This window comes from Cohnella lupini (genome assembly GCF_003386205.1).
Lineage (GTDB): Bacteria > Bacillota > Bacilli > Paenibacillales > Paenibacillaceae > Cohnella > Cohnella lupini.
Map to the genome: position 1 here is coordinate 1 of NZ_QRDY01000005.1, position 57,671 is coordinate 57,671.

Genomic DNA, 57,671 nt, shown 5'->3' on the forward strand with positions numbered 1-57,671 from the left:
ATTGCCTAAATCCCTTCCTAATTTACTGATTTCCTTCCCAAAACAAAGAGAAACCCCGACGTCTTGAAAAGACGGGGGTTTCTCGACGATCTGAGCCCATCATGATGGGCTTTTTAATTTTGTGCCTATAAGCCGGATTTGGGCTATTATTGAACGAACAGATGCGGATTATCCTTACTATCGCTCGCTTTACTGCTGTCTCTATAACGAAAAAACCGGGGTCAAGGGCAAGAGCCCGGCCTCCGGTTTTGAGCATAGTGTGACGCAATGCAATATTCGGCTAGTCTTCGTTCGTGTCCGTTGAGGCCGCGCCAGTCGATATGGCGACTCCCGCAACCGAATCCACGAGCTTGCTAACTTCTTCCGCGCTTAGCCTGCGATTTTTGCCACGCTGCAAATTGCCCAGCTGTAAGCCTCCGAACGAGATCCTCTTCAAGCGAGTGACGGGGTGATTAATCGCCTCGAACATCCGGCGTACCTGACGGTTACGGCCTTCATGTATCGTAATGGATATGGTGGCGAACTTCTTCTCCGGGTCGATGTCGTGATATTCGACCTCGGCCGGCGCCGTCATTCCGTCCTCAAGCTTAATGCCCTTCTGCAGCTTCTCCAGCGCGTTGCCGTGAGGAACCCTTTCGACGGTGGCATGATAAGTCTTGGGAACATGATGGCTTGGATGGGTAAGCTTATGAGCCAGATCTCCGTCGTTCGTCATGAGCAGCAGCCCTTCGGAATCGTAATCCAACCGCCCTACCGGATATAGGCGTTCCTTGATTTCTTTTAAGTAATCGGTCACGACGCTCCGGCCCTGCGGATCGGATACGCTCGTAATGACTCCCTTAGGCTTGTTGAAAATAATATAAACCTTCGCTTCTTTCTTGATCGGCTTGCCCGATACCGTAATGGCATCCTTGGTGGGATCCGCCTTCACGCCTAGCTCGGTCACGACTTCGCCGTTCACCGTAACCTTGCCCGCCGTAATCAGTTCTTCGCATTTACGTCTCGATGCGACTCCGGCGTTGGCAAGCACTTTCTGCAATCTCTCTTCCACGGTCTTTCACCTCATCAACCATCATACCAATCCGAATAGCAACCAGCAAGCGGCAACGGCGGCGAAAAATCCGACTAAGTCGGACAACAAGCCTACTTTCAAAGCATATCGCGAATTTCGAATGCCCACGGCGCCGAAATATACCGTCAATACGTACAAGGTAGTGTCCGTGCTTCCTTGAATCGTGGAGGCGATTCGCGCGACGAACGAGTCCGGTCCCTGTTCCTTGATCAGATCGGTCACGAACGCAAGAGATCCGGCGCCGGTAATCGGACGAAGGAGCGCAAGCGGAAGCACGTCGCCGGGAATGCCGAAGCTTTCCATCAGCGGTCTGACCAAACCTATGAGAGCATCCATGGCACCCGATGCCCTGAACATGCTGATGGCCGTCATCATGCCGACCAAGTGGGGGATAATGCCGATCGCCGTTTGAAATCCGTCTTTGGCTCCGTCGATGAACGATTCGTATACGGGAATTTTACGGAATGAAGCGTATAAGGGTATGAATGCGATAAGCACGGGAATCGTCCAAGTCGATATGATTTGAATGAGCGAGATCAACGGGTTCAGCCTCCTCCCGGGGGAGCGGAGGGTTTCATCTGGGTTGTCGGGCTTACGGCTCCTGATGGATGCGGGATCATTTTCGTCGAGGTCGGCGGATATTTGTTACGCTTGCGATACCATCTATCGATAAGTATCGCCGCTCCGGTCGATATTAACGTAGCCAGCAAAGTCGGAGCGACGATATCCGCGGGATGGACGCTGCCGAAGTTCATCCGGATCGCGATCATCGTCGTCGGGACGAGCGTAATGCTCGCGGTGTTAAGCGCCAAGAGCGTACACATCGCCGGCGTGGCCACGGTTGGGGTGGCATTCAGCTTCTGAAGCTCTTGCATCGCCTTGATTCCCATTGGCGTTGCGGCGTTCCCGAGTCCCAATAAATTGGCGCTCATGTTGGAGAGGATATACCCCATCGCCGGATGATCCGAAGGAACGTCAGGGAACAACCTTCTGACGATCGGAGCCAAGAGCCTGGACAGCTTCTGCACCAAGCCGGCATCCTCGGCAATTCGCATTAGCCCCATCCAGAACACGAGAATGCTGATCAACCCCAGGCAAACGGTGACACCCGTCTGGGCTCCGCCGAACGCGGCTTCGGCAACCTTCTCCATTTTACCGTTGGCGGCCCCGAAGATCACGCTGAATACGATCATTCCCATCCAGATCCAGTTCACCATGACTACGACCCCCCCTGCAATAAAAGCGCCTTAAGGGCGTGCTTGACGGAAGTCGCGAATGAAGTATGCGGAGCCGACGTTCGGGCGTCGGAAGGCCGCGAGTCCGCACCTTTGTTCGAGTTGCCATCCGTACTCGGTTTCGATTGACTTATCCCTTCGATAAACGGAACGGTTCCGATGAGACGGTCGTTCAGCACGAACTTGAGCTGTCCGCGATAACCCAGATGGTAATGAACGGTTCCTTCCTTCAAGGGAGCAAGCCTGATTTCCAGTTGCTCTCTCTCCCCTTTGGCAAACGGATAAACGAAGCTTCGGGTTACTTGGTAGGGGTAACCGGCAATCGGCTCCCCTTCTTTCGTTACCCGGGTAAGCGGAAAATTGGCGAAGCCGTAATCCAGCAGCTTGCGATGGTCGAGCCAGTCGTCCCCATCGTTGAGGGTGACCGCCACGAGCTGTTGCCCGTCGCGCGTCGCCGAGCTGACGAGAGTTCTCAAGGCTTGTTTGGTGTATCCGGTCTTTACGCCATCCGCTCCGTCGTACATGCCCAGCATCTTGTTCTTGTTGATCCAAGGATAATCGCGATTCGGCACCGTTTTAGAACGGGTTCCGACAATCTCCTTGAAGTCGGGATTGCGCAGGGCGTAAACGGTAAGCATGGCCAAGTCGTTCGCGGAGGAGTAATGCCCCTGCTCGTCCAAGCCGTGTGGATTCATGAAATGACTGTGCGTCAAACCGATTTCTTCGGCTTTCTTGTTCATAAGGTACGCGAAGCCTTCAACCGAACCTCCAACGTGCTCGGCGATCGCGGTGGCGGCATCGTTGCCCGAGCGCAGCATCAGACCATACAATGCGTTGCGAAGAGTGATTTTCTCTCCAGCTTTCAAGTAAAGCGAAGAACCTTCCTTGCCTGCCGCCTTGGCGCTTACTTTAATAGTGCTATCCAACCGACCGTGTTCGATCGCTACGATCGCGGTCATGATTTTCGTTAAACTGGCGATCTTCATGGGCTCGTCCCCGCGTTGGCTAAACAGAAGGCGTCCTGAAGTCACGTCGGCAAGCGCCGCTCCCTTTGCGTGATTCGAAGGAGGCGAAGGCCATTTAACCGCCGAGTTGAATACTTGACTTTCCTGATTCTGCGTAGCCGCGATTACGGTCGCTTGGATGGTAACCATAAACAATGGCACGACGAATAAGCCAATTTTGAACAACGCGGCTTTGCGATTTCTAGTCCAAGTAAACATGCGGTTCCTCCTCGAGCCTTCAAGCCTTCTTAAGTTCTTGGCGTTTTTCGTATGTACGTATACCCATTTTATGTGAGCATGTCCGAAAGTATGTGGACGAGTACGCAACCGCGCCTGATAAACGATAAAGCGGCTGGCAGGTTACGATCCCTGCACAGCCGCTGTCCTTATTCCGTTTCCGTTTTGATGCTACATGATGTTGTCCGTTGATTTAGAGGTCACGATCGGAAGTTGCGCATCGTCCGTGGTCGTCGCGTTCTTCTGAAATACGGACTTCAGCTTGTCGACCCATTGCGGAGCGGCATCGATGAGGCGCTCAAGGATATGAGTCTGATTGTCGAGCGGAACGACCTTCACGCCTTGGGTACCGACGACAAGAAAAGCGATCGGCGTAATCGAGACGCCTCCGCCGCTGCCTCCGCCGAACGGCAATGAGACGGATGCGTTGTGCGCGTCTTGCTGTTGTCCGCCTTGCTTATTGCCGCTGGCCGACGATTCCTCCATGCCGCTGAACTCGCTTCCTCCGGCCGCGAAGCCGAAGCCTACTTTGGAGATCGGAAGGATAACGCTTCCGTCCGGGGTCTGAACCGGTTCCCCTACGATCGTGTTGACGTCCACCATATCCTTGATATTTTCCATGGCGGTTTGCATTAGTCCGTTAATGGGATGTTGAGACAATTCATATCTCCTCCTTTCGTGTACCTAATTTGCCCGATAACCCGAGACGATTATGCGCCATCGAAGACGCGTACCATTACCAATACACCCTAATTCAAGCTTTCCTCGGGTCCGGACAACCAAGCGCGCCAAGCTCGTATCGATTTGCGCAATCGTATTGTTTTCGTGCCCAACTGAAGAATAGCCCTTAACGCCGTACTCAGTCGAATTCTGAAATCGGCTTCCCATACGACCGTGAATTCTGTCGAAGAATAATTAGGCGCGACTTGACTATGGGGGGAAGTCTTTAAAGTGATGAATTGACTCGCCGCTCCGGTCGCGCAACCGGAAATCGCCCAGAGAAGCCCGGTAACGACCGCGGTAGACGCCGCATCTCCCGTCCCAACGCGAAAATCCAAACGCCAGCGGGTGCACTCGATCTTCTTCATCGAAACCCTTGCCCATTTCCTGAATTTCTTCGTGGAAAGCAGGATCGTCCGGTAAGCTCCGGCATACCGTTTGAGCGTTCCTCTGCCAATTCTGCGCTTCTTCTGTTTTTTATTGCCCTTTCCGGTGAGACCGCCTTCCCTTTTTTCGCGAAAAACGACGCTCCAGTCGCGAATGAAAATCGACGGCAGTATGATCTGATAATGCACGAGACCATATACGGCTTTAACTACGACGACGAGCTGATCCAAGCGACCGCTGCGCGAATATCGAATTCGCACCCTTATGCGGGAGATCAAGGCAGCAATGAGACATACGATGACGATAGCCAATACGATCCAAAGCCAGAAGGCCATACTTCCCCCGCCTTTCCTAGGGGTAGTATGACCTTCTGGCAAATGTTCATTCCATTACCTGCATTTCAATTCGATTCCAGTTCCAATTCCAGTTCCGAATCTGCGTCGGATTCCGCGTCTAATTCCCTATCCATATCTTGCATAGTAAGCTGGCGGCCTTCGATCCTATCGAACAGCATCTTCGTTCTTTCTTCCATCTCGTCGTCGCCTTCCGAAACCGATGGTTCCGGTAAGCTGGCAATGCTCGCCAACCCGAAATAATCGAGAAAGGACTTCGTCGTCCCGTACAAAATGGGTCTGCCTAGAGCATCAGCCCGTCCCTTTTCCTCGATCAGGTCTTTGTTGACTAAATTATGCAGAGGCCGATCTGCCTTCACCCCGCGAATTTCTTCGATTTCCACCCTGGTAATCGGTTGTCGGTAAGCGATGATCGACAAAGTTTCCAGCGCGGCTTGGGATAAAGCGGAACGGGTAGGGGAATAAGCCAATTTCTCGAAATAAGGAGCATGGGTGACAACCGTCGTCAATCGATAGCTTCCCGCTACTTCTACGATTCGGATGCCGCGATTTTTCTTGACTAGTTCCTTCTGAAGATCTTTCAATACGTCCTTCACGACCTCCAGGTCCGTTTCGACGACCTCCGCGGCCGTCTTGGCGCTTATTCCTTCGTCTCCCGAGACGAACACCAATCCTTCAAGTACTGATTTCAGCGTCGAGTAATCCATGGTTATCCTCTCTCCCCGTCCACGACAACACGATTTCATCGAACAATGCGCTTTGGTGGCAAGAAACCCACTTTCGCTTCATCAATTCCAAGATAGCAAGAAACGTCACCACGATCTCTTCCCTGTCATTCACGTCACCTAATAGCTGAGAAAACAGAAGCTTGCCGTCGTTCGTACGGCTTTTCAAGGTGATAATAATGTCGCGAATCCGGTCTTTGACCGAAATTTCATCCTTGCGGATGGAGGAAACGCGGTGGCGTCCGGCCAATCGTCTCATCGCTTTCTGGAATGCGTTAACCAAATCTTCTACGTGCAAGCCCTCAACGGGATTCGTCTTAATCACTTTCTCGAACGGAGTTAAATCCGCGGGCTCGCGGGTGTACACTTGGCTGCGATCCCATTCTTTCTCCCTTAGCTGCCCGGCAACCGACTTGAATCTACGGTATTCGAGCAACTTGCGGATCAATTCTTCCCGCGGATCCAAATAGTCGTCATCTTCGACCGTAAGCCAAGGCTCTTCGGTTACGGGAGGCTTCGGAAGCAGCTGCCTGCTCTTCATCGAGAGCAACGTCGCGGCCATGACGAGAAACTCGCTGGTGATGTCAAGCTCGAGCTCTTGCATGGCTCCTAAATACTCCATGTATTGGTCCGTGATATCGTTGATCGAGATATCTTGAATATCGATTTCGGCCTTGTCGATAAGATGCAGCAGCAAATCGAGCGGCCCTTCGAACGTTTCCAGCTTGTACAGCATTGCCATGCGGGTTTCTCCTCCTCCCTGAAGCCTATCCCTTGTTAATTATCAGCCCGTGATCGCACGGGTCAAGTTAGCCATTTCGATCGCCGTCGCAGCCGCTTCCCAGCCTTTGTTGCCGGCTTTCGTTCCAGCGCGTTCCACTGCTTGCTCGATGCTATCCGTAGTCAAAACTCCGAAAATCGTAGGAACGCCGGTTTTCTGCGAGATGGAAGCCACGCCTTTAGCCACTTCGCTGCAAACGTAGTCGAAATGCGGAGTCGATCCGCGAATAACCGCCCCTAGCGTGATTACCGCATCGTATTTGCCGCTTTCCGCCAACTTCTGGGCGATGAACGGAATCTCGAACGCGCCGGGAACCCAGGCGATCTCGACTTCGTTCTCTTCCGCTCCATGGCGCTTAAGGGCGTCAAGCGCGCCGCCTAGCAGCTTGGACGTGATGAATTCGTTAAACCTCGCGACTACGATTCCGTATTTTAACCCTTTGGTAATTAAGTGACCTTCATATACAACTGACATTTCATTCATCCTCTCGATTGTGGTTCAAAAACCAACTTACCTTCTCGGTGCTTTAAAGCTGGTTTTTGAACTTGATTATTATTTGAAATCCTAAATTATATCGTGTAATCCGGGTCGCCCGCGAAAGACAGCAGATGGCCGAGTTTGGCTTTCTTGGTATGCAAGTAACCGGTATTATCCTCGTTCTCGAGCATTTGGATCGGCACTCGCTCCACGACGTTTAACCCATACCCCTCGAGCCCTTTGATCTTGCGGGGATTATTCGTTAGCAACCGGATATCGCGGATGCCGATGTCCTTCAAAATCTGAGCTCCGATTCCATATTCCCTTAAATCCGGAGCGAAGCCAAGTTTGATATTCGCGTCGACGGTATCCAAACCCTGCTCCTGCAGGTTATAAGCGCGTAATTTATTGATCAGGCCGATTCCGCGGCCCTCTTGACGCATATAGAGCAGAACTCCGCTGCCTGCCTCGTCGATCTGCTTCAAAGCGGCTTCCAATTGGGGACCGCAATCGCAGCGGTTAGAATGGAATACGTCTCCCGTCAAGCATTCCGAATGCACGCGGACGAGCACAGGCTGCGTGCCGTCGATCTTGCCCTTGACGAAAGCGACGTGTTCTTTGTCGTCGACTTCGTTCGTATAGGCGATCGCTTGGAAAGTTCCGAAATCAGTCGGTAATCTGACCTCTACTTCTCTTTTGACGAGCTGTTCCTTTTCGTTGCGGTAATGGATCAAATCCTTGATCGTAATCAGCTTCAAGGAATGCTGCTTGGCGAATACTTGCAGATCGGGCAGCCGAGCCATCGTTCCGTCTTCCTTAATGATTTCGCAGATGACGGCAGCCGGCGGAGAGCCGCACATTCTTGCTAAATCCACCGCGGCCTCCGTATGGCCGGCGCGTCTGAGGACGCCGCCCTTCTTGGCGATCAACGGGAAAATATGACCCGGCCTGCGGAAATCGCTCGATTTGGCAGCGGGATCGATCAGCGCTTTAATGGTCATCGATCTTTCCGGGGCCGAGATGCCCGTCGTTGTCGTAATATGGTCGACAGATACGGTAAACGCAGTACCGTGATAATCCGTATTGTGACTGACCATCGGCGGCAGGTCAAGAGTTTCGGCTCTTTCTTGCGTAATCGGAACGCAGAGAAGGCCTCTCGCTTCCCTGATCATGAAGTTAATGACGTCGGGCGTCGCTTTGTCCGCTAACGCGATCAAGTCTCCCTCGTTCTCGCGATCCTCGTCATCCACGACGATGATGACTTTCCCTCTCATCAGATCGTAAATCGCATCCTCGATCGGGTCAAAATGATATTGTTCCATTGCCCAAGCCTCCTTCACATAAATCCATTATCCCGAAGAATCGATTCCGTTAGTCCGCCCGTCTTGCTTGGCGATTGACCGTCTCTTAAGCCGAGCAGATGATCGACGTATTTGCCCAAAATATCGCATTCAATATTCAAGGTTTCGCCGGCGTGCTTATGCTGTAGCACCGTCTCCCGCAGCGTGTGCGGAATGATGGATACGGTAAACGTGCCTAGCTGCCGATCGACGGAAACGACCGTCAAGCTGATCCCGTCCAGCGTAACCGAGCCTTGTTGTACGACATGCCTCAACAATCGGGCATCGTTCGGCTCTATCGCGAAAGCGACCGCGTTAGCTTCCGTCGTTCTGCTTCTGATCGTGCCCGTGCCGTCCACGTGTCCTTGAACGAGATGTCCGCCGAATCTTCCGCCGGCCATCATGGCGCGCTCCAAGTTCAGAACGCTGCCCGTCTGTATGGAATGCAGGTTCGTTAACCGATAGGTTTCGGGCATCACGTCGACCGAGAACGATTGACGGTCGTAATCGACGACGGTCAAACATACTCCGTTAACGGAAATACTATCTCCCATCTTGACGTCTTCCAACACTTTGGAAGCGGATATGCTTAGGATCATGGCCTCTCCCCTTCGTTGTACCGATCGGAGCGAGCCCATTTCCTCGATGAGTCCCGTAAACATCTTTATCCTCTCCTTCCCGGCTGTTTCTTTAAGCATCTTCGGAGCTACCATTGCCCATAGGATAACCCGTAACGCACCAATCTTCCCCGAAGTGCTGCATCGATACGCGGGTTAATCTTAACGCGGAAGACATGGCCTCCGGCCCCTTGAAGGCGAACGCGGAAGGCGAACCTTCCCCTCCGACGATCAGCGGAGCGTAGAAAAGCATCAGCTTATCGACCAGTCCCGCTTCGAGCATCGCGCCGTTGAGCACGCCGCCGCCTTCCAGCAGAACGGAGCTTATTCCGTTTTCTCCAAGCCATTTCATGGAACGGGCAAGATCGACGCGGGAAACGTCTCCGCTACGATACACTTCCGCTCCAAGCTCGATCAGCCGCTGGGCTTTGGCTTGTTCCGCTCTATCCGTCGTCAGTACGATCGTTCTGGCGGCTTCGTTCAACACTCGCGAGCTCTCCGGTATTCTCAACTTGGAGTCGACGACGATTCTAGTCGGGTGCAAGCCCGGAACGCTAAGGCGCGTAGTCAGCTCCGGATCGTCCGCGATCACCGTGTCCACGCCAACCATAATGCCGGCGTTCCGATGACGAAGCGTGTGAACCGCTTCCCTCGCCTCGGCCCCGGTAATCCATCGGCTATGCCCGGCGTGCGTCGCGATTCGGCCGTCGAGCGATAATGCCGTCTTTAGAGTAATGAAGGGCATTCCGGTCACGATATACTTTCGAAATGCTTCGTTCTGGTCGACCGCCTCGGCTTGAAGGATGCCGACTTCCACTTCGACGCCGGCATCCCGGAGTCGCTTGACGCCTTGCCCCGCCACTAGCGGGTTGGGATCCAACGCGGCGACGACGACGCGCGAAACGCCTTCGGCGATAAGCCGATCGCAGCATGGGGGAGTTTTGCCGAAATGACTGCATGGCTCCAAAGTCACGTACGCTGTCGCGCCATTCGCTTGATCTCCAGCCATGTCGAGAGCAAGCACTTCCGCATGTCCTTCGCCTCGCTTAAGATGCGCTCCCATGCCCACGATGCGTCCGTTATTCGCGACGACGCAACCCACTACCGGATTCACGCCGGTCTGTCCGGATGCGCCTTCCGCCAAATTCAAGGCTAGACGCATGTAAAATTCATCGTTCAATACCTCCATGCGAACCCTCCCTCCGCCGGCGAATAATAACAGAAAACCCCCGAGGAATGATCCTCGGGGGTGGTAGATGCACAGCGATAAACAGACCTTCAGGTCATGTCGGGCAAAGCAAACGAGAACAGAACCGTTGAACAAACACGATGCGACGCTCCGATCGGAGCAACCCATCTTGTTGATACATGTTGAAACAGCCTGTCGAAACCGCAGGTTGTGAAAAAAAGAACAAACATTATCGATGTTTATCCCGTTATCGAACCTACGGCTAGCTTTGCTTGAATAGACACGATATGGTCGCTGCGCTTCCTTCTCCCATCCAGACTATAACTGTCGGTCCCGGATTTGCACCAGGTCCACCGCATCGCTCTCGCCGGTAATTCCGGAAGAAACGATGACGGGTCACGGACTGACGGCTGCAAGCTTCCAGCAGATCTCCCTGCGGTCGCCATGCTGCCGATCACCGTCGGTGGGGAATTACGCCCCGCCCCGAAGGTAGCAACTTAATGAAAAAAAGTGTACCATCTCGATTAATAAATTGCAAGCTAATTGCAAGCTGTCAGCTTGGAATTAAATCAAGCGGAATAGAAAAAACCGCAATCGCGGCAGAAAAGTTGCGATTGCGGAGTTTTAAGACAAGCTATCGATAACGCTTATTAGCTTACGCGAATAGATTCCATCTTTTCTTGTCCTTTCAGCGAATCCACGTGCTCCATGCCGGACGATACTTTGCCGAAGACGGTGTGAACGCCGTCGAGATGCGGTTGCGGGTTATAAGCGATATAGAACTGGCTGCCGCCAGTGTTCGGCCCGCGATGCGCCATTGCCAGGCTTCCGCGCTCGTGCTTATTTTTGTTGTGCTCGCAATTGATGGAATAACCCGGACCGCCGGTTCCGTTGCCGTTAGGGCAACCTCCTTGCGCTACGAATCCCGGAATTACGCGATGGAACGGAATTCCGTCGTAGAAGCCCTCGTTCGCTAACTTCTCGAAGTTGGCGACCGTGTTAGGCGCATCCTCGTTGAATAATTCGATCTCGATTTCGTTGCCATCGGCAAGTTTAATTACGGCTTGTTTAGACATTATATTATCCTCCTTAAATCATATCGCCTTATTGTACAACAATTCATAACAAACCAAAACAAGTCTATCACGTAAAAAAGCGGGCGCCGAATATCCGGCGCCCCGCACATAAAGGCACCATGCCCATAACTTGCGACATGATGCCCTTAATTTCAGCTTCGGTTTACTTGGAAACCGCCTGCTTCTGCAAGCGTTGAGGAATGATGTCGTTGCCGACGATGTTGTGATAGGTTTCGCGGGCGACGACGAGATCCGCTTTGCCGTCTTTCACGAACACGACCGCCGGACGGCGAATCCGGTTGTAATTGCTCGCCATCGCGTAGTTGTAAGCGCCCGTGCAGAATACCGCAAGCAGATCGCCCGATTGAACGGTCGGCAGCTTCAGATCCCAGATCAGCATATCTCCGCTTTCGCAGCATTTACCGGCTACGGATACAAGTTCGTCAAGCGTATCGTTCGCGCGATTCGCAAGAACCGCTTCGTATTTGGACTCATACAACGCCGGGCGCGGGTTATCGGTCATTCCGCCGTCGACCGCGATATACTTGCGGACGCCGGGGATGTCTTTGCTTGTCCCAACCGTATATAGGGTCGTTCCGGCGTCGCCGATAATGCTTCGGCCCGGCTCGATCCATACTTCCGGCAACGCGAAGTTCGCTTGCTCGCATGTCGTGCGAACGGCATCGGCGATCGCTTGCACGTATACGCTAACCGGAAGCGGCTGGTCGCCCTCCACGTAACGGATGCCGAAGCCTCCGCCCAAGTTCAGAACGGTGAAAGTGTGGTTTAGACGGTCGCGAATTTCCACGGCGAACGCGGCAACCTTCTCGACCGCCATCCGGAAGCCTTCGACTTCGAATATTTGCGAGCCGATGTGGGAGTGAACGCCCAATACTTTAAGATTCGGCAATCCGAGCGCGGTTTCGATCGCTTTGAAAGCCGTACCGTTGCCTAGGTCGAAGCCGAACTTAGAATCCTGCTGACCGGTCGAGATGTAATCGTGCGTATGCGCTTCGACGCCCGGAGTAATACGAAGCAATACGTTGACGCGTTTGCCTTTGTCCGCGGCCAAAGCGTTCAGAAGCTGCAATTCGTTGAAGTTATCGACTACGAAACATCCGATTCCCGCATCCAACGCCATGACGATTTCTTCCGGCGTTTTGTTGTTTCCGTGGAAGTGGATGCGCTCGGCCGGAAATCCGGCTTGCAGAGCCGTGTATAATTCTCCGTCGGACACGACGTCAAGGCTCATTCCCTCTTCTTCCGCAACGCGGCACATGGCCATGACGCAAAAAGCTTTGGAAGCGTAGGCGACCTGATGGCGAAGTCCCGTAGCACGGAAAGCGTCCATGAATTCCCTTGCGCGTTGGCGAACGAGCGCCTCGTCCACGATGTATAAAGGCGTTCCGAACTCTTGCGCCAAGTCCGTGACGTCGCAGCCGCCGATCTCTAGATGACCTTTGCTGTTGATTTTGCTAGTTCCATGCAAGAACATGTCTAATTCCCCTTTGGCGATAATTCCGGAAGCGGCCATCCTGTCGACCCTTGACCGGTAGTTGCACTATTTAACCTGAGTATAGCGGAAAATAGCTTCCGGGGATATGGAGGAATTGCCACATCATTTGCATTTTTAACTTTACGCCGGCTGCTTCCGGTTTTTCTTCGTCCGGTATATGGACAAGCGCTTCTTGTTGTAGGAAAGAGGTTGTCTGAACAGGATATCCCTGAACGCCGCGGCGTTAAAGGGAAGGAACGGCCACAAATACGGCGTGTTGAATGATCTCTCGAGTGAAAGGAACAGGAACATGAACGTCGTGCCGATCACGAACCCGATCTCGTGGAAGAAGAACACGGCCAGTAACAGGCCGAGCCTGACGATTCGGTTCGCCAAGCCCAATTCGTAGCTCGGCGTCGCGAACATCCCTATCGCGGATACGGCCATGTAGAGGATAACCTCATTGATGAACAGACCCGTCTTCACCGCAATATCGCCAATCAATATAGCCGACAATAAAGTCATAGCCGTAACCAACGGCGCCGGCGTATGAACGGCAGCGAGCCTAAGCAAATCCACGCCGATTTCCGCGATAAGAAATTGGAGGATGAGCGGGATTTGGCCCACTTCGTGGGCACCTACGAACCAAAGCCACTCCGGACGAAGCGTTTGCCTTTCATTGAACAAGTACCAGAGCGGCATAAGAAACAACGAAGCCGTCATCCCTAAATATCTGACCCAACGCATATAAGTCCCCATGAAAGGATTCTGGCGATTTTCCTCGGCATGCTGAACAAGATCGAAGTAAGTGGTCGGCAGCAATATAGCGCTTGGAGAGGTGTCCACGATGACAGTAACGCTGCCGTCCAACAGCTGAGCGGCCACCACGTCCGGTCTTTCCGTGTATCTCACGAGCGGAAACGGACTCCAGCCGCTCTTCACGGTCATCTCCTCCAGTTGTTTGTCCGCTAGCGGGATCCCGTCGATGTCAATAGCCTTGATCTTGTCGCGAATAGATTCGACGAGTTCCTTGTTCGCGATATCGTCTATGTATCCGATACACACGTCAGTCTGCGTGCGTCTGCCTACTCTCATGATCTCGAAGCGGAGATTCGGGTCGCGCAGCCTTCGGCGGATAAGCGCCACATTAACGAGCAGCGTCTCCGTGAAGCCGTCCTGGCTGCCGCGAACGACCTTCTCCAGCGATGGCTGTTCCGGATTCCGGGAGGGATAAGCCTTTGCGTCGATCAATAACGCGGCAGGCTCTCCGTCCACGTAAAAGGCCGTGTTGCCCATGAGAACTTCGTCGATCATCTGAGGGAACGAAGTCGTTTTCTTGATCTGTACGGCGGGCATGTAACATTCGAGGAAAGTGTGCATCGCATCGTGATCCATGCTGCTTTCGGGCTCAAGATAGGTAAGTCGCTTGATAATCTCCGTGAGCGACGCGTCTTTCGCGAAGACGCTAAGGAATAAGAACGCGGCGCGCTTGCCGCCGAAAGTCATCTCCCGCACTTGCACCTCGAAGCTCTTCTCAAACCCGATCGTTTCCTTCAGCAGCTCTTTCCAATCCTTCATGCTGTCCGGAATGCGTCGCTGAGACTTGCGCGCTTGCTCCGAGGAAGAGGGACTGATCTCATTGGGCCCGGCTTGGCGACCGTCTTTTCCCTGCTCGCTTTGCCGCCCTTGACGAGCTCCCGGATCACCGCCATCATGCTTATCGGAGCCTCTATCCTGCTCCTCCATATCCTCTTTTTCCCGCATATGCCCGTAACCGTTATTAGCGTCGGCATGATCCAAATCCATACTGCCGTGTTCGGTCGTTTCCATCATCGTCACGCTCCTTAAGGATGCAGCCATAACCAATCGACTACGGAACCCGTTACTTTACCGAGTACCATCGCCATTAGCAACGACAATATAAAAGGCTTAAGCTTAAATCTTCTGGTAATGATCGGAATGACGTTTAGCACCTCGGTTAGCGCGGCCGCGAACATCCCCACGAACAAGCCTTGGAATATGGCCGGAATCAGTAATAGACCTGCGGGGAATGCATACGTCCAATCGAACAGATCCGCGCAGCTCCAATATAACGCGCCTAACAAAATGCCCGATTCGAACACGGCGGATCGTCGGTATGCTCTTGTAATTTGTACCAGCCGAGGAATAAGATCCAACACGATCAACAAGGCGACGAAGGCGCTCCCGACCGCGAAGCCCCCGGCTAATCCGATGACGCCGAGCATAATGCCCTGCCCGAGTTCAGCCACCGTCGTTACCCGCCTGGTCCTCGTGTTTTTTCCGGTATTCTTCCGTAATGACGTAATGGTTCACGTTTTCCTGGTACATGAACATTTCCACCTCGAGGGGATTTGGCTCGTCGTTAAGCCGCTTGCGCAGCAAACGGTTAAAAAAAAGCAGCATTCCCATGCCGACGCCTATCGAGTAAGGGATTTGAAAGAGCCACGGATGCGAGCCCGTACGACCGGTTACCAGTTGCGTGATCCGATGCTGCACGGCCGGCATGTTGACGTCGGCGTGGAAATTCATCATCGCCATCCCCGAGCCGAAGAAAAGCAGCAACCAGGCGAGTACAAGGATGACGATCCGCGGCTTCACTTCGCCCGCGGGCGAAATTTCCAGAAGGACGTGAGGTTCCCCGAACGTCTCGATAATCATCCCGGGTTCCGCTTCCCGAATGGCCTTGACGACCTGGAGCATGTCTATCAACAACAGATTTCCGTCCTTCTCGTTGATCAGATGGAGCGGCAGCCGCTTCAGTCGTTGCTGAAGATGATTTTCCGTCACCAACCTCGCTACGTCGCCAAGCGTGACGACGGACTTGGGGCGAACGACGGCTCTGCGGCGCATCCGCACGTACACGACTTTAGACTCCGCGTTCGAGAGCTCCACCAGTTCCTCCCTCCTTTGGCTGCATTCGGCTTAGTATGAGATTTAATCGTCCGATATAGTCGGATAATAAGTAAAAAGGCATGCTTCTCGTCGATCGAGAAGCATGCCTTATCGCGATTCCGTTTATTGGGCGATCTGGTCTTTAATGTTCTGCAGGATCTTTTTCTCCAAACGGCTGACTTGCACCTGTGAAATGCCGAGCCTTCCCGCGACTTCAGATTGCGTCTGGTCGCGGAAGTAGCGAAGGTACACAATAAGGCGCTCCCGGTCGTTCAAGGCCTGAATCGCTTCAGTCAAAGCAAGCTTGTCGAACCAGCGCTCTTGCGATTCGTCGGCGATCTGATCCATTAGCGTTATCGGATCCCCGTCATTCTCGAATACCGTTTCGTGTATGGACGCCGGCGGTTTATTCGCCTCTTGGGCGAAGACGATCTCCTCCGGGGTGACGCCGATTTCTTCAGCGACCTCGCTGATCGTAGGCGCGCGCCCGTTTCTCTTCGATAGCTCGTCTTTGACCTTGCGAACCCGGTTGGCCATTTCCTTGAGCGAACGGCTGACTTTGAGCGTACCGTCGTCTCTCAGGAATCTTTGAATTTCTCCGATGATCATCGGAACCGCATAGGTGGAAAACTTAACGTCATAAGAAAGGTCGAATTTATCGACCGACTTGAGCAATCCGATACAGCCGATTTGAAACAGGTCGTCGCTATCGTAACCTCTATTAGAAAACCGCTGAACGACCGACCAAACTAGACGGATATTGCTATTCACGAGCGTATCCCGCGCGGTCGTATCTCCGGATTGACTAAGCGCGATAAGGCGCTTCACTTCACTGTCATCCAAGTATGCCGGCGGAGACGAACGTTTCCATTCTGAGTCCATGCCTCCAACCCCTGCCGCACGGTTATTAATTAAACAGCGCTTTTTTCGATTCGATCCGTTTTTTCATCCTAAGGGACGTTCCGCTTTTCTCCGAGCTTACGACGTCGAATTCGTCCATGAAATTTTCCATGATCGTGAAACCCATGCCCGAGCGTTCCAACTCCGGCCGCGAAGTAAACAAGGGCTGGCGCGCAAGCTCCAGATCCTCGATGCCTTTCCCCTGGTCGCCAATGGATATGAGCACCGTATCGCCGTCAATCTCCGCTTCTACGGTGACAATGCCCTCGACGCTCCCGTTATAGCCGTGAATAATCGCGTTCGTAACCGCTTCGGATACGACCGTCTTGATCTCGTCCAATTGCTCCATCGTCGGATCCAGTTGACTGACGAATGCGGCGACGGCAATTCTAGCAAAAGCTTCATTCTCGGAACGGCTGGCGAAAGACAGCTTCATATGATTGTGCCCGCTCATGATACGACCTCCAGACTGGCAACTGCCGAACGTTCGGTGTCGTAGAAAGATAGAATCTTGAACAACCCGGACAATTCGAACAATCGTTTCACACTAGCCTGCGTGTCGCAGACGACCATTTTGCCTCCTCGGCTTTTGACGAGCTTGTAACGCCCAAGAATGACGCCAAGACCCGAGCTGTCCATGAAGATCAGGTCCTTTAAACTCAGCACGACATGGTCGCACCTGCCTCTTAAAATCGCATCCTCCATCTTAAACCGGACGATGTCCGCCGTGTGGTGATCCAATTCTCCTCTCAGACGGACAATCAATACATTGCGGTGCTGCTCCAGCTCGACCTGTAAGCTCATGCCCATTTCCCCTTCCCCTAAGTACGCGGCGCAGCCACTCGCCATCGCCAGTAAGCTGCATCGTCACCAATTCTACGGATGGCTCTCCCATTCCTGCCCCCCGACAAAACTAGAAGTAACGTCGCTTTTTTCGACATAACACGGCAAAGAGGCGGTGACGCAAAGCCCGTCAAACCGCCCTTTATCGCCATTAATCCGCTAGAAACAATTGTCCCGTCGTTCTCTTGAGCAACGTCCACCAGCCTGCCCTGCCGACCGCCATAGGCGATTCGACCGGAAATTCCGTAACGACGTCGTTTCCGCGATAAACGATCAGCTTCCCGATTGGTTGTCCGATTTCAATCGGAGCCTTCACGTTTCCGTCAAGCACCAGCTCGTGCCGGATGCCTTTACCCGCATCGCCTTTCTTCAACAGAATGCTGTAAGAACGCTTGGCGGTCAACGGAACCTGTCCGACTTTACCCTTCTCTACCGAAAGCGTTCCGATCGGATCGCCTTTCTTGTAGATCGGTACGTTCGTGTACTGCGCGAACGCGTAATCGAACAGATGGGACACTTCGGCATTGCGAGTCTTCGTATTAGGTTCCCCCATGACGACGGCGATCAATCGAAGGTTATCCCTGCGGGCGGTAGCGGACAAACAAAATTTCGCTTCGCTGGTAAATCCGGTTTTCAAACCGTCGGCGCCGCTATAAAATCGCACGAGCTTATTCGTATTGACGAGCCAGAAGGGTTTCGGACTGTCTTTGCGTAAATAATCCTGGTAGAGCCCCGTGTATTTCGTGATTCCTTCGTATTTAAGCAGTTCTCGCGACATGATCGCGATGTCGTGCGCCGAAGATACGTGACCTTCCGCGGGAAGTCCGTTACAGTTCATGAACTTCGTATTTTTCATCCCTAATTGCTCGGCTTTCTCGTTCATCATGGCGACGAATTGCTGCTCGCTTCCGCCAAGCTTCTCCGCCATAGCCACGGAAGCGTCGTTGCCGGATGCCAGAGCGATGCCTTTAAGCATCTCCTCGACCGACATTTCCTCCCCGGGCTCCAGGAAAATCTGCGATCCGCCCATCGACGCGGCGTATTCGCTCGCCTGCACCTTGTCCGTCAACTTAAGTCGGCCCTCGTCGAGCGCTTCCATGACCAGCAGCATCGTCATGATCTTCGTGATGCTCGCCGGCGGCATGGCGACGTTGCTGTTCTTCTGGTAAATAACCGTGCCGCTGTCCGCATCCATCAGTATCGCGGATTTAGCGCTGGCGGCCATATCGGTCATTTTGTTGCCCGGCGTCGGTTCTTTGGCAGAAACGACGGTTGGAACCATTAACGTAACTGCCACGAAACATGCCAGCATCCAAGCGAATGAGCGAAACCTCGTTACCTGCCTGTCTTTACAGTCCAAAAGTGGCTCCCCCTCCTGCGGCCGAATGACGGCCTAGGTTTATTCTTCCCTTTAGTTTGTCCCTCCGGGATGAAAAATATTCCAAAGCGGCTCGACTTGGAGAATGTCGACCTGCTTTGGAATATAGGATTGCCTTATTGAAGGCATGTTATCGTATCGCTTCATAATACGGCCAGCGTATCCCGGCTTAATTCGCCTAATCTCCATATCGCGATTCGGGTATATCCGGCTTGGCTTGCCGTTTCGATCCATTGACTTAACGTTTCATCGTCTGCATACCAAACGGTATGCTCTATCCCATTATCGTCGATATAATCGAAAAAGACGCTTCCGCTCCCTGAATCCCGCTTAGGGGATACGGAACTTAGCCGCGATAGCTCGACGGCTCGTTGCTCCGTAATTCCGGTTGCTTCCCCGGTTTCCGAGACCCAATCGAATCCTCCCGTCGACAGAGCGACGTAGGGATCGCCGGGCAGACTATTCATTCTTGCGGTTAATTTCTTAATGAAGTTATGGTCCGCCTTAGGGCCGGGCCCGCTGTGGTTACCGAATAAGTTGTACGCCATCATCACGTATGCCGGTCCTTCCGGCAGACGCAAGCTTTCGATCGGAGCACGAGGCTCGAGCACGACCCTCATCGTTCTTCCCGATGGATTCAGCCTCTCGCACAAAGACGAGATAAAGTCGACGACATTCTCCCAATCGACGTCTGCTATCTTTTCATAGTCGATCTCAACGCCATGGAAACCGTATGCATCCATTGTCGTCACGATATCTTCGATGTGTTTCGTACGGCTCTCTTCCGTAGCCATAAGTCTGCTTATAATGTCCGAATCCTTCTGAATCTCGGAGCCGTCCGAATATAAGATGTCATTCACGAGTGTGAGATAGATTTCGGCGTCGCCGTTCATTCTCATCGCCTTGACTATTTCCGGCAGCCCTTCCCGCGCTTCTTCCGTAAAGAAGAGCCTGTCCCGATCATCGAAGTAAGCCGAGAACACCTGGAGGCTGTCCAGCTTCCGCGCGACAGCTTTAAGATCGGTCAGCCCGGACTCCCAATGCCAATCCGCTATCCACGCGGAGATCCGTCGTTCCTTCTCGGGCACCTTCGCCACGGTTGCTTGAGCCTCGTTTGAAGTCTCTCTCCTGATCAGATAGAGCAAGACAACCGCGACAACAAAGGCAATCGTAATCGCGAACAAGGCAACGAAACGCTTTCTATCCGTGTCCAACCGAATTCCAACTCCTTTCTTGAAGATTCAGAACGTATCGATCATCCAATCGATCGTAGAATCGAAGGCATTTTTGACTCGGCTAACGATCTTGTCGAGTCCCTCGAAGCTATTTTGATACAGAACGGTATTGCGTTCCCCATCCGTCCTTATAGATTCGATGCGAATATCATCGAAAACTCCATCATAAATATCGTCTTTATGGTTCATTTCGCTGAATCCGGACTCAAGGGCTACCCCGCCTGCGTTAATGCTACTGTCGATCTGACGTTCTTCTAGCTGAAGCTCTCCGTCGACTTTGATCGTTAATGCGTTTCCTGTGACGGTTACGCCAAGTTCTCTAGTATTCTTAACGTTGGTCGGGTAGTCGACTTCCGATTGATTCTCGGAATTTCCTGATGCCGTTTGTTCAATCGAATATACCGTTGCTTTATTCAAGGCCAGATCGCTTTCCTTCCAATCGACCTCCCCTAACTTGCGAGTGAATAATCTCGTCGCGACCCGACCGGGACGTTTCTCGTCGACGATGAGCTCGTTATCTATAAGGCTAACCCGCAAATAGGAATCTTTGTTACGATCGAATCGAACGTATACGGACTGCTTGCCGATTACGTTTCCGGATAAATTTGCGGTTAGGGTCATATCTGTATAAGCATCGCTTGGATCGAGATACATCATTCCGTTGCCGGACGGCAACGAAGTGAGAGCGATCCGATTATCGATGAATTGCGCGGCTCCGCTGATGACTCTCCAATCCTTGGCTCTTTCCTTGTCCCCGATTACGAACTTCATCGCTTGTCCGGTATCTTTCCGCAACTTCATCAACAAGTGGTTAGTATACCAGTAAGGCGCAGGCTGAACTCGAGTCAGATCGAACGGATCGGCTCCCGCCTCGTTAAATGCCGTTCCCTCGCGATTGTAATGTAGCTTGAAGATTTGCTTTATATTCGCGTTGTTCGCATCCGATACCAGCCGGTTCATCCCTTCGTTCAATGCATTGGCATGCATGATCATATAGACGTTCGGGACGAAGCCTAGTTTATCGTCGTATATCGTTCTCATTGCCTTGTAATCGGTACCGATACGGGTTTCCATCTCGGCTCTGTCTTCTACGGGAATCATATTCTCATCCCTAATAAAATCCATTAAATAGTGGTTGTAGTATTCGACTTTATCCTTGTTATGTAAATCGTTCTCGTCCTTCATTCCGAGGAAAGTCCCGTCGCGATTGAAGATGTTGATATAGGACAGGCGATAACCGTTGCTGCCCATCTCCCAATAGCCGGTTTTCATCATTTTACGCATATCGCCAGGCTGCAGAAACTTCCTGTCTCCGCTCCCTACCTTATCGGCGTAGGAGAGAAACGTAGCTTTGTAGTTATACTTCTCGAGCAACGGCTGGGCATATAGGCTGGAATCGTTGCGCCCATCCTCGAAGGACAGGAAAAGCGCCTTATCGGGCAAAGCGGTCCCGTTATGATAGAAGTTCAAGATGTCTTGCTGGGAAACCGTTTCGTAGCCTTGATCCTTTAGCGCTTGTAATTGCTGGTCAAGCTGGCTCTTGTCGATCAATTTCGGAGTGCCCGTTCGGCTGACTCCGAAATAGGATAACGCGATGAAGCCTTGGCGGTTCGACCATTCCTTTTCGTCCGGCATCCTGTAGCTCTCGGTATCGACCAACACATGGAACAACGAGTAACCTACGACCATAAGCAGGGCAAGCTGCAACAGCGTTTTGTAGATTTTTCTGCGATTTTTCTTGCGATAGTCAAGGGCAGAATTCCTTCTGTGCATTCCCATTTCTGCCACACCTCATCCTATAAGACTTTATCGATATAAATTAGAACGGCAGTCCTATTCTATTTTTGTTTTTTCGTTTCCTGGCTTCCTTCTTGTTCCTCGCTTCGATATCTTGCGGAGTTTCCCTAGTTCCCCACGTCGACTTCCAGAAGGTCACCCATGCCACGGGCATCTGCCAGAGCAGAACAAGTTCGTAGAATATGCAAAAAACAAGTCCGAATATCCATAGCTTGCTCTTGCGGAACAACAAATGGGCTAGGCTCATGAGCAGCGCCATCATCAATAAACCCATTAAGAACGTCCCCGGAAAAACTTGATGAACGATGGGAACGTAGAACAGATTGTATAAGACGATTACCGGCGCAGCGATGGGTACTACAAGACCGATATAGAAAAACAGCGCCATGAACGGCTCTTTCCGCCATATAAACAGTCCCGCGCGCAGAGACTCCCTTAACCAAGACCGCTTCCATCTCATTTGCTGCTTCAGGAATACATTCATGTCCGAAGGTACGATCGTCGAACAAATCGCCGCGTCCTGATAGGCCGTCCTGTGGGTTCTTAAAATAAAATTCGTCATGCTGCGGTCATCCCCGAAGGTTGCGGGTTGTCCCAGGAACTTCTGAGTAAGCCATGCTTCCTTATGCTTAAGAATCAGTTCTTTGCGATAACAGGATAATGGTCCGGACAAGCAGGTCACGCTATCGAACCAAGATTCGGCTGCCTTCATGATCCGGAAGGCGATATAATAGCGTACCGTCTGCAGCTTGGTTACGGAATTCGTGTATTTATTTTCCACGTCCGTTCGGCCGGCGACCCCGCCCATTCGAGGATCTTGAAATGGCTGAACGAGATGCTTGATCGCAGTGGGATCGAGAAAGCTATCGGAATCCACGAATACGACTAAATCGTGCTTCGCCATCTCCACTCCTTTCACTAATGCGACTCGCTTACCACCGTTCTCCGCAAGCACGTGCATTTTCAGCCTTTCTTTGGTTGCAAAACGCTCCGCTTCGTTGTGGACCATCGCGATCACTTGTTGGATTCGCGCTACGGAATTATCCGTTGAACGATCATCGACGACAATAACCTCTAGTTTATCGACTGGATAATCTTGATTCACGCAGCTTAGGATCGTTCTATGAATCCACTGCTCTTCGTTGAAACAAGGAATAATAATCGTTACTCCCGGCGAATAGTCGGGATTGATCCGTACGTCCCTGTATAATGCGCCGAACAGATATCTCGTCAGCAGAAAGGCGGCTGCGGTCAAGCTGTATAAATACAAGATAAAGTCGTACTTAAAGTAAATAATGCTCTCGGCGCGCATGAGCATGATGAAGCAAACGGCAAAGAACAACAATCCGCTGGCCGTATAAACCGAATACCCCCATCGTTTACGTTGAAAATACTCCGTTAGCGGCTTAACGAATTCGAATGCCAGCATCAGCTTCTCCGTTCCGTCGTGCTCGCGGGTAAACTGCCTTACGGCGATGGCATGGGTATTCACGGCGAGCTCGAATCCTTCGGGCATCGTGCCCGGAGGAATGTTGAACCTGATGTTAAGCTTATCTCCCGCCTTGAAGCGATCAATGGCAGGATCCAAAGCGACCAGCAAGCCCGTCGAAGAGATATCAACGGCCTTCCCCTTGATGCCGGACTTCTTCTTATGCCCCTCGGATACGAGAAGCACATCGAAATCCGCTACGTATCGAAGGCTGAGCAATCGCAGCCTGTTCAGATAATCGGCATCTTTCTCCCCGCCGTCGCCCTCATCCGTCTTGATTCCTCTACGATCGGCAGTAGTCCTTATGTTTTCGGGATCGGGCACGTTGGACAGCGTTCGCCTATCCTCCCGCGGTAGGGTCAACACCTCTACGATTTTTTTCTCTTTCTTGAGGAACATCGGCATTGCCTCCAATCCTTGTTGCCGTTAATCATAGACGCCAGTAGTGGTATCCGTTGCTTAAGTATTCCGATTTGTTATAAATCCCTTTAATGTCAACCAAGATCTTGGATTGGCCGGTTTCGTATAATGCATCGAAATCATGGATGTTCATTTCCTTGAATCCGGAGTGCGGCACGGCCATGACAACGACGTTGAGATTGTTCATATCGGACATGGAAGTAAGCTCGATCCCATACTCTTCGTAAACTTGATGCCTGTCCACTAGCGGGTCTGCCACAAGAGGAACAATGCCATATTCCGTTAACTCATTTATGATATCCGTTACTTTCGTGTTACGTATGTCGGAGCTATCCTCTTTATACGAGAACCCTAGAAAACCTATTCTAGCCCGATTGATATCTTGCTTTTGTTTAACCAGAAGTTTAATGATGCTTTGCGCGATATATTTGCCCATCCCGTCGTTGACATGTCTTCCCGCCAAAATAATGCGAGAATGATACCCCGTATCCTCCGCTTTGTAAGTTAAGTAATACGGATCGATGCCGATACAATGTCCTCCGACTAGGCCGGGAGTGAAGTTCATGAAATTCCATTTGGTTCCCGCCGCTTCAAGAACGGCTTTCGTATCGATATCCATAGCGTTGAACAGCATGGATAATTCGTTCATGAACGCGATGTTGATATCTCGCTGAGCGTTCTCGATGACCTTGGCCGCTTCAGCCACTTTAATATTCTCTGCTTTGAACACGCCCGCCTCGATAATCAGTTCATACACTTTAGCTACGGTATCCAACGTCTCGTCATCCATGCCCGATACGATCTTGACGATATTCTCGAGCCGATGAATTTTATCCCCCGGATTAATCCTCTCCGGCGAGTACGCGACTTTGAAATCTTCGCCGCATTTCAAACCCGATTCTTCTTCTAGAATAGGAACGCATATATCTTCCGTTACTCCCGGATATACGGTAGATTCGTAGACGACGATCGAGCCCTTGCTCAGCTTCTTCGCGACCAGCCTGCTCGCTTTCTCGACGAATTGAAGGTCGGGCACGTTCCCGCTCTGAATCGGAGTAGGCACGGCGACGACGAAGAAACGGGATTGCTCGAGCAATCGCTCATCGTTGGTAAAAGTAACGGTGCTATTGCGAATTGCCGCATTCCCGACATCTCCCGTGGAGTCGATTCCATTCAGATAACCCGCTATCCTCGACCCGCTAACGTCAAAGCCGATTACATCTGCTTTTCTTGCAAAAGCAATAGCCAAAGGCAAACCTACGTAACCTAGACCGATTACGGCTATGCTATCTTGTCTGTCCACGATGCTACTATAAAGTCCCATGCCTATTTCTCCCGTCTCCATGCGCTAACTATGAACCTATCAAATCCGCCATTTTCACGAAGGTATAACCTTGCTTCTTTAAACGTTCTATTGCGATAGGCAATGCTTCTATCGTATGAATGTCATCCAACATATGCAGCAGAATGACGCTTCCGTTCTGGGTTTGCTCTAGTACGCTGTTAACGATATCTTCGGCGCTATTATTCGAATCCCAATCGAAGGTAGTCACGTCGTACAGGGCAATATCGGGATATCCGATAGCGGAGATTGCTTTAGCCGTTCGATCGTCGATCTCGCCCGTCGGCGGTCTAAACAACATCGTCGGTTGCTGCTGAATCGCTTCCGTAATAACCTGATGAGCCTTCACTACGTCTTCCTGCAGTTGGGTCGGCGTTAAAGTCGTAACGACTGGATGGCTGTAAGAGTGGTTAGCCACGTCGTGACCTTCTTCGATCATCGCTCTTGCTAGATTGGGATTCGCTTCCACCCCTTTGGCGCGGAGGAAGAAAGTTGCTTTTACATCGTATAAGGCCAAGATATCCAGAATTTTGGTAACGGTGTAATCCGTTCCCCAATCGTCGAACGTTAGCGCGATTTCCTTCTTATTCGTCTCTTTATCGTAGATCAGCTTATACTCGGAGTTCTCGAAATCCGGATTTACTTTGGCTGCGTCGTAGCCTTTTATTTGGTCTAAAGGCTTCTTCGTGCTCCCATGTTCGATTAGTTCGTCTAGCGAAATAAACTTATAGCCGATATCGTTCGCCGCTTGGGCGAAAATGGAAATGGACTCGACTACATTAAAGTTTTCTTCCGCATCGATATTTATAATGCCGCCACGATTTATATATTTTCTTACGTATTCGCTTTTTTCTTCATCGCTTTCGCCTTGCCAGTTATGAAGGAACAACGAGTAGACGACTACCGCTTCCAATCCGTTATGGGCGGCCGCTAGTCGGACGTCATCGTTGTAATCTCCCGACTTTGTCCTCAAGTAACGAGGAGTAACTCCCGTTTCCTTGCGAATAACTTCGTTGCTTAATCGAATTTCATTGTACGCTTGTTCATAGCTTAACTTCGTCATATCCAATCGGTTCAACGTATTGTTCTCGATTTCATGTCCCCTTGAGAGGATTGCCTTAGCAATACCGGGTTCTTCCGCCACTCTCATACCCGGAACGAAGAAAGTTGCCTTTATTCGGTATGTATCGAGCTGATCCAAAATTCGATTCATCGTATCTTTATCGCCTAATCCGCTGAAAGTAAGCGAAAGCTCCTTCCTTGCGGTATATGTAGTCGAGATTACAGGACTTTTCGCTCCCGTATACCGTACGATTGTTTGATCGGAGCCTCCGATTTCATTGGTTTCCCCAGAAGCTTCTCTTCCGCCGGACCATTCGCAACCGCAAATCAAACCTAATACGATGAAGATATAGATAAATTTAAGAGGGTATAATCGGCTCCATGCGACTTCCTTGTTTTGCATCCTTCTTCCCCTTCTATTTGCCGAATTTTGTCTAGTTCAATAGTTGTATAATAATCAGGGTCTTATTTACTATGAAAGACATTGTTTTATAATACTAATGAACTATTTTTCTTACAAGTGCCACTAATTGTAACAATCAAAACTGAACATTTTCTAAACTTAGCAGTCTTTTCTAGCACATAAACCAGGGTTTCTTCAAAATGAAGCCTTGGTTTATTATGTAAATTCACTTAACTATTGATTGATAGGTATTTAGATCTATCATTTCAGAACTTGTACAGTTCTAAAACTTATTATAGAAGGGATGATTGCTTAGCTTTCGACAAAAGGAGGATGATGATGCGGATTGGATCAAAAACGGATAAAAAAGTCTACTAGCCGCGCAGTTGTAACCACTTTATTATGGCTGACTCTTCTGATCGGAATCGGATTGATCGCGTATCCCAGAATCGATGCCAGGATTCAACAAAATAAGCAAGAGGATTTACTTACCCAATGGAGCGACAAAATTCGCTTTCGATCGAACGATCCTCCTTCGGCAAACGCCGAATCATTGCTTCAAACCCCGAATGCCGCATCCGTAAATCTCCCGATATGGAAGGAAGTTGATGGATTTCAATTGCTAGGTTCGGTTCGCATCGACTCTATTGAATTGAACGAGCCGATCGTTCGCGGAGCAGATGCGAAGTCCCTTAAGCAAGGTGCAGGCTCGGTCGTCGAGGATCGATTGCCCGGACAAGCCGGCAATTTCGTTCTTGCGGGCCATCGAAGCTGGACGTTCGGCCGTCACTTTAACCGGCTAGGCGAGCTTAAACCCGGCGACGAGATCGATATCGATACGTCCGCAGGACTTTATCGGTATTCGATAACGGAGACGACGCTCGTTCTTCCGGAGGATTTGTCCGTCTTGGACAACAACGCGGGGGATGACTCGGTATTGACGCTTATTACGTGCCATCCCAAACGAAACCCGACTCACCGCATGATTATCAAGGCAACGCTTATCAAAAACGAACATTAGGAGAAATGAAAAGAATGAAAATCTTTAAATCCACCTTGGCCGTCTTATTGGTCATCGCTTTACTATGGAACATGAATTGGCTTCCGAAGCCTGAAGTAAGGGCAGATAGTGATCCGGTATCCAACGGCCTTACTCTTACTATGTCTTCGGACGTCTCGTCCGTTCCGTCGGGTAAAGCCTTTACTTACGATATTAAATTCAGCTTTTCGAGCCTGGTTGGCGTGGATTTCGGCAAGCTTAAACTCGTCCTCCCGCTACCTGCCGGCGTCGAGTACAGAGGTTATGTCTCTCTACCAATCATTTCAGGTGAAACGCAAGTTGGGAACCAATTGATTTATACGCTTGACGCTGCTCAACTACAGGCTGACGGCCCCGGCAGTTCCTATACGTTTCAAGTGAATGCGCGGTATATGCCTTACGTGACCTTGGATGGAACATCGACTACGACTGCCGCTAAATTCGTAAACGATAACTCAGGCGTTTTGACGGACGTAGAGTCATCCAACGATGTGACGGTAACCGCTACCGCCGCCTCCCATTGGCAATTAACTAAGGAAAAAATTTCGCCTCACCCTACCCCCATTGCGGGTGGAGACGTCGAGTACGAAATCTTCTTCAACAATTTGGATTCAGATAGCGAGATCGGCAATCTAAACATAGAGAACGTAAAAATAACGGATTTTCTGCCAGATGATTCTGTATTCGTCTCTGCCAGTGCAGGCGGCAACTATGATTCGGTTTCCCACACCGTGTACTGGACGGATGCCGGCCCTACTCGCAGTGATTCCAGATATTACGTCAAGTTGAATTTCCCGACGACTCCCTTCAATACGTATACTTGTGTCTCGTCGGACCCTTGCGTAACCAATACCGCGACGGCGGATTTCAATCCGATCGGGAAAGCGCCAGTGCTTCTTAACGATTCGGTTGTTCATGGATTCCAGTCGTTACCCGTCGACGATGGACTTGGCGGTGTATTCTATAAGAATAGAGATCCTCGCAAATACGAAATCTCTCCGGGACAGGACGTCACTTTTTACGTAGGCGGTTTTCATAACTATTCGAATGGCGATTTAACAAATGCCAGCTTTACGGATATGACGCCGAGATTAGATACGAATGGAATCGCTGTTGACTTTAATTTAAAAACCCTCAAAACCGCCAGATTCAGAGATGTTCCCGGTGGGAGTTATAAAGTCCTATATACGACTGATTCTACTGGGACGGTATGGGATGAATGGACGGATGTCGACAGCACAACTACATCGACACTTGCAGTAAGCGATTTGCTTATTGCCAAAGGCTTAGCACCTACGTCGGTTATTTATGGAGTCAAGTTTGAGTTCCCTGGCTCGCTTCCGATATCTTTCAAGCAGGATTCGGAAATCGAATTGACTTATAAACTCAGCGGCTCCGTTATCAACGGGCACCATGTTATTAATACGGCGAGAGTCGATTACACATTTGACGCCGTTAGTAAATTCTTTACGGATGACGCAGATGTTTACTTATGGGGTAACCGTCCGCTCGTTAGACTAGAAAAGACGCGCGCGGGTGGGGCTAACTACTCGCCAGAGCAAGTGATCGACTTTGAAATCAAGGTATCCAACACGGATTTGTCCAGCGACGATTTCTACAGTCCGATCGTGATGGACGTGCTCCCTCCTTCATTAACTTTCGATCCTGCTTCCGTACTGTATAGCAACGCTAACTTTTCGGATATAAGTACAATATTGACTCCGACGACTAGCACGCTAGTTAGCGGAGCTACATTGATTAAATGGGCTTTTCCTAACACTACGAAAATGGGCATAAATTCCTCGTTTACTATCAAATACAAAGCAACGGTTAATAAATTTGCAGTTCCCTCCAGTTATATTAACTATGCTGAACTAACGACGAACTCGGCTTCGACGCCTTACTTCAATGATTATTGGTTCGACTTGAAGGACGATAACGGGGATCTGGACGGAAACGGCACTACGGATACCGGAGTTGGCCCCGATCACGACGGCGACGGTAGCAACGTAGACAAAGTGATTCGAAGCTCGGCGCAATTTACGGTGAACGAAGTCGCGGCTCTCGGTTCTTTCAAACGGGTTCGCGGAGAATTAGATACGAATTGGAAAGTCGGACAGTACCCAGTAGGTTGGAATTCGAGTCTTCCTGATCCACTGGGAAATACGGTGGCTGGTGGACGCGTCGATTATAAATTGACCGTCTACAATAAAGGAAACGTTCCTTTGGATAAAATCGAGCTCGTAGACGTGTTGCCGCGTATCGGAGATGAAGGCGCCCTTCTCGATGGTCGCGGAACGACTTGGAATACGGTGCTTACCGATCCGGTCGCATCGACTGCAGAGTATACGGTCCACTACAGCACGGATGAACACCCGAAAATGAACAATCCGTCAACAACGTGGTCGACGACGCCGCCTGCGGACCTAACTACCGTTACCGGTTTAAAGTTCGTATTCGATCCGGCGCTAATCCTCGCTCCAGATCAAAAACGCGAAATAACATGGTCCATGAAAGCGCCGGTCGGGACGCCTCAACAGCAAATCGCTTGGAACTCTTTCGGTCAACAAGCCTCCAAAGTGGGAGGGTCCGCATTGAATCCAGCCGAGCCGCCGAAAGTTGGTATTCATATTAATCCGGACCAAGGATTGTCGCTCGGCAATTACGTATGGGTCGATTTGGATAAAGACGGAATTCAAGACGAGGACTTGACCAAATGGGGCGTAAACGGGGTCATTGTGGAATTAATGCAAGCGGACGGAACTTCTCCGTTTACTAAATCCTTTCAAGACGACATGGCGACGGTGAATATCCCTGTAAAAACGGTCACCGGCGATGATACGAACGGGAAGCCCGGTTATTATGTATTTCCGAACCTTATGGCAGGAACATATAAGGTAAGATTTACGCTACCCGCCTCTTCTCCCGAGAAATATGAGTATAGCTATGGTACGAATAGCGCCAACAAGTTCTTAGGTTGGACCAAAAAGGGACAAGGAAGCGATCCGGCCTTGGATTCCAATGTAGGTTTGCCTGGATCATCTGACCCGAGCGTTACCGTGGTTTCCGATCTGATTACCCTTAGCGCTACGGATTTGACGATCGATGCCGGCCTCTATCCGCCGCTTGGCGCGATCGGCGATTACGTGTTCCACGATCTCGATGGGGACGGAATTAACGACGTAGGAACAGATACTCCTATTAATAACGTTACGGTAAAATTGTTAGACGAGAATGACGTCGTATTAGACACGACCACGACCAACGCATCCGGATGGTACGAATTCGCTAGTCTTTTACCTGGAAAATACAAAGTCGAATTTCCTCAAAAAGTCGGAACGGAAATTCTGACTTTCCCGGGAAAAGGAACTCCGACGACGGATTCGAATCCAAGTGCAAATGGCATTACGCCTGAAATCGATCTTCAACTTGGCGAAATCAATCATACGATCGACGCGGGTTACGTTAAGCCGGTAACAATAGGCGATATCGTGTGGGAAGACGTCGACGGAAGCGGAACGCAGAACGGTGTCGAAACCGGGGTTGCTGGCGTCAAAGTCGAGCTTCTGAATACTTCCGACAATCCGGTTAAAAACCCTGATGGCACTAATCGGGTAATTACGACGGTAGCGGACGGTTTATACTTGTTCGACGATCTTTTGCCGGGAACGTACAAAGTACGATTCAGCACGTTACCAACAGGCTATGGTTTTACTAGAAAAGGCGTTGGTACCGCGGCTGTCGATTCCAACGTAAACCGTACAACCAATTTGTCTGCCGGCATTCAAACGACCGGTAGCACGGATAATATTACTTCGGTGACTCATCCGGGCGATATTGATATTACGATCGATGCCGGTATCGTCAAGCTGATATCGTTGGGCGATTTCGTCTGGATGGACAAAGACCTCAACGGCATTCAAGACGGTAGCGAGAGCGGAGTAAACGGCGTCAAAGTGAATCTTTATTACGATGATGATTCTGCTTCCGCCATCTACCGTACATCAACGACGCCGACCAATGGATCTTATCGCTTCGATCATTTGTATCCGGGGAAATACACCGTGGAATTCGAAAGAGGAAACGGATATGTGTTTACGATCAAGGGAGACGGAACCTCGCCTACGGCGGATTCCAAAGTTAACGTACCCTCCCCTTCCGTAACGAAAGCGAAGACGGATCAAATCACTCTCTTAAACGTAGATAATCTCAATTTGGATGCGGGACTTATCCAACTCGCTTCTATCGGAGATCAGATCTGGCTTGACGAAAACGATGACGGCAAGCAGGACCTTACTGAAGATCCCGTTAGCGGAGTTCTCGTAGAACTGTTGGACAGCTTAGGCGATCCCGTTGTTGATGCTTACGGCAATGCCGTAAGTTCAATTACAACGCCGGTTAACGGCAAATATTTATTTAGCAACTTACTACCCTTTGACGCTTTAAATGCGGATACGACTACTTATAAAGTAAAGTTCACTATCCCAACTAACTTTTGGTTCGCTAAATCCAAACAAGGATCGGACAATGTGATAGATTCCGATGCCGTTCAAGTCGGTACGACTAAAGTCGGTTACTCGGCCGAACTTGAGCTTGAGTCGGGGGAACATAACGCCGATGTCGATGCCGGCGTGCTGACTCTCGCTTCCTTAGGCGACTTCGTTTGGGTAGACTTGAACGGCGATGGCGTACAAGATGCCGGAGAACCAGGCAAGCCTGGCATTAAAGTGGAGTTATATAAAGCGGACGGCGTGACGCCAGTCACCGAAGATGCCTATGGCAACACAATTTTTCCTAAGCTAACAGATGCGGATGGGGAATATGAGTTCGTGAATTTGAAAGCAGGCACTTACCGGGTTAAGTTCTCGGATCTTCCGGCTTTGTACGAATTTACGAACAATGGCTCAGGTACGGCTGCAACGGATTCGGACGCGGACGACTCCATCGACGACAGGATGGATCCTGACTACGGGTTGACGCCAACCGTCACGCTGGCATGGGCAGAACAGAATCATAGTCTAGATGCCGGAATCGTTACTCGAATCGAGATAGGAGACTTCGTTTGGAAAGACCTCGACGCGGATGGCGTACAAGATTCAGGTGAAGACGGTATTGGCGGAATCGTCGTGAATCTGCGCGATGCAGCGCCGGGAAATCCCATTCTAATGACGACTACGACAGCGGCTTCGGACGGCTCTTATTTATTCGAACACTTATGGCCGGGCGATTTCATCGTCGAATTCGTATTGCCTGCCGGCGGCGAATATATTTTCTCTACGAAGGATGTCGGTGGAAATACTCCAGTAACCGATGATGTGGATTCGGATGCCGACTCTTCAACCGGTTATACCGCTCCAATTACTTTGGTATCCGGCGATAAAATTTATAAATACGACGCTGGTCTTATCAACCTCGTCTCCGTAGGCGACACCCTGTGGAACGATAGCAACAATAACGGCAAACAAGACGGAACGGAAACGGGTTTTGCAGGCGTAACCGTGCATTTGTTGGACAACAGCGGCAATCCGATCTTAGACGGCGTTACTCCGGTAACCGCTACTACGGACACAAATGGTAAGTACTTATTCAATAAACTCGATCCGGGAACGTACAAAGTCAAATTCGATCTTCCGTCGGGCTACATGTTCTCGCACAGATATGCGACGACATCCGGCGACGATTCGAACGTAGATACGACGACGGGCATTACGGATTCCATCGCGCTCCCTCCGTTCACTCACGATATGACGGTCGATGCCGGTATCGTGAAGCTCGCCGAACTCGGCGACCGCGTATGGATGGATCAGAACTTGAACGGAATTCAAGACGTCGGCGAAAACGGCGTTGCAGGAGTAACGGTATATTTGTTGGATACTTCCAGCGTACAGTTGCTGACAACGACGACGGACACGAACGGCAATTACGTGTTCCCGCTTCTCGTTCCTAACACTTACAAGGTGAAATTCGAGCTTCCTGGCAGCGGTCGCTACGTTTTCGCGACCCAAGGCGCAGGTACGGATCCAGCGTTAAATTCCGATGCGGACACGACTGCAGGAGCGACGCTTGGAGTGACGGATTCAATCTCTCTGGCGCCAGGAGAAGTTAATCACGCTATCGACGGCGGATTAGTCGAGTTGGTTAACCTAGGCGACACGCTGTGGATCGACTCGAACACGATCGGCCTGCAAGACGGAGAAACGGCTAATATCGTCGTTTCTAACGTTAAAGTTCGCTTAATGAAGGAAGACGGAATCACGCCGGTTCAAAGCGGCGGCGCCGATATCGAGACCTTCACGGATGCCAATGGGAACTATGAGTTTACTAACCTGTATCCTGGTAAATATCGCGTCAAATTCGACCTTCCAGCAGGTCATCTGTTTACAAGAGGTCTTCTGACGGGCGCCACGTTCACTACGGCTAACGATTCCAATGTCGACTCGAACGGGTTGACCGACGTTGTTACTTTAGTATCCGGAGTAAACGATAATTCCGTTGATGCCGGCATCGTGCTTCCAGCCTCGCTCGGAAATCGAGTTTGGGAAGATATCAATCAGAATGGTGTCCAAGATCCGGGTGAGCTAGGCAAAAACGGAGTGAAAGTCGATCTCATTGACGCAAGCGGTACCGTTGTGGCCACGACGATTACGGCCGATCAAGCGGGAGAAGCCGGTTACTACTCCTTCACGGGCTTGCTTCCGGGCGTTGAGGTCTACAAAGTGAAGTTCACCGTGCCATCGGGTTACATGTTTACGCTTAAAGGGGCAGGATCGAGCACCGCGCTTGATTCCGACGCCGGCTTGGACGGAAGCACCGTACTCGTATCCCTTCAAGCCGGTCAGAACGATATCGATTGGGATGCGGGCATCCATTTGATCCCTGCGGTAGTTCCCGTAGATCTTGGAAACTACGTTTGGATCGATAAAAATGCCGACGGCATTCAGGATGCAAGCGAAACCGGCTTGAACGGCGTAACCGTCGAACTGTACAACTCCCTTGGAGTCATCATTTCGTCTACGTTAACCGGGAATGATGATTTAGGTAAGCCAGGATATTACTTGTTCGAAAATTTAATTCCAAGTCCTTATTCGGTCAAGTTCGTCACGCCTGACGGCTTCGTCCTTTCGCCTCAATCCGCCGGCACTGACCCGAGCAAAGATTCCGATGCCAACAAGGACGGACTAAGCCCGGTTGTCGTACTTCTGGCAGGCGTGAATAACCTGACGATCGACGCAGGTTTCGTGCCTCTCGCTTCCATCGGTAATTACGTATGGATAGACGAGAACAAGAACGGAATTCAAAACGCAACCGAATTAGGTCAAAATGGAATCGCCGTGACGTTATATGATGAATCCGGAGCGCTCCTCTCTTCCACTCTTACGGATAACGGAAGCAACGGCAAACCCGGATACTATGAATTCAACCACTTGAAGCCAGGCAAATATTCGGTCAAGTTCGAGCTTCCCGTAGGTTACGAGTTCACTAAAGCTCGCGCAGGAAGCAGCTCCGCATTGGATTCCAATGCTTCGACTAACGGAACAACGGAACAAATCACTTTGCTTCCCGGCGAGAACAATCTGACGATCGATGCCGGCTTATCCCTCCTCGGGAAGGAAGAACCAGCTGAAGAAACCGAAGACCCTGGGAATGAGAATACCGGAACGGGTAGCGGAACCGGCACTGGAAGCGGAACCGGTACGGGCAACGGCAACACCAAGCCCGACAATGACTCCGGTGATGGGCAATCCGGAACCGCCCAAGGCGGCGATTCGGGAGACTCCGGATCCGGCAAGGGCAACAACGGCACGAATGCACTTCCGCAAACTGGCGAATCCATGCCGATTACCCCTATCGTCGGTTATGCATTGACGATTACGGCAATCGGAATACTGACCGCTCGCTGGTACATCAGAAGAAGGCAACTGAAGCAATAACGTTCTTAGCATAACTTGAACCCTCCAATCCCTTGCGATTGGAGGGTTTTTGGTTACCTGAGCAGACGGGATATCGTGAAAGGGTATAAAAAAAAGAGCGGCACCCAAGGTGCACGCTCCGTTCCGTCATTACCGCAATTACATCTTAGGAATCACGGTTAATACGAGAGATAAGAACTGTTCTTTCACAAGCTCGGTCGTTTCCATAACCTCTTCGTGGGAGAGAGGTTGATCAAGAATTCCCGCGGCCATGTTGCTGATGCAGGATATCCCGAGCACCTCGATGCCGGAATGCCTTGCCACGATAACCTCCGACACGGTGGACATTCCGACCGCGTCTATCCCGAGAGTACGAAGCATGCGAATCTCTGCCGGGGTTTCGTAGTTCGGGCCAAGCAAGCCCACGTACACGCCTTCTTGCACCGAGAATCCAAGCTCCGCGGCGGTTTCCTTCGCAATCGCGCGAAGCCTGCGGCTGTATGCGTCGGACATGTCCGGGAATCGAACGCCGAGCGCGTTATCGTTCGGTCCGACCAGCGGATTCTTGCCCGTCAGGTTAATATGATCGGATATAAGCATCAGATTTCCCGGCTTATAACTAAGATTAACTCCTCCCGCCGCATTCGTAACGAGTAACTTAGTTACTCCTAACGCCTTCATAACGCGAACAGGCAACGCAGTGCGTTCCGGTTCGTACCCTTCGTACATGTGGAAGCGGCCGCGCATAAGCACGACGCTTCGGCCTTGCAGCTTGCCGATCAGCAATTCTCCGGCATGGCCTTCGACCGTAGAAACGGGGAAATGCGGGATATCCTCGTAAGGAATAGTGACCGCATCCTCCAATTCATCCCCGAGTACCCCTAATCCTGAACCTAGAATGAGGCCGATTTCCGGTCGTACTTCCGTAGTTGAACGGATAAACGCGGCCGCTTCTTCAATAATCGCTTTCGATGTCACGTGAGCCATGCTAATCTCTCCTCTGCCTCTTTTGTAATCCCGTTTGTTATTTGATCAACCCAAGGAAGCTTTGCCCGTGCGTGCTGAACGCGGCATCGAAATTGTCCGCGATCGTCGCGGCCAAGTCCGCGAAGCTGGCGCGATCGGCTAATCGACCGGAACCGACGAGACCGGGACTCCACACGAGCAACGGCACGAACTCGCGGGTATGATCCGTTCCCGCATGTATAGGGTCGTTGCCGTGGTCCGCGGTGATGATCAATAAATCGTTCGCGCCCATGGCTCCCATCAAATCGGGAAGCGCCCGATCGAATTCTTCCAGCGCGTGTCCATAACCGATCGGATCGCGGCGATGTCCGTACAGCGAATCGAAATCGACCAAGTTCGTGAATAAAAAGCCCTTAAAGTCCGATTGCATTTCCTGCAGCGTTTTCGCGATGCCGTCGGCATTGCTTTTCGTCGGAATCGCCCGGGTAATGCCTTCTCCGCTGAATATATCATTGATCTTGCCGACGGCTACGACGTCGAGTCCTTTTGCCTTCAAGGCGTTCAAAACCGTCGACTGCGGAGGCTTAACGGCATAGTCATGACGATTGGAAGTTCTCTTGAAGGCTCCGGGAACCCCGACGTACGGACGCGCTATGACCCTTCCGACCGAGTACTCGTCCTTCATCGTCAAGCGGCGAGCGATACGGCATGCATTGTATAACTCCTCGAGCGGGATGATCTCCTCGTGCGCCGCCAATTGAAACACGCTGTCTGCGGAAGTATAGACGATCCAAGCTCCGCTCTTCATCTGCGCCTCGCCGAGCTCGTCCAATATATCCGTTCCGGAAGCAGGCTTGTTCCCCATTACCGGCCTACCCGTCTGCGCTTCGAATTCCCTAAGCATCTCCGCCGGGAAGCCGTCCGGGAAAGTCCGGAACGGCGTATCGATGCGCAAGCCCGTCAACTCCCAATGGCCCGTCATCGTATCCTTACCGACCGAAACCTCCGCCATTTTGCCATAATAACCAACAATGTCGGATTCCGGCTCCCAATGCCCGAGAGGAGCGATATTGCCTAAACCTAAACGTCGCAAGTTCGGCAAAGCCAACCCGTCGACCTTCTGAACGATGTGACCTAGCGTGTGCGCGCCTTCATCTCCGTACTCCGCGGCATCCGGCAACTCGCCGATGCCTACGCTATCCAATACGATTACCGTTACTCGTTGATAAGCCATAGGTTAATCCTCTCTTCGTTAAACCAATTCATTATTTTGATGCATGGATCGGGCAGTCTCATGAAATAGATCACGAACGCGCCCGGGGATGATTAAGCTCGTATACCTCTTTGATTTTCAGCTTCGCGGAGGTTTGATACAACTGCGTCGTCGAAGTCGCCACGTGTCCTAACATCTCTTGCACGGCTCGAACATCCGCGCCGTTATCCAGCAGGTGCGTCGCGAAAGAGTGCCGGAGAGTGTGAGGAGTAATATCTATTCCCAATCGGACCGCGTACTTCTTCATGACTTTCCAGAAGCCTTGCCGGGTTAATCTCATTCCGAGATGATTGAGAAACAACGAGTCATTCGGCTTGTCCGTTCGAACGAGCTTCGGACGGGCGTCCGCCAAGTAAGCCTTAACCCATGCCGTGCCGTGAGAGCCGATCGGAACCATTCGTTCCCGCCCCCCCGAACCCAAGCATAGCAAAAAACCCATATCGAGTCTAACATGCGCAATGTCCAATGTAACAAGCTCGGTCACTCTTAAACCCGTAGCATATAGCAATTCAAGCATCGCCCGATCCCTGATTCCCATTTCGTCGCTCGTATCCGGCATTTCCAGTAGCTTGTTCAGCTCGTCCGCTTGCAAAGTTAGCGGCAGAGTTTTCTTGTCCGCTTTGGGTGATTCTAACTGAATCGCGGGATTATAGTCAATGGCTCTTTGTATCGTCAGATACTTACAGAAGGATCGTATAGATACGGTTCTGCGCGTAACGGTGGCAGTCGTCCGACCTTCCTTGAGCATATCTTTTAAGTAGGAAGAAATGTGATGCGCGCGCAATTCGTTGGCCAAATGAATCTGATTGGCCTTCAGCCAAGCGACGAAGTGGGACAAGTCGCTGAAATAACTTTGCTCCGTATTCCTGGCAATACCTCGTTCTTCTACCATATAAACCATATAGGACTTCAACGCGTTTTCAAAATCCATTCCATTTACCCGCCTATCGTGTCCTGACTTAACCCGGCTCGTTTTTGTATTCCACAAGAGGTCGCATAAATCCTCCTCGGAAATTACTCTCCCAGCCAATAAAACAGCCGAAGACGATCTCCGGGCGAGCCGTCCGGATCGCTTCCTTCTCCGGCTTGGAATACTTTCGAAGCGCGTCCTTCCGGTACCTTATAGGGATCGACCGGCTTCAGCCAACTATGAAACCAGCCGAAACATCCATGAACGAATACGGTTAACGCAAGAAAGAGGAGCGTGAACTGCAATCGCTCCCACCATTTATCGAATGGCTGCTTCATAAATCCTCTTCCCTTCTTGTCCGCGGTCTTACTAATCCGTATGAAGAAGAGAGCGAAATCATGTCACCATAAGCTTTCCAGCGGCGTATACGGCAATCCGACGGCTTCCGCGACCTGAGGATGCGTAATCGCTCCCCGGTAAACGTTAATTCCGAGCGCCAGCATGGAGTTGGAATTAACCGTCGCTTGAAACCCTTTGGACACCAGCTGCAAAATAAAATCAATCGTCACGTTAGTAAGAGCTAGCGTAGATGTCCGAGGAACCGCGCCGGGCATGTTCGCTACCGCATAATGAATGACTCCGAACTTCTCGTAGACCGGATCCTCGTGCGTCGTAGCTCGATCTATCGTCTCGATCGATCCGCCTTGATCGACGGCTACGTCCACGATAACGGCCCCTTTTTTCATCGTTTTGACCATTTCCTCCGTTACGAGTCGCGGAGCGCGTGCGCCCGGCACGAGAACGGCTCCGATCAATAGATCCGCTTTGCGAACGGCATTGGCTATATTGTAGGGATTGCTCATCAGCGTTCGCAGTCGTCCCTGAAAGACGTCGTCCAAATAACGCATTCGATCCGCGCTTTTCTCAAGCACCACGACTTCCGCGCCAAGACCGAGCGCCATCTTAGCCGCATTAGTACCCACGATGCCGCCTCCGATAATAATGACCTCGGCGGGAGGAACTCCCGGCACGCCTCCGAGAAGAACCCCCCTCCCACCTTGAAAGGCCTCTAGATACTTGGCGCCTTCTTGTACGGACATTCTGCCCGCTACCTCGCTCATAGGCGTTAGAAGCGGCAAGCTGCCGTTCGGAGCCTGAATGGTCTCGTAAGCTATGGCCGTCACTTTATTATCCATCAACGCTCGGGCAAGCTCGGGCGCCGCGGCAAGATGCAAATAGGTAAATAAAATTTGGCCTTCTCGGAAATAAACGAACTCCTCGGGCAAAGGTTCCTTCACTTTGACGATCATATCGGCCTCGGCCCATACTTCGGCGGCTTCGTCGACGAGCTTGGCGCCAGCCGCGACGTATTCGTCGTCCGTAAACCCGCTTCCCTCCCCGGCCCCTCGCTGTACGACGACTTTCTGCCCTTGCCGCGAGATCATCTCGCAGCCCGCCGGCGTAAGGGCAACGCGGTATTCTTGCTTCTTGACTTCCTTGGGCAATCCGATCGCGATCATTTTCATACCCCTCCCGTAATTCCGCATATGCTGTCTTGCCTTAGAGTCTCCTTAGCGCAATATAATCTATGCTCGTTTCTTCTCCATGCACCTTATACCCAATAATTCCATACTTTACAACAGTATACGGCCAAGACCCGAATAGGAGGACTTGAATTGAACGAATTGGTTAAAAGGTTGGATAGTTCAGTTTCAAGAAAGCCTTCTTCGCAACGCTCGGAAAGAAGGAATATCGCATTTCATAACGAGAAAGATTATAGGCGGTGCTTGAAGCATCTGTCGGCGTTGGGAATCAAATCGGTCAAATCCGTTGATTCGTTGCGCTGCATCTGTTACCGGGCCGACAAGAAAAGCGATTCGAGGCTACTTCACCGTCATCCCGGTGTGGCATTCATCGAGCGAGATCGCCGCGCGAAAGCCCATCGTCATCCAACGATCCGCTCCGCAAATCCGCCCGTCGTCAAGGCACGCATTCCGTGGAATGTCAATCGGGTAGAGGCTCCTCCGGTCTGGCCTGCCTCGAACTTCGGTAGCTCCGTGAAAGTAGGTATTCTCGATACGGGCATCGCCCGCCATCCCGATCTTAAAATCGCCGGAGGCGTGAATACGATCGATGGCAAATCGTTCGCGGACGATAACGGCCACGGGACGCATGTCGCCGGTATCGCTGCCGCCACGGGACGCAAAAAAATCTACGGAGTAGCGCCCAAGGTTAAGCTCTACGCGGTCAAAGTACTCGATGCTTCGGGCTCCGGGTTCATATCCGATATCGTCGAAGGAATCGATTGGTGCTTGGCTCGCGGTATTCGCGTCATGAACATGAGCTTCGGGTTGGAAGGCGAGAGCAAGCTGCTGAAGAAGGCTATTCAACGCGCCCGTAAACGCGGCGCCGTTATCGTAGCTTCCGCCGGCAACAGCGGCTCGCTGTTCAAGCGGATCAACGCGCCCGCCCGATACCCGCAGACGATCGCCGTCGCGGCAACGACGCGGGGTAACCGCGTGGCAGACTTCTCCAGCCGCGGTCCTGGGATCGATATCTCGGCTCCCGGCGTTAACATTCTATCTACATGGCTGAAGGGTACTTACCGCAGGGAATCCGGAACTTCGATGTCTTCTCCGCACGTCACCAGCGCAGCGGCTTTGCTTCGCGGCATCAAGCCCGGATTAAGCGCTACAGAAGTGGGCCGACGGCTCAAGCGCTACGCCTTGCGCATTCCGGGAGGCGCCAGAGCGGTCGGTAGCGGATTGCTGCAAGTCGCCCCGGCCGCGAGATCGCTTCGCTGTAAAAGGGTTAAGCCTGCTAGTCGATAATATAAATGTTAAAGAAATGTAAACTGTTTGTTTCATGGTTTATTGTTTTCCGATATCATATTGCTTATTATCAAGGTAGTTCGTTCGAAGGGAACCGCGCAGCTTGCGCGTGACGAGGTTCCCTTCGAGCTCGGTTTAATCGGTTTATGCTTACGGCTTGGGGGGAACGACGAATGAAAGTCATACTGGTAGATGACGAAGGCTTAGCGCTTAGGGATCTAGAGCGGCAATTAGGTAAAATCGGCGGCATCGACGTCGTAGGGACGTTCAAAAGCGCGGCCGACGCGCTAGATAGAATATCCGCTCTCGCGCCGGATGTCGTGTTCTTTGATATCGACATGCCGGAAATATCCGGACTCGAAGCCGCGGAACGGCTGCATAAGATTGACTCCTCGATCGCTATCGTCTTCGTGACCGCTTACGAAGAATACGCGGTCAAAGCATTCGAGCTGGCGGCGATGGATTATATATTGAAGCCGGTCAATACGGACCGATTGACCCGCACGGTCCAGCGTTTGACGCAACATCGGGATAGCCAATCGGTACTCGCCGAAGATCCAGTCGTTGCCACCGTGAATTGTTTTCAAAGGTTACATATCGAATACGGCAAATCCGAGCCCTTCTCCTGGCGGACGGTACGATCGCAGGAATTGTTCGCCTATATGGTGTATAAGAGAAATCAACCCGTTCGCAAAGATATTCTCTTGGAACTGCTTTGGCCGGATACGGATTATAAGAAGGCTTTCACCCAGTTATATACCACCATTTATCAGGTCCGTAAATCACTTGAAAGCGCAGGCATATCGATTAAGCTTACCAACAGCGGTACCGATTATTATTTGGATTTAGGCAATAACAAATACGATGTCCAAGAATGGGAGAATGCCAAGCTGACCCTTCCGGATTTAACCCCGGAAACGGCTTCTCTTCACCTTCAATGGCTCCGGGCATACACCGGCGACTATTTAGCTGAGCAAGATTATTGGTGGGCGGAGAACGAGAAACAGAGGCTTCGCGATGTCTGGTACAAGCATGCGTTGGAAATCGGGCAAATGTGGAAAGATGCTGGATTTATGAAGGAAGCGCTCGATATATACGAAGAAACGGAGAAGAGATTTCCTTATCTCGAAGTTATTTATTTCGTTATCATGAAATTTCACGCCGAATGCGGGGATGGTCACTTGCTTTCGAGGAAGTACGAGCAGCTATGCGCAATGCTGCAAGAAGAGTATGGAATCCAGCCTTCGCTGGCCGTAAGGCAATGGATGGAACAACAAGGGATGTCCCTCGGCCATTAATGGACCGATCGGCATCCCTTCGTTTTTAAGCCAATAGCTTCTCGATATCCGGTCCGATATCTGTCGGGTTTACCGATGAATCGTATTGTTGAATGACTTTCCCTTGACCATCGACTAGAAATTTAGTGAAGTTCCACTTGATCTCTCCGCCCGTTTGCTCGGTTAAATATTGGAACAGGGGATCCGCGTTCTCGCCTTTCACTTCTACTTTCTCGAAGAGCGGAAACGTAACTCCGAAATTCAAGCTGCAGAAAGCTTCTACTTCCGTTGCCGAACCCGGCTCCTGGCCGCCGAATTGGTTGCACGGAAAGCCTAGAACGACTAGCCCTTTATCGCCATACGACTCGTATAAAGCTTGCAAATCCTTGTATTGAGGCGTATATCCGCATTCGCTAGCCGTATTCACGATAAGCAACGTTTTATTTTGGTAGCTTCCTAAATCCACTTTGTCGCCATTCGGCTTGTTTACTGTAAATTGATGTACGGACATTTTGTTTCCTCCTATTAGTAAAGCCCTTTTTAATTTACGTCACCTGTTGTTGAGCTTGCACCTTTTTCAACAATTCCGTCATTTGCGCGTGCAGTCCTGCGGCTTCCGTCGGAGATACGCCGGCTTGGCATATCAACTGCTCCGGGATATCCAGCGCCTTTTCCTTTAAAAGGATACCTTGTTCCGTTAACGCGATAATAACGCTGCGTTCGTCTTGCCTGTCGCGTTCGCGAGTCACAAGCCCCATGGCTTCAAGCTTCTTCAATAGAGGCGTCAGCGTGCCCGAGTCCAAGTATAGACGGGTTCCCAGATGTTTGACCGTAATCCGATCCTCTTCCCACAACACGAGCAACGTAATGTATTGCGTATAAGTTAGTCCTAACTCCTTCAGCAAAGGATGATAGAGCTTGGTGAATTCCCTAGCGCAAGCGTAAATCGCGAAACAAAGCTGATTGTCTAATTTCAAGATCGAACCGGTATCCATTAGAGCCTCCCCTCTCTTGCCGAACCTCTCCTAGATTGATTGCATACAATTTAATCGCCTTTACTATAACATTCGTATTTTCCCCTGTCAAAGTCTTGACTTCCCCATTTAGATTGCATACAATTAAATTTATAACGATGAATTATCAGCTAGAAAAAATAACGCTCTGGAGGAATTACGATGTCATTATACGATATCCAAGTGAAATCCAATCGAGGCGATACAAGCGACTTAAGCGACTACGAAGGCAAAGTGATGCTCATCGTCAACACGGCTAGCAAATGCGGTTTCGCCCCCCAATTCAAAGGCTTGCAAAAGTTGCACGAGAACTACGGAGATAAGGGTTTAGCTGTTATAGGGTTCCCTAGCAATCAATTCGCCCACCAAGAACCGCTCGAAGGTGACAAGCTTGCCGAGCATTGCCAGATTAATCACGGAGTCACTTTCCCTTTGTACGCGAAGATCGACGTGAAGGGCAACGGCATCCATCCGCTTTACAAACATCTAACGAAAGCCGCTCCGGGCATTCTCGGACTTAAGAGCATCAAATGGAACTTCACGAAATTTCTTGTCGACCGCAAGGGCAAGGTCATCAAGCGCTTCGCGCCGACGGTAACTCCGGATAAGATCGAAAGCTACATTCAGAAGCTTCTCCAACAGAACTGATCCTTACGCAAGCGTAAATAGAGGCTATCCCGATAACGTACCCGGGATAGCCTCTAGCCATATTACGAATATTATTCTTTGTCCGGTTCTTCCTGAGAGTTTTCCTTGTCGCGGCATTTGGCGCAAATTCCTTGAAAATCCAAACGATGGTCAAGCACCGTGAAGCCGTACTCTCTCTCTAGTCGTTCCTCTAGCGGACCTAGCCAATCTTCCAAAATCTCCGTCATCGACCCGCATTTCACGCAGATCAAATGATGATGGTGATGCTTATTGCTATCCGTACGAAGATCGTATCTGGCTACTCCGTCGCCGAAGTTCATTTTCTCCACGACGTGCATTTCGCTAAGAAGCTCAAGCGTCCGGTATACGGTCGCAAGTCCGATCTCGGGAGCTTTGTCCTTGACGAGCATGAACACGTCCTCCGCGCTGAGATGGTCTTCTTCGTTTTCCAGGAGTACCCTAACTGTCGCTTCCCTTTGCGGGGTCAGTTTGTAGCCCTGGGACTGCAGTTGTTGTTTGATTTTTTCAATGCGGGCTTCCATAGTTTCCCCCTCCGGTCGCTGGTACACTTCCTTCCATTATAGGGTGAGCCTATTCGATAAGTCAAACTTCATATCATAATTTAGAAGAAAGGGAAGAAATTTCTGCAGAAGTGACCGTCGGAGTAACCCGTTCTAAAATAATCGGAGATAGGAACGCTTCATAGAGAGCGGCCAAACACAGCATGATTAACATGAGTCCCGTAACGGCAGTATGCGCCAGGAACGGAGGGAGAAGCTGTCCTTTCCGGCGGAACAATCTCTCTTTAACGACAAAATAAGCAAACCTGGCCGCCGATATGCTCGCTATCATCAACGCGGGCACGACGATCGCGTTCTGCGGGGCCGTGGCGATCAGGAAGAAGAAAACGCCTTTCCAGGCAAGATGCTGCGCGAGCAACGCAACCGAGAAGCCAATCAATACCCCTTTTAAGAAGTCGAGCACGAGTACGAGCGGCAACCCGATGACGGATAAGCCTAGAAACCATATCAATAACAACCATTTCCCGTAGAACCAGAAGCTTTCCCAGAACGTCGTCGACGGGGAAAATTGTTGCGCATCCTTCACGCTCGATAGATAGACTCCGATCTCGTCCGCCAGCTCCTGCTGCTGTTCCAAGGTTAAAGCGTTCACCAGCATGGCTCCGAAGATCGCTCCCACTACGACAAGAACGCCCACGAACACATAAAGATTCAAATTCTCGCGAGCCGACAAATTCCATAATCTAAAATTCATTGGAGCTTCCTCCCCGTCCGCATTCATAGGTCATTCCGTGCCTATGTGTATGTTGGACAAGTCGGAATTATGAATAGCTAAGCGTGCCATAGGTTCCGCCGCTACCGGGTATGAAGGAAGCTTTCCCCTCCCTGGCTCCTATAATCATGTCGCCGATCGTATCGCCCATTACTTCGGCAAGTTTCTCCCGAGATAACCGATGCAAGATTTCCATCTCCGTCCCGAGCTCCCTGAACATGCGTTCGCGCTTAGCCGGTCCGATTCCCGGAAAGAACGTCAACGGGACCTGCGGACGATAAGGCGGACGATTCGCCGGCTGTTGAGAGCTATCTCGATCGGCTAGTTGCTTAATACGTCCGGCCACACCGCGGGTCAGCATTCGATTGCCGCAGGAAGAGCAAACTCCCGCCCTCTCGTCCTCTTCCTGCAGCGCTTTTTTGCAGCTGTTGCAGTAGGAAGTATGATATTTGCCCAATTGCGGATGGAGTCCGTAGTTGGCTATGATTTTTCGTCCGTCTACGCCGTTCAATGCCTTAGACAGTTCTTCGAAGGATGGCTCCGCAAGCTGCATTTCGTTGCATTCCCGCCCGATCATTCCCGTGGAATGGGCATCCGAATTCGTAAGGAACGGATAACGGTCCAATTCGGACAGATACCCGGCCATATCGGAATCCGCGCTTAAACCGAGCTCGATCGCCGATATGCCTTCCGGATCTAGCCGGTCCGACAACCTGTCCGCGGAACAGCCTAGTAGCCCCCTGTGGGGCGTGAAGACGTGGGCGGGGACGAGAAGTCCCCCTCGGGCTAACAGTTCTGCTTGTAGCTCCCTAGCCGTAACTCGGATACGTTGCGAGCTTAACGAGATATTAGTGACTCGCGGCTTCATCCAAGCCGTCCACTCTTGCATGCATTGCAGGTTGGGTAGATAACCTAGAAGATGAAAAGGGCCTCCGCCTTCCTCCCTTACTTCCATCTCGATGCCGGGAATGATCGTCGTATCTCCGTATCGAATACCCCCGCCCGGCACTTCCCTCATTTCACCGGAGTACAAGCAATCCATGATGTCCTTCTGCACGGCAGGAGAATGACAATCGATGATTCCGATAAGCTCGATGCCTTTGCGATGGGATGCTTCCTTCGCGATATTCAGGAAAGTCAGATCCTTGCTTCCGCTAATCTTGACCGGTTGCCCGTCTTGGCTTCGTCCGATATGCACATGTAAATCCGCGAAAAAAGGTTGTAGACGAGTCGAATCGCGTTTCATTAGAACGTGCCCGTCAAAACGAGCATGCGCCAAGCATAGACCGCCAGCAACGTCTTCGCATCGCATATCCTTCCCTGCTTGATATAGTCCTGCGCTTGATCTAGCGAGATCGCTTCGCACGTAAGAAACTCCTCATCGTCCAACTGGACCTCGCCTTTCTCTAAATCATCGGTATAGTACAAATGTACGATCTCTTCCGCGAATCCCGGAGAGGTAGAGAACGAATGCAAATGTACGAGATTTTTCGCGCGATATCCCGTCTCTTCCTCCAATTCCCTGAACGCCGCCGCTTCCGGCTCTTCAAATGCGTCCAGCTTGCCTGCCGGAATTTCCACTTGCACCTTTTCGAGCGCCTTGCGGAACTGCTCGACGACGAGCATTTTATTGTCGATGATGGCTATAACGGCTACCGCGCCTGGATGGCGCACGATTTCCCTCGTCGCCGTTTCCCCGTTCGGAAGACGAACCGTATCTACTTGGAGGGAGATCATTCTTCCTTGGAATATCGGCTTGGTCTCCAGCGTTGCTTCGTAGAACGGATGATTCTGACCCGAATTATTATCAGACATTAATAGGACCTCCAATAGTCATAGATCTGTTATTGCTCTCATATGTTCAAACATATGAGCTTGTCCGTTCCTTGCAAGTCGGGCGACGAAGCATGACATATCGCTTTCTATACGAGGAGGAACTTACCATGTTGAAAAAATATATCGCTCCAATGAATCTTCGACTTGTCGGCAAAGCCTGGGAAATCCGCCATGCGCTCCGTCAGGAGCAGAAGCTTCGGGGCGGGCACTTTCCGTTAAAGGAGCTGCTGGCAATTTCCCGCAGCAAGTCCGGCTCTTAAATAGTAATAGTAATTCGCATGAAAAGGGCAGCGTCCCGAGCGATTCTTCTTCCGCTCGGGGGCTGCCGTTTATTTTTTCGCGTTTATTTAACCTTTAGCGTCTCGTTGACGATGGAGAGTACGAGCTCGGCCGTTTTGACGAGGTCGTCCGCTTTAATTTGTTCCTTCGTCGTATGAATATGCTCGTATCCTACCGCAAGGTTAACGGTCGGGACCCCATTTCCGTTAAACATGTTGGCGTCGCTTCCGCCGCCGGAGGAAAACGTGCGGGGCGTCAAGCCGATCGCTTCGATGGCCGACTTGGCCACTTGAACGACTTGATCATCGTCTCCGTAACTATAAGCGGGATAGATCGTCGTCGTTTCGAATTCGAATTCCGCTCCGTATTCGTTCGCGGCGCTCTCTACGGCTTCCCTCATCGACTCGATTTGGCGATCCATCTTTTCCTGAACTTGGCTGCGCGCTTCCGCGAAAATTTTGATCGTATCCGTAACGATATTGACTTCTCCGCCGCCTTCAAACCGGCCGATATTCGAAGTCGTTTCGCTGTCGATCCGACCTAGCTTCATTCGCGACACCGCTTTCGAAGCGACTTGGATCGCGCTGATTCCGTCTTCGGGATTCACGCCGGCATGCGCGGCTTTCCCTCTAATCGTAATGTATTGACGGGAATTCGTCGGCGCGGCGACCGCGATGTCTCCGATTGCTCCGTTGGAGTCCAGAGCGTAACCGAATTTAGCCCGCAACCTGGAGCCGTCCATCGCGCGCGAACCGAGCAATCCCGATTCTTCGCCGGAAGTAATGACGAACTGAATACCTCCGTGCGGCAAATCTTGTTCTTTAATAACCCGGAGAGTTTCGAACATGGCCGCGAGTCCGGCTTTATCATCGGCGCCTAAGATCGTCGTGCCGTCGCTCCGAATGTAGCCGTCGGAATCCAAGCGTGGCTTGATGCCGATTCCCGGGGACACCGTATCCATATGCGAAGTGAATAGAATAACCGGAACATCCTCTTTTCCGGAGGTAGCCGGTAACCATGCGAATAAATTGCCTGCTCCGTGTCCGATCTTCTCGGCTACGTCATCTTCTTCGACCTCGAGACCGAATGCCTCGAATTTACCGGTCAGCACCTTGCTGATTTCCGTTTCGTTTCTCGTTTCGCTGTCGATTTGAACCAATTCCATAAATTCGGCGATTAATCGTTCTTTTTGCACCATGATCTTTCCTCCTGACGAAGCTTTCGTTACAATAGTATAGTGGACAAACATTTTTCACATGAAAGGATGTTTCTTAAAATGAATAAACGTTGGTTCAAGATCGTCATCTATGTCACCTTGGGCGTTATGCTCATTTCTACCTTGTTTATGAGCTTAGGCTCGTTGCTCCAGTAGGAGCCGCGTCATAATCGAACACCTTCGCGAAGTAGGGGATAATTCTTATCCCTATCTCCTCGACCTGAAGCTCCATTCCCGTAAGCGTCTCGAGGGAAACGATACCGTATTCCGCGATGCCGCAAGGGATAATTCCTTGGAAGCCTTCCTGCTCGACGTTCTTCTTAACGTTCAAAGCGAACCCGTGGCTCGTGATGAATCCTCTCCGAGCGCGGGCTTTATTAAATTTGACGCCTATCGCCGCTATCTTCGCATCTCCTACCCAGACGCCCGTATACTCGGGCTTCCTGCTGCCCGTTATTCCGAAATCAGCCAACAGCATGATAATCGCTTCTTCCAAATTTCTTAAGTACCGGTGCAGATCCAATCCTTCAGCGTCCAAGTAAAGCAGCGGATAGCCGACTAGCTGGCCTGGGCCATGGTAAGTAATATCGCCGCCGCGATCGATTTCGTAAAGCGCGATTCCCCTGCGGGTCAACTCTTCCTTGCCGTATAGCAAGTGCTCGGGATGACGATCCGAGCCGATCGTATACGTTGGAGAGTGCTCCAAGAGCAGCAGCGTCTCCGCTCGATCGTCGCGGTCGATTTCCTTAACGAGCTTCTTTTGAAGATCCCAAGCCTGACCGTAGTCCATTCTGGACAACCACTCGGTTTCGAGAATATTCATCCTTCATGGCCTCCTTCGCTCAACTCCTACACCATTGTATCTTATCTAATTCATGCACTGCAAACATCGACGATCGATCAAAGCATGCGCATCAAGAGAGCCCGGCGCATCGCATGTTCGCAACGAGCCGGGCTTCTTATTTTAGTACAGCTTCGTGTCGAGATTATAGCTCTCGAGGTTTTCCTTAACGCGTTGCAAGAAACGTCCGCAGATGACTCCGTCCAAAATCCGATGATCCAAGGACAAGCAAAGGTTAACCATTGAACGAACGGCGATCATGTCGTTGATGACGACTGGTTTCTTGACAATCGATTCGAACGTAAGGATCGCGGCTTGCGGATAGTTGATGATTGGCTGCGACAAAATCGATCCGAACGAACCCGTGTTATTGACCGTGAAGGTACCGCCCTGCAAGTCCGTCAGCGTAAGTTTGTTGTTTCTCGTTCTTCGCACCAGATCGTCGATCTCGTGCGCGATGCCGGGAACGTTCTTCTGATCGGCGTTGCGAATGACCGGCGTTATGACGGAATCCTCCGTACCGACGGCTAGAGAAATATTGATATCTCTCTTGACGATGATTTTGTCGACCGCCCAGATCGAGTTCATGATCGGATAGTCTTTGATCGCGTTGACGACCGCTTTGATCAGAAACGGCATGTAAGTCAAGTTAATGCCTTCGCGTCGTTGGAAATCGTCCTTCAGCTTTCCGCGAAGCATAACCAGATTCGTTACGTCCACTTCGATCATCGTCCAAGCATGCGGGATCTCCGTAACGCTCTGGCGCATCCGGCTTGCGATCGTATTCCTGATCGGAGTAATATCGATGAAATATTCTCCGCGGCCGGGAATCTCCTGCGCTTGGGATTCAACAGATGGAATACGGGGCGATTGCGTTAAGTGCATGCCCGTGGAGCGAACGGGAACTTTCGGATCCATCGGAACGAAAGCGGTTTGCGGTTGTTGCTTGTCCATTGAAGACGAAGAACCTTGCTTCGCTATTCCCGACTCCACGGCGGACAACACGTCCTTACGAGTGATCCTTCCGCCTTCTCCCGTTCCCGGAACGAGGTTCAAATCGATTGCGTGTTCGGCGGCCAGCTTCTGAACAGCTGGCGAATATCGGTGGCGCATAGGAGCGTTAGCGTCAATGGCGCCTTGTGAAGATGAGACCGCAGGTGTTCGCTCTGCCGCAGATTCACGCTGGCCGGAACCTTGTACCTCGGTACCTCCGGTTGGAGTTGAATGGTCCTGAACTTCCTCGGCTTCCGTCTCGATCAGGCAGATCGCCGTGCCCACTTCAACCGTTTCTCCTTCGCCGATCAGATGTTTCACGAGAATGCCGCGCACTGTCGATGGCAGCTCCGCATTGACTTTATCCGTAAGAATATCGCATAGAGGCTCGTACATATCCACGTAATCCCCGGGCTGCTTCACCCATTTATCTATCGTTGCCGATACTAGCGATTCCGCCAACTGGGGCATCGTAATCTCGATAATTTGTTTAGCCATTCTTGAATTCTCCTCCCCGGTGACGATCGCCGGCGGCTTAGTAACTTAGTAACGAGCGAGTTCGAGCATTGCCGTTTTCAGCTTTTCTTTGTTAAGCAGGAAGTGCTTCTCGCCCGGCGGGTTAATCGGCATGGCGGGTACATCGGGGCCGCAGAGCCGGCGAATGGGAGCGTCTAGATCGAATAATAGCTCTTCCGCGATAATGGCAGCCACTTCTCCGCCGATTCCTCCCGTTTTGTTATCTTCGTGCACGATAAGCACTTTCCCTGTTTTGGCTGCCGCTTCGAGAATACCTTCCCGGTCGAGCGGCTGTATCGTACGAAGATCGAGTATGTGCGCCTCGATGCCGTGTTCTTGCGACAATTCTTCCGCCGCTTGCATGGCGAAGTGAAGCGGCATACTGTAGCCGATCACCGTAATGTCGCTGCCTTCCCTCATCACGTTCGCTTTGCCGATAGGCACGATGTAGTCCTCATCCGGCACTTCGTCCGAAATAAGACGGTAGCATTTCTTGTTTTCGAAAAAGATAACCGGGTCCGGGTCGCGAATGGCCGCCTTAAGCAGTCCCTTGGCGTCGTAAGCGGTAGCCGGGGCTACGATCTTGAGGCCTGGCGTTCCGAAGAACACCGATTCCGGGCATTGGGAGTGATATAACCCGCCGAATACTCCGCCGCCGATCGGTGCGCGAATGACGATCGGACAATCCCAATCGTTGTTGGAGCGATAACGAATTTTAGCCGCTTCGCTGATGATCTGGTTCGTGGCCGGGAACATGAAATCCGAATATTGCATCTCGGCAATCGGCCTCATTCCCGCCATGGCCGCACCGATCGCTACGCCCGCAATCGCGGATTCCGCGAGGGGAGCATCCAGCGCCCGCTGCTCTCCGAATTGAACCTGCAGTCCTTTCGTCGTGCCGAACACGCCGCCCTTGAGGCCAACGTCCTCGCCCATGACGAACACGTCTTGATCCCGTTCCATCTCTTCTTTCATCGCAAGACGGATGGCATCGATATATTCTATAACCGGCATTACTGATCTCCTCCGCTCTGTTCCGCGTAAACATGGCGAAATGCGTCTTCAACCGGCTGGAATGCCGCTTTCTCTGCATATTCGTTGCCTTCGTCGATCGTGGCGCGAATGTCCGCCTGAAGCTTCGTTTCCTGTTCCTCCGACCACAAGCCGGCTTCGACCAAATATTGCTTGTACACCGGCAAGGAGTCTTTGCCTCTATGGAGGTCGACCTCTTCCTTCGTCCGGTAAGCCATATCGTTATCCGATGTCGAGTGGGCCGTTACCCGGTACGTCATGATCTCTATTAACGTAGGACCTTGGCCCGATACCGCGCGTTCCCGTGCTTCGCTAACGACGCGATAAACCTCTAGAGGATCGTTGCCGTCTACGCGAATGCCCGGAAATCCGTAGCCGAGCGCGCGATCGCATATTCTTCCTCGAGTTTGCTTCTCTATCGACATGGATATCGCATATTGATTGTTCTCGCATACGAATATGACCGGTAGCTGATGTACGCCGGCGAAGTTGCAGCCTTCATGGAAGTCCCCTTGATTACTGGAACCGTCGCCGAAAGTGACGATAGCCACCGAAGGTAAGTTGCGCATTTTGGCCGCCAACGCGAATCCGGTCGCATGAGGCACTTGAGTCGTTACCGGGCTAGAACCCGTCACGATCCGCAGGCGTTTGCTTCCGAAGTGGCCCGGCATTTGTCGTCCCGCGCTATTGGGATCTTCCCCTTTGGCGTATACGGAGAGCATTAAATCTTTGACCGTCATGCCAAGAGACAATACGAATCCGTAATCCCTATAATACGGAAGGAACCAGTCATGCTTCAAATCCATGGCAAAGCCCATCGCGACCTGAGAGGGTTCCTGGGTAATTCCCGAGATGTGAAAATTAACTTTACCTGCGCGTTGCAGCAATTGCCCTCTTTCGTCGAAGCGGCGGGCTAGCATCATCGTCTTGTACATGTCGACCGCGCGTTCATCGGTCAAGCCTAACGCGGTATGTCGGTGGGATTGCTGGACGGAACCTGCTTGTTTCATGGGCGCGTCCTCCTGCTTTAATTTAGTTTTATAACCTGGTCTTAATACTTGAGCTTAAAACCTATTATACTCCGCTTGAAAGCAAAAAGAAACGCCCAACCCTCTCGATCGGAAGAAATGGCCTATCGAGGCCATTTCCCGTCGTTCCGAAGACTTCGTCTCCCGGGTTGAGCATTGTTGCGATAACGTCAGGCGTGACCTGCTCCTCCGTCCAAAGCAAGCATGACTTCCTGCATCGCTTCCGACAAAGTTGGATGGGGATGAATCGTGCGCCCGATTTCCCATGGGACGGCATCGAGCAGCTTCGCTAACGATGCCTCGGCGATGAGTTCAGTCGCGTGCGCGCCTACAAGGTGTACCCCCAGCAAATCTCCCGTAGCCGTATCCGCCACCACCTTGGCAAACCCTTCGCTCTCGCCGTATACAAGAGCTTTGCCGAAGATACGTAGCGGCAGCTTCGCTGTTTTAACCGAATGTCCCTGCGCCTTCGCATCCGCCTCTGTCCAACCGATCGATGCGGCCTCCGGACGAGAGTAGATGCATCGCGGAATATCGCGATCCGCCGCGCGGGACGGCTTCTTGCCCAGAAGATGCTCGACGGCCACCGATGCTTCGTGCATAGCCGCATGGGCGAGCTGGATACCTCCAATGCAATCGCCTATCGCGTAGATGTGGGATTCTCCGGTCTGCAACGTATTCGGACTTACCTTTACGAACCCTTTGTCCGTTTTGATATCCGTATTTTCGAGGCCGAGATTCTCAACGTTGCCCTGTCTTCCAACCGATACGAGCATCTTCTCCGCGGTTAGCTCCAACGCCTCGTCTTTCACGGATACCCGTGCTTGAACACCCGAACCAGCCAACCTGCACTCCTCAGCCAGCAAAGAAGCTCCCGTCAAGATTTTCACGCCTCTTTTTTTCAAAGCTTTCGCGATCTCCGAACCGATATCCTTGTCTTCCGTCGGAAGTAAGCGGTCGGCCGTCTCTACGATTGTCACTTCAGTGCCGAAATCGCTAAGCATCGACGCCCATTCCACTCCAATGACGCCTCCGCCGACGATCAAGATCGAAGAAGGTCTGGTCGGCCAATTTAACGCCTCGTCGCTAGTGGCGATATGCAGTCCATCGTAAACGAGACCATCCAGCCTACGCGGACGCGATCCGGTTGCTATGATGACATTTTTAGGTACGATCGTCTCCGACTGCCCGTCTTCCAACTCCACCGCGATCGCCCCGCTCCGAGGAGAAAAAATCGAAGGACCGATAATGCGTCCGCTTCCGTTTAAGACTTCAATTCTATGCTGCTTCATTAGAGCCTGCAGACCTTTATGCAATTGTTCCACGATACTATTCTTGCGTTGGAGCACCGCGTTCCAATCCACGGATACGGTCCCCTTCGGTATGGTAACGCCATAGGACTCGGCTTCCCCGATCGTCGCGAATACCTCGGCGCTTCTAAGTAAAGACTTGCTTGGAATGCAACCGCGATGCAGGCATGTCCCGCCCAGCTTGTCCCGCTCGACGATCACGACGCTGCGGCCTTCCTGTGCGGCTTTGACCGCTGCCGTATAGCCTCCCGGCCCGCCGCCTATGATGGCGACATCGACTTCGATTGGCATAGTTTCCCCTCCGTATGTAAACTAACGCTTCTATTGTACCTTTTTTTGACGCTTGGGACAAAACCAATTCGCCTTTCGGCGATATCCCTGTCGCTCAGGAGGTCTTCGACATCTCATTCAACACCTCAGATCTCCAACCCTTTTCACGGTATCCCTTCGGCTCAGAACTTTCTATTGCTTTCTTTTCCCCTTTTCACGGTATTCCCTCGGCTCAGGAAGAATCTATTCCTAATACACTCCCTTTCACGGTATCCCTTTGGCTCAGAAGTTACAGCAAGTTGGATAATTAGAATATTTTTCAAATACATACTTTAAATACGAACATATGTTTGATATAATGAAAATATGAAACAAGTTAATGAGGTGACTATGGAATGAGTCTCATTCTTGCTGCCGCAAAATTCGATAGTTTCCGTGAGAAATATAAGAAAGAGGAAGATTGTTTTATCGATATTTTCAACGCCAAATGGCCGAATGGGTTCCGCTGTCCGCGTTGCGATCATCCACATTATTACCTTATTTCTACACGCAGACTTCCGCTTTACGAATGCCGTTCTTGTCGAGCTCAGACGTCCCTTATCACAGATACATTGATGGAAGGAAGCCGTACTCCGGTACATCTTTGGTTCCATGCCATTTTTCTGCATACGCAGCCCCAAAGCATTAATGCCGTACAGTTATCGACTGCTATTAGCGTCACATACAAGACGGCATGGTTGATTTGCCACAAAATCCGCCGCGCCATGAGTCGAATCGACTCCGAACAGAAGCTTACGGGAATAGTCCGAGTATCGGATTCCGTTTATTGCAGGCGCTTAACGACATTCTTCGAATGGCACAGGCAAGAACAACCACTACTTATTGGAACCTCCGACAACGATAATGGAAAAATAGCCCACCTTAAAATAAAACATCAATCCAAGAAACCTCTTCGCGATAAATATGATTGTCCGGATACCGCCCCATTTATTACAAATTGCGTCGATCCGGCTGCGGCACCGAATGTTATTCTTACAAGACGATATGGTAGAAATATGAATACGACACTCGCTTGGATGGGTCATTATGTTACTCAGTGGATTGGACAGGTGTTTCGCGGAATCGGTCCAAAGCATTTACAATCTTACCTCGATCAATACTGCTACACGTATAATGTCGGGAGAGAATATATGTTTTCGACTCTTCTGGTCGACTGCATACAAACTAAAAGGATAACTTACAACGAGATAATCAATGAAGGCGAAATATCTAATCGTTCTAATAGACCACCAAGACAGCATCAGCTAAAAACGTTGAAAACGGGTTAGAAATAGTTGGTTTTGATATTTATTTAGCGTGACGAGATACTCTATTAATTGCATACTCTTCAGTCACACTTTCTGAGCAAAAGGGATACCGTCGAAGAGACGACATGAATTCATGTACGCATTCTGAACGAATGGGATACCTTCAAAAAGGGAGATGAGGCCTTCCATTTACAACCTGAATAGATGGGATACCTTCAAAAGGGTTAAAAGCGAATTCTCATTATCGCGTTCTGAGCGATTGGGATACCGTCAAAAGGGGAAAAAGAAGCGGCGACCACCGGGTCGCCGCTTCTTTATTATTTGCTAACATCCATTAGTTTGTTTAGATAATCGGCAATGCCGCTATTACGGGCTACCGTCGAGTTATTCAGGAATAGAACATCGGTAATCTTCTGCTCTTTAACGAAATCGAGTATATTTCCGCTGTAGCTGCGAGGATCGAGGTAATATACCTTCTCGAAATGAGGCAATAAGAAGGGAACGAATGCATTGGCATAAGAATCCTTGACTACGACGATCCGTTTGCCGTTCTTATTATCCGTATCGATTTCTCCCCACGGATAATCTCCGCCCAAGAATACGGCATAAAAAGTGCTGCTGATTTTAGCATAATTCGGATCGACTACCTTCTTCACGGATCCTTTGCCTTTCGTAGAATACATCGTATAGGCGGATTTAGTAAACGGCGTATAGTACGTGATCAGGTCAGGATGCGTCTTCAGGCGATTATCCAGCAATTGCTTGTACGCCGTTCCTAAGAAGCCCTCGATCTCGCTTTTCTTATACTTGCTTAGCGGCACCGGCGTTTCTCCCATTGTCTCCATTAGCTTGGCGTAAGAATAATAAGCTCCCAACGCCGTCCAATGGTGATCGGTGCGGAAATAAACATATTCATCCTTGTGCTCGCTAAGTCCGGCATACGCATCTACTTTATTGATCGATGGAGACAGCTTAGAGTTCACGTATGAGAAAGCGTCTTTCTGAGACTCCGATAGTTTCTTCATGTTCTCGTCTTCGGCGAATTCTACCGAAGTCGGCGCAAGCAGAGAATATACATTGACTTTAGGATCAACGGAATCGCGGAACCGATTAAGAGCGCCAGCATACGTATCCGATGCTTGTGAGGAGAACTTGAATGCGGTATACGCCCGATCCTTCATGATAATATAATTGCTTTTGCTAACTTCGGAGGTGGCACTTTCCTTATTTCCGTCCATGTTATCGACGCCGGCAGAGACGATAGAAACTCTATCCTCGTCCGGAATTCCTTTAAGCTCTTTCATGCTTGCTCCGACTTGAACGAGCGAAGTTCGATAGGCGAAATTATCCGAAAAGTAATTGTCGAAATCCCGTGTATACTCGCCATCGAAAA

General features: G+C 51.0%; 52 protein-coding genes and 1 riboswitch (1 of these 53 running past the window's edge). Of the genes, 8 read left to right on the forward strand and 44 right to left on the reverse strand.

The features are described from left to right. Positions 1-280: 280 nt before the first annotated feature. The 26 genes from DFP95_RS10725 to DFP95_RS10850 form a co-directional block, all read right to left on the reverse strand. Complete coding sequence (locus DFP95_RS10725; RefSeq protein ID WP_115992624.1) at positions 281-1,051, reverse strand: pseudouridine synthase; 771 nt, start codon at positions 1,049-1,051, stop codon at positions 281-283. Positions 1,052-1,072: 21 nt separating this feature from the next. Further along, positions 1,073-1,612: a spore maturation protein gene (locus tag DFP95_RS10730; protein WP_115992625.1), complete on the reverse strand. Its 540-nt coding sequence runs from the start codon at positions 1,610-1,612 to the stop codon at positions 1,073-1,075. A gap of 5 nt (positions 1,613-1,617) precedes the next feature. After that, complete coding sequence (locus DFP95_RS10735; protein ID WP_115992626.1) at positions 1,618-2,289, reverse strand: nucleoside recognition domain-containing protein; 672 nt, start codon at positions 2,287-2,289, stop codon at positions 1,618-1,620. A 2-nt stretch (positions 2,290-2,291) separates the two neighbouring features. Beyond that, a complete protein-coding gene (locus tag DFP95_RS10740) occupies positions 2,292-3,530 on the reverse strand; it encodes a D-alanyl-D-alanine carboxypeptidase family protein (protein WP_245987546.1) in 1,239 nt (412 codons plus the stop codon). Between the two features lie 189 nt (positions 3,531-3,719). Next, entirely contained in the window at positions 3,720-4,208 is a 489-nt protein-coding gene (gene ytfJ / locus DFP95_RS10745) for a GerW family sporulation protein (protein ID WP_115992627.1), read from the reverse strand. An 89-nt stretch (positions 4,209-4,297) separates the two neighbouring features. Continuing rightward, on the reverse strand, positions 4,298-4,990 hold the full coding sequence (locus tag DFP95_RS10750) for a DUF2953 domain-containing protein (RefSeq protein ID WP_115992628.1): 693 nt from the start codon (positions 4,988-4,990) through the stop codon (positions 4,298-4,300). 65 nt (positions 4,991-5,055) lie between these two features. After that, positions 5,056-5,715 (reverse strand): SMC-Scp complex subunit ScpB, encoded by a 660-nt coding sequence (scpB, locus tag DFP95_RS10755; protein WP_115992629.1) that lies wholly within the window; start codon positions 5,713-5,715, stop codon positions 5,056-5,058. Then, complete coding sequence (locus DFP95_RS10760) at positions 5,684-6,475, reverse strand: segregation and condensation protein A (RefSeq protein WP_115992630.1); 792 nt, start codon at positions 6,473-6,475, stop codon at positions 5,684-5,686. Before DFP95_RS10760 ends, scpB begins: the two co-directional genes overlap by 32 nt. A 42-nt stretch (positions 6,476-6,517) precedes the next feature. Continuing rightward, complete coding sequence (gene ribH, locus DFP95_RS10765) at positions 6,518-6,988, reverse strand: 6,7-dimethyl-8-ribityllumazine synthase (protein WP_115992631.1); 471 nt, start codon at positions 6,986-6,988, stop codon at positions 6,518-6,520. A gap of 95 nt (positions 6,989-7,083) precedes the next feature. Continuing rightward, entirely contained in the window at positions 7,084-8,313 is a 1,230-nt protein-coding gene (locus DFP95_RS10770) for a bifunctional 3,4-dihydroxy-2-butanone-4-phosphate synthase/GTP cyclohydrolase II (RefSeq protein ID WP_115992632.1), read from the reverse strand. Between the two features lie 14 nt (positions 8,314-8,327). Further along, a complete protein-coding gene (gene ribE, locus DFP95_RS10775) occupies positions 8,328-8,993 on the reverse strand; it encodes a riboflavin synthase (RefSeq protein WP_115992633.1) in 666 nt (221 codons plus the stop codon). A gap of 28 nt (positions 8,994-9,021) precedes the next feature. After that, a complete protein-coding gene (ribD, locus tag DFP95_RS10780) occupies positions 9,022-10,137 on the reverse strand; it encodes a bifunctional diaminohydroxyphosphoribosylaminopyrimidine deaminase/5-amino-6-(5-phosphoribosylamino)uracil reductase RibD (RefSeq protein ID WP_115992634.1) in 1,116 nt (371 codons plus the stop codon). Positions 10,138-10,434: 297 nt separating this feature from the next. After that, a riboswitch (FMN riboswitch) is annotated at positions 10,435-10,632 on the reverse strand. 155 nt (positions 10,633-10,787) lie between these two features. Continuing rightward, entirely contained in the window at positions 10,788-11,213 is a 426-nt protein-coding gene (locus tag DFP95_RS10785) for a peptidylprolyl isomerase (protein WP_115992635.1), read from the reverse strand. Positions 11,214-11,376: 163 nt separating this feature from the next. Next, positions 11,377-12,708: a diaminopimelate decarboxylase gene (gene lysA / locus DFP95_RS10790; protein WP_115992906.1), complete on the reverse strand. Its 1,332-nt coding sequence runs from the start codon at positions 12,706-12,708 to the stop codon at positions 11,377-11,379. 141 nt (positions 12,709-12,849) lie between these two features. Then, positions 12,850-14,472 carry a spore germination protein gene (locus DFP95_RS10795; RefSeq protein WP_115992907.1) on the reverse strand — a complete coding sequence of 541 codons (1,623 nt, stop codon included), beginning with the start codon at positions 14,470-14,472 and terminating at the stop codon, positions 12,850-12,852. An 80-nt stretch (positions 14,473-14,552) separates the two neighbouring features. After that, on the reverse strand, positions 14,553-14,978 hold the full coding sequence (locus DFP95_RS10800) for a stage V sporulation protein AB (protein WP_115992636.1): 426 nt from the start codon (positions 14,976-14,978) through the stop codon (positions 14,553-14,555). Next, on the reverse strand, positions 14,971-15,621 hold the full coding sequence (locus DFP95_RS10805) for a stage V sporulation protein AA (RefSeq protein WP_245987550.1): 651 nt from the start codon (positions 15,619-15,621) through the stop codon (positions 14,971-14,973). Before DFP95_RS10805 ends, DFP95_RS10800 begins: the two co-directional genes overlap by 8 nt. A 123-nt stretch (positions 15,622-15,744) precedes the next feature. Then, positions 15,745-16,503: an RNA polymerase sporulation sigma factor SigF gene (gene sigF / locus DFP95_RS10810; protein WP_115992637.1), complete on the reverse strand. Its 759-nt coding sequence runs from the start codon at positions 16,501-16,503 to the stop codon at positions 15,745-15,747. A 25-nt stretch (positions 16,504-16,528) separates the two neighbouring features. Then, entirely contained in the window at positions 16,529-16,975 is a 447-nt protein-coding gene (gene spoIIAB, locus DFP95_RS10815; RefSeq protein WP_115992638.1) for an anti-sigma F factor, read from the reverse strand. Beyond that, positions 16,972-17,325 carry an anti-sigma F factor antagonist gene (gene spoIIAA / locus DFP95_RS10820; RefSeq protein WP_115992909.1) on the reverse strand — a complete coding sequence of 118 codons (354 nt, stop codon included), beginning with the start codon at positions 17,323-17,325 and terminating at the stop codon, positions 16,972-16,974. Before spoIIAA ends, spoIIAB begins: the two co-directional genes overlap by 4 nt. Positions 17,326-17,515: 190 nt before the next feature. Continuing rightward, a complete protein-coding gene (locus tag DFP95_RS10825) occupies positions 17,516-18,646 on the reverse strand; it encodes a D-alanyl-D-alanine carboxypeptidase family protein (RefSeq protein ID WP_245987596.1) in 1,131 nt (376 codons plus the stop codon). Between the two features lie 239 nt (positions 18,647-18,885). Continuing rightward, positions 18,886-19,956 carry a glycosyl hydrolase family 18 protein gene (locus tag DFP95_RS10830; RefSeq protein ID WP_245987551.1) on the reverse strand — a complete coding sequence of 357 codons (1,071 nt, stop codon included), beginning with the start codon at positions 19,954-19,956 and terminating at the stop codon, positions 18,886-18,888. A 27-nt stretch (positions 19,957-19,983) separates the two neighbouring features. Next, a complete protein-coding gene (locus tag DFP95_RS10835; RefSeq protein ID WP_115992639.1) occupies positions 19,984-21,756 on the reverse strand; it encodes a polysaccharide deacetylase family protein in 1,773 nt (590 codons plus the stop codon). A 40-nt stretch (positions 21,757-21,796) separates the two neighbouring features. Further along, positions 21,797-23,668: a glycosyltransferase family 2 protein gene (locus DFP95_RS10840; protein WP_115992640.1), complete on the reverse strand. Its 1,872-nt coding sequence runs from the start codon at positions 23,666-23,668 to the stop codon at positions 21,797-21,799. Positions 23,669-23,693: 25 nt separating this feature from the next. Beyond that, positions 23,694-25,007 carry a nucleotide sugar dehydrogenase gene (locus DFP95_RS10845; protein WP_115992641.1) on the reverse strand — a complete coding sequence of 438 codons (1,314 nt, stop codon included), beginning with the start codon at positions 25,005-25,007 and terminating at the stop codon, positions 23,694-23,696. Between the two features lie 28 nt (positions 25,008-25,035). Further along, on the reverse strand, positions 25,036-26,490 hold the full coding sequence (locus DFP95_RS10850; RefSeq protein ID WP_115992642.1) for a polysaccharide deacetylase family protein: 1,455 nt from the start codon (positions 26,488-26,490) through the stop codon (positions 25,036-25,038). A 346-nt stretch (positions 26,491-26,836) separates the two neighbouring features. On the opposite strand from DFP95_RS10850, the gene DFP95_RS10855 reads away from it, so the two are divergent. Both DFP95_RS10855 and DFP95_RS10860 read left to right on the forward strand, forming a co-directional pair. Further along, positions 26,837-27,511: a class D sortase gene (locus tag DFP95_RS10855; protein WP_245987553.1), complete on the forward strand. Its 675-nt coding sequence runs from the start codon at positions 26,837-26,839 to the stop codon at positions 27,509-27,511. A gap of 14 nt (positions 27,512-27,525) precedes the next feature. Next, on the forward strand, positions 27,526-35,460 hold the full coding sequence (locus DFP95_RS10860) for an SdrD B-like domain-containing protein (RefSeq protein WP_181907351.1): 7,935 nt from the start codon (positions 27,526-27,528) through the stop codon (positions 35,458-35,460). Between the two features lie 138 nt (positions 35,461-35,598). Here DFP95_RS10860 and DFP95_RS10865 read toward each other — a convergent pair whose 3' ends face one another. The 5 genes from DFP95_RS10865 to ald form a co-directional block, all read right to left on the reverse strand. Beyond that, positions 35,599-36,426 carry a purine-nucleoside phosphorylase gene (locus tag DFP95_RS10865; protein WP_115992644.1) on the reverse strand — a complete coding sequence of 276 codons (828 nt, stop codon included), beginning with the start codon at positions 36,424-36,426 and terminating at the stop codon, positions 35,599-35,601. A 37-nt stretch (positions 36,427-36,463) separates the two neighbouring features. Further along, the gene (locus DFP95_RS10870) at positions 36,464-37,639 is read right to left on the reverse strand and encodes a phosphopentomutase (RefSeq protein ID WP_115992645.1); all 1,176 of its coding nucleotides are present in this window, start codon (positions 37,637-37,639) and stop codon (positions 36,464-36,466) included. Positions 37,640-37,709: 70 nt separating this feature from the next. Next, the gene (locus DFP95_RS10875) at positions 37,710-38,609 is read right to left on the reverse strand and encodes a tyrosine recombinase (protein ID WP_115992646.1); all 900 of its coding nucleotides are present in this window, start codon (positions 38,607-38,609) and stop codon (positions 37,710-37,712) included. Positions 38,610-38,692: 83 nt separating this feature from the next. Continuing rightward, positions 38,693-38,926 carry a DUF4227 family protein gene (locus tag DFP95_RS10880; RefSeq protein ID WP_115992647.1) on the reverse strand — a complete coding sequence of 78 codons (234 nt, stop codon included), beginning with the start codon at positions 38,924-38,926 and terminating at the stop codon, positions 38,693-38,695. Positions 38,927-38,989: 63 nt separating this feature from the next. Next, complete coding sequence (gene ald, locus DFP95_RS10885) at positions 38,990-40,105, reverse strand: alanine dehydrogenase (RefSeq protein WP_115992913.1); 1,116 nt, start codon at positions 40,103-40,105, stop codon at positions 38,990-38,992. A 159-nt stretch (positions 40,106-40,264) separates the two neighbouring features. Between ald and DFP95_RS10890 the strand changes: the two genes are divergently transcribed. Continuing rightward, positions 40,265-41,419: a S8 family peptidase gene (locus tag DFP95_RS10890; protein WP_181907352.1), complete on the forward strand. Its 1,155-nt coding sequence runs from the start codon at positions 40,265-40,267 to the stop codon at positions 41,417-41,419. Between the two features lie 173 nt (positions 41,420-41,592). After that, entirely contained in the window at positions 41,593-42,717 is a 1,125-nt protein-coding gene (locus tag DFP95_RS10895; RefSeq protein ID WP_181907353.1) for a response regulator, read from the forward strand. 25 nt (positions 42,718-42,742) lie between these two features. Here DFP95_RS10895 and DFP95_RS10900 read toward each other — a convergent pair whose 3' ends face one another. Next, positions 42,743-43,207 carry a glutathione peroxidase gene (locus DFP95_RS10900; RefSeq protein ID WP_115992650.1) on the reverse strand — a complete coding sequence of 155 codons (465 nt, stop codon included), beginning with the start codon at positions 43,205-43,207 and terminating at the stop codon, positions 42,743-42,745. A 34-nt stretch (positions 43,208-43,241) separates the two neighbouring features. After that, on the reverse strand, positions 43,242-43,691 hold the full coding sequence (locus DFP95_RS10905; protein ID WP_115992651.1) for a MarR family winged helix-turn-helix transcriptional regulator: 450 nt from the start codon (positions 43,689-43,691) through the stop codon (positions 43,242-43,244). A gap of 180 nt (positions 43,692-43,871) precedes the next feature. Between DFP95_RS10905 and DFP95_RS10910 the strand changes: the two genes are divergently transcribed. After that, the gene (locus DFP95_RS10910) at positions 43,872-44,357 is read left to right on the forward strand and encodes a glutathione peroxidase (RefSeq protein WP_115992652.1); all 486 of its coding nucleotides are present in this window, start codon (positions 43,872-43,874) and stop codon (positions 44,355-44,357) included. A 71-nt stretch (positions 44,358-44,428) separates the two neighbouring features. Here DFP95_RS10910 and fur read toward each other — a convergent pair whose 3' ends face one another. The 4 genes from fur to DFP95_RS10930 all read right to left on the reverse strand — a co-directional run bounded on the left by fur (position 44,429) and on the right by DFP95_RS10930 (position 47,465). Then, positions 44,429-44,899: a ferric iron uptake transcriptional regulator gene (fur, locus tag DFP95_RS10915; RefSeq protein ID WP_115992653.1), complete on the reverse strand. Its 471-nt coding sequence runs from the start codon at positions 44,897-44,899 to the stop codon at positions 44,429-44,431. Between the two features lie 73 nt (positions 44,900-44,972). Further along, on the reverse strand, positions 44,973-45,632 hold the full coding sequence (gene spoIIM, locus DFP95_RS10920; protein ID WP_115992654.1) for a stage II sporulation protein M: 660 nt from the start codon (positions 45,630-45,632) through the stop codon (positions 44,973-44,975). A 67-nt stretch (positions 45,633-45,699) separates the two neighbouring features. After that, positions 45,700-46,896, reverse strand: a complete 1,197-nt coding sequence (locus DFP95_RS10925) for an endonuclease Q family protein (protein WP_115992655.1) — start codon at positions 46,894-46,896, stop codon at positions 45,700-45,702. Further along, positions 46,896-47,465, reverse strand: coding sequence for an NUDIX domain-containing protein (locus DFP95_RS10930; protein ID WP_115992656.1), 570 nt, complete (start codon positions 47,463-47,465; stop codon positions 46,896-46,898). The genes DFP95_RS10925 and DFP95_RS10930 overlap by 1 nt, the downstream gene beginning before the upstream one ends. Before the next feature lie 131 nt (positions 47,466-47,596). Here DFP95_RS10930 and mciZ point away from each other — a divergent pair, with 131 nt between their 5' ends. Next, positions 47,597-47,746 (forward strand): Z-ring formation inhibitor MciZ, encoded by a 150-nt coding sequence (mciZ, locus tag DFP95_RS10935; RefSeq protein WP_115992914.1) that lies wholly within the window; start codon positions 47,597-47,599, stop codon positions 47,744-47,746. Positions 47,747-47,829: 83 nt separating this feature from the next. On the opposite strand, the gene DFP95_RS10940 is transcribed toward mciZ, so the two are convergent. After that, positions 47,830-48,963: a M20/M25/M40 family metallo-hydrolase gene (locus DFP95_RS10940; RefSeq protein WP_115992657.1), complete on the reverse strand. Its 1,134-nt coding sequence runs from the start codon at positions 48,961-48,963 to the stop codon at positions 47,830-47,832. Between the two features lie 78 nt (positions 48,964-49,041). Between DFP95_RS10940 and prli42 the strand changes: the two genes are divergently transcribed. After that, positions 49,042-49,137: a stressosome-associated protein Prli42 gene (prli42, locus tag DFP95_RS10945; protein ID WP_115992658.1), complete on the forward strand. Its 96-nt coding sequence runs from the start codon at positions 49,042-49,044 to the stop codon at positions 49,135-49,137. Here the strand turns inward: prli42 and lipB are convergent. The 5 genes from lipB to lpdA form a co-directional block, all read right to left on the reverse strand. Further along, on the reverse strand, positions 49,109-49,804 hold the full coding sequence (gene lipB, locus DFP95_RS10950) for a lipoyl(octanoyl) transferase LipB (protein ID WP_115992659.1): 696 nt from the start codon (positions 49,802-49,804) through the stop codon (positions 49,109-49,111). The genes prli42 and lipB overlap by 29 nt on opposite strands. Before the next feature lie 141 nt (positions 49,805-49,945). Then, positions 49,946-51,313 carry a dihydrolipoamide acetyltransferase family protein gene (locus tag DFP95_RS10955; protein ID WP_115992660.1) on the reverse strand — a complete coding sequence of 456 codons (1,368 nt, stop codon included), beginning with the start codon at positions 51,311-51,313 and terminating at the stop codon, positions 49,946-49,948. 45 nt (positions 51,314-51,358) lie between these two features. Beyond that, complete coding sequence (locus tag DFP95_RS10960) at positions 51,359-52,345, reverse strand: alpha-ketoacid dehydrogenase subunit beta (RefSeq protein WP_115992661.1); 987 nt, start codon at positions 52,343-52,345, stop codon at positions 51,359-51,361. Then, the gene (locus DFP95_RS10965; RefSeq protein ID WP_115992662.1) at positions 52,345-53,373 is read right to left on the reverse strand and encodes a thiamine pyrophosphate-dependent dehydrogenase E1 component subunit alpha; all 1,029 of its coding nucleotides are present in this window, start codon (positions 53,371-53,373) and stop codon (positions 52,345-52,347) included. Before DFP95_RS10965 ends, DFP95_RS10960 begins: the two co-directional genes overlap by 1 nt. Positions 53,374-53,561: 188 nt before the next feature. Then, positions 53,562-54,992, reverse strand: a complete 1,431-nt coding sequence (gene lpdA, locus DFP95_RS10970) for a dihydrolipoyl dehydrogenase (RefSeq protein ID WP_115992663.1) — start codon at positions 54,990-54,992, stop codon at positions 53,562-53,564. 374 nt (positions 54,993-55,366) lie between these two features. Here lpdA and DFP95_RS10975 point away from each other — a divergent pair, with 374 nt between their 5' ends. After that, a complete protein-coding gene (locus DFP95_RS10975; protein ID WP_115992664.1) occupies positions 55,367-56,299 on the forward strand; it encodes a transposase in 933 nt (310 codons plus the stop codon). 296 nt (positions 56,300-56,595) lie between these two features. On the opposite strand, the gene DFP95_RS10980 is transcribed toward DFP95_RS10975, so the two are convergent. Next, positions 56,596-57,671, reverse strand: partial view of a DHHW family protein gene (locus DFP95_RS10980; RefSeq protein ID WP_115992665.1) — the 3' portion only. 151 nt of this gene lie beyond the right edge of the window; only the last 1,076 of its 1,227 coding nucleotides appear in the window; the start codon falls outside the window, past its right edge; the stop codon is at positions 56,596-56,598.

Coding starts and splice junctions, on each gene's coding strand:
- DFP95_RS10735 (WP_115992626.1), bottom strand. CDS start 2,289: ATGGTGAACTGGATCTGGATGGGAATGATCGTATTCAGCGTGATCTTC.
- DFP95_RS10740 (WP_245987546.1), bottom strand. CDS start 3,530: ATGTTTACTTGGACTAGAAATCGCAAAGCCGCGTTGTTCAAAATTGGC.
- DFP95_RS10750 (WP_115992628.1), bottom strand. CDS start 4,990: ATGGCCTTCTGGCTTTGGATCGTATTGGCTATCGTCATCGTATGTCTC.
- scpB (WP_115992629.1), bottom strand. CDS start 5,715: ATGGATTACTCGACGCTGAAATCAGTACTTGAAGGATTGGTGTTCGTC.
- DFP95_RS10760 (WP_115992630.1), bottom strand. CDS start 6,475: ATGGCAATGCTGTACAAGCTGGAAACGTTCGAAGGGCCGCTCGATTTG.
- ribH (WP_115992631.1), bottom strand. CDS start 6,988: ATGTCAGTTGTATATGAAGGTCACTTAATTACCAAAGGGTTAAAATAC.
- DFP95_RS10770 (WP_115992632.1), bottom strand. CDS start 8,313: ATGGAACAATATCATTTTGACCCGATCGAGGATGCGATTTACGATCTG.
- ribE (WP_115992633.1), bottom strand. CDS start 8,993: ATGTTTACGGGACTCATCGAGGAAATGGGCTCGCTCCGATCGGTACAA.
- ribD (WP_115992634.1), bottom strand. CDS start 10,137: ATGGAGGTATTGAACGATGAATTTTACATGCGTCTAGCCTTGAATTTG.
- DFP95_RS10785 (WP_115992635.1), bottom strand. CDS start 11,213: ATGTCTAAACAAGCCGTAATTAAACTTGCCGATGGCAACGAAATCGAG.
- lysA (WP_115992906.1), bottom strand. CDS start 12,708: ATGTTCTTGCATGGAACTAGCAAAATCAACAGCAAAGGTCATCTAGAG.
- DFP95_RS10795 (WP_115992907.1), bottom strand. CDS start 14,472: ATGCGGGAAAAAGAGGATATGGAGGAGCAGGATAGAGGCTCCGATAAG.
- sigF (WP_115992637.1), bottom strand. CDS start 16,503: ATGGACTCAGAATGGAAACGTTCGTCTCCGCCGGCATACTTGGATGAC.
- spoIIAB (WP_115992638.1), bottom strand. CDS start 16,975: ATGAGCGGGCACAATCATATGAAGCTGTCTTTCGCCAGCCGTTCCGAG.
- spoIIAA (WP_115992909.1), bottom strand. CDS start 17,325: ATGAGCTTACAGGTCGAGCTGGAGCAGCACCGCAATGTATTGATTGTC.
- DFP95_RS10825 (WP_245987596.1), bottom strand. CDS start 18,646: ATGGTTCCAACCGTCGTTTCTGCCAAAGAACCGACGCCGGGCAACAAA.
- DFP95_RS10835 (WP_115992639.1), bottom strand. CDS start 21,756: ATGGGAATGCACAGAAGGAATTCTGCCCTTGACTATCGCAAGAAAAAT.
- DFP95_RS10840 (WP_115992640.1), bottom strand. CDS start 23,668: ATGCCGATGTTCCTCAAGAAAGAGAAAAAAATCGTAGAGGTGTTGACC.
- DFP95_RS10845 (WP_115992641.1), bottom strand. CDS start 25,007: ATGGGACTTTATAGTAGCATCGTGGACAGACAAGATAGCATAGCCGTA.
- DFP95_RS10850 (WP_115992642.1), bottom strand. CDS start 26,490: ATGCAAAACAAGGAAGTCGCATGGAGCCGATTATACCCTCTTAAATTT.
- DFP95_RS10860 (WP_181907351.1), top strand. CDS start 27,526: ATGAAAATCTTTAAATCCACCTTGGCCGTCTTATTGGTCATCGCTTTA.
- DFP95_RS10865 (WP_115992644.1), bottom strand. CDS start 36,426: ATGGCTCACGTGACATCGAAAGCGATTATTGAAGAAGCGGCCGCGTTT.
- DFP95_RS10870 (WP_115992645.1), bottom strand. CDS start 37,639: ATGGCTTATCAACGAGTAACGGTAATCGTATTGGATAGCGTAGGCATC.
- DFP95_RS10875 (WP_115992646.1), bottom strand. CDS start 38,609: ATGGATTTTGAAAACGCGTTGAAGTCCTATATGGTTTATATGGTAGAA.
- DFP95_RS10880 (WP_115992647.1), bottom strand. CDS start 38,926: ATGAAGCAGCCATTCGATAAATGGTGGGAGCGATTGCAGTTCACGCTC.
- DFP95_RS10895 (WP_181907353.1), top strand. CDS start 41,593: ATGAAAGTCATACTGGTAGATGACGAAGGCTTAGCGCTTAGGGATCTA.
- DFP95_RS10900 (WP_115992650.1), bottom strand. CDS start 43,207: ATGTCCGTACATCAATTTACAGTAAACAAGCCGAATGGCGACAAAGTG.
- DFP95_RS10905 (WP_115992651.1), bottom strand. CDS start 43,691: ATGGATACCGGTTCGATCTTGAAATTAGACAATCAGCTTTGTTTCGCG.
- DFP95_RS10910 (WP_115992652.1), top strand. CDS start 43,872: ATGTCATTATACGATATCCAAGTGAAATCCAATCGAGGCGATACAAGC.
- fur (WP_115992653.1), bottom strand. CDS start 44,899: ATGGAAGCCCGCATTGAAAAAATCAAACAACAACTGCAGTCCCAGGGC.
- spoIIM (WP_115992654.1), bottom strand. CDS start 45,632: ATGAATTTTAGATTATGGAATTTGTCGGCTCGCGAGAATTTGAATCTT.
- DFP95_RS10925 (WP_115992655.1), bottom strand. CDS start 46,896: ATGAAACGCGATTCGACTCGTCTACAACCTTTTTTCGCGGATTTACAT.
- DFP95_RS10930 (WP_115992656.1), bottom strand. CDS start 47,465: ATGTCTGATAATAATTCGGGTCAGAATCATCCGTTCTACGAAGCAACG.
- DFP95_RS10940 (WP_115992657.1), bottom strand. CDS start 48,963: ATGGTGCAAAAAGAACGATTAATCGCCGAATTTATGGAATTGGTTCAA.
- prli42 (WP_115992658.1), top strand. CDS start 49,042: ATGAATAAACGTTGGTTCAAGATCGTCATCTATGTCACCTTGGGCGTT.
- lipB (WP_115992659.1), bottom strand. CDS start 49,804: ATGAATATTCTCGAAACCGAGTGGTTGTCCAGAATGGACTACGGTCAG.
- DFP95_RS10955 (WP_115992660.1), bottom strand. CDS start 51,313: ATGGCTAAACAAATTATCGAGATTACGATGCCCCAGTTGGCGGAATCG.
- DFP95_RS10960 (WP_115992661.1), bottom strand. CDS start 52,345: ATGCCGGTTATAGAATATATCGATGCCATCCGTCTTGCGATGAAAGAA.
- DFP95_RS10965 (WP_115992662.1), bottom strand. CDS start 53,373: ATGAAACAAGCAGGTTCCGTCCAGCAATCCCACCGACATACCGCGTTA.
- lpdA (WP_115992663.1), bottom strand. CDS start 54,992: ATGCCAATCGAAGTCGATGTCGCCATCATAGGCGGCGGGCCGGGAGGC.
- DFP95_RS10975 (WP_115992664.1), top strand. CDS start 55,367: ATGAGTCTCATTCTTGCTGCCGCAAAATTCGATAGTTTCCGTGAGAAA.